Consider the following 48969-nt stretch of genomic DNA (forward strand, 5'->3'; position numbering starts at 1 on the left):
CTGCCGTCGCATGAAAGAAGCTGCCATGCGGCAAATGATCGAGCACCGTCGTTCCGGCATGAATCATGGCGGCTCCAGCTAATGCAGAAATACCTAGACTCATAATTGTCGGACCGAAGACACTGCTTGCGACGGCGGTTCCAGCAGTCGTCGAAGCGGTCGCCCCGGACATGAAAATTCCGGAAACCGGCGCCAGCACGTAGGCAGGCAGGCCGAAATGATCCAATCCATCGACAATCACATCTTTTAGCGAAGAATTGGCAACAATCCCCGCCAATGTCCCCGTTCCGACCAACATAATGGCAACTCCGGACATTTTCGCTAATCCCGATATCATGAATGTATTTAAATGGGCCCCTTTTTTCATCACCAGCGCACCAACAATGCCGCCGATGGGAAGGGCGATCATCGGGTCAATCGCAATATGAAACAGCGGCCGCAACGCAAGCAATAAAATGGCAGTGAGCGGAGCGATAATGGCCGTGAAAAACGGCGGCACCGATCCATCGTTTTTCCCTTCCCACTCTTCATCGACAGGCGTTCCTTTCCCAACAAGCTTTTTTGCTATTATGTACGTAACAGTAAGGCCAAACGCCGCGGGAATCATTCCTGCCGCCATCAACGACGTTAAGGGAACATGAAACGCATCGGCTGCGGCGATGGCATTCGGGTTTGGCGACATAATGTTTCCCGCCTTTCCACCGCCAATCATTGCGAATAAAATCGCTGTTTTCGAGATATTCGCCCGTCTGGCAATCGCCAAGGCAATCGGCGCGACAGTAATGACTGCAACATCGACAAACACGCCAACCGCCGTCAGCAGCATTGTCGCCGTCGCAAGCGCAAGCAAAGCTTGCGTTTCGCCAAGTTTGCTGACAATCGTTTTGGCGATCGATGCCGCCGCCCCTGATTCCATTAACACTCCCGCCAGCACCCCCGCAGCCAAAATGCGCAAGACGGCGGGAACCATTCCTTTTGCTCCTTCCATCATCACCGTGACCGTATCCGTCACATTAACTCCGCCAACAATCCCACCAATGAAAGCTCCGGCAATCATTCCGTAGGCGGGGGAAACTTTTCGTAAAATCAATACAATGGCAATGATTAATGCTACGATTGCCCCTAATACGCTTACTTGAATATCCATAACAGCTCCTCCTTTCACACGAGCCATGCCCCCCCATGAACATGACTGATTCTCACTTTATCGCCAGAGCCAATAATGTCACCTTCTCGTCCATCACATTCGTATTTCTCCCTAAAATCTTCATCGTCCGTTCACCGATAACTCCTTCGTAAATGGATGCAACGCTCCTCCCCCCTTCTCGAGCATTTTCACAATAATTACATTTTATTAATAATCTATTCAATTTTCTTTTTTATCATAATGATTGTAAGAATAAGAAAAGGGAGTGTCAAATATGGTCCAAACCAAACGATGGCTGACAGGATTCGCCTTAGGTGCAGCATTAACAATAACAACGTACGGAGCTATCACCGCATCCGCTTTTTTCAATAACGAACATTCTCCACAATCATCTTCTACTCAAGGAAAAGCAAAAAATGTTATCGTATTTGTCGGGGATGGAATGGGGGCTGTCCATCGTGATGCAATCCGCTTGGCAACAAAAGGAGTAAACGGGGAGCTGGAAATGGATGATATGCCTTATTCCGGAATCGTCCATACGAATTCCGCCGACAAAAAATCATTTATAACTGACTCCGCAGCTGCCGCGACCGCGATTGCGACAGGGGTAAAATCGTATAATGGCGCCATTGGGGTCGACGTGAATGGAAAACCGGTCCAAACTATTCTCGAACAAGCGAAAGAAGCAGGGAAATCGACAGGGCTTGTTACAACAAGCCAAGTGACGGACGCTACTCCGGCAGCATTCGCCGCCCATGTAGCCAATCGTTCATCCCAAAGCGATATTGCCAAACAATATCTCGAAAACAGCAAAGTAGATGTCATTTTAGGTGGCGGTGAAGATTACTGGTATCCGTCCGAAAATCCAGGGGAACACCCTGATCACCCTAGTGAGGATCCAAGCGAGGCAAGCAAAGGGACGCAAGGAAACCTTGTCGAGAAGGCAAAACAACTAGGTTATACATACGTAAGCAACGCTGACGAATTAAGACAAGCTCACTCGAACAAGCTCCTTGGTCTTTTTGCCAACGAAGAAATGTTCCAGCAACGTCCTGAAGGAGAGGGAGATGTGTACAATCCTGTCGCATCGCTACCTGAGATGACGAAAAAAGCGATTGACATTCTCTCCAAAAATAAAAAAGGATTTTTTCTCCTCGTTGAAGAAGAAGCCATCGATGAAATGAGCCATGAAAATAATGCTTTTCTCATGCTCAAAGCTGGTCAACAATTTGATAAAGCTGTCGCCATCGGAAAAGAATATGCAAAGAAACATCCTGATACACTCGTAATCGTTCTTGCGGACCATGAATGCGGTGGATTAGCAATTGAAACCGCCAATGATACAGATGAGTCAAGAGATGGAAAAACACTTTCCTCCGAAGATGGGCCGCTCCCTGTTGCTCATTCTGAACAAACGTTTACCATCGATTGGACGACAACCGGTCATACAGGTGTCGACGTTCCGCTAACCGCGATGGGACCAGGAGCTGACAAACTAACAGGTGTGCATGAAAATACGCATATTCATGATGTCATCATTCAAGCGATGCGTCGAAAATAACAGCAAACAAAAAGGATTCTTCATCACTCTCATGATGAAGAATCCTTTTTATTATTTTCGCCTTTCTCTGCCGCTTTTTTCATGGTCATCGGTTTCTCTTCCAAGCTGGAAAACGGCACTACCTCAACGTTTCGATACGTAATATGATCAGGATCCAATCCATTTCCTAGCACGCCGTAAACATGACCTTGCCGCGGCTCAATCAGCTCATTTTGCTGATAATAGACTCTCGGCGTTTTCCAAAGCGTGGCCAATGCTTTACCCATCGACATTTCATGATACCTCTCCGGCCACATTCGTTTAATATGCTCCTTCACTAATGGATAATATTTCGAGCTCATTGCTGGAAAGAGATGATGTTCCGTATGATATGAAAAGTGAAAGTGAAGCACATCAACCCACTTTGGCACGGTCACCGAAAGACTGTTCGCTAACGGATCATTCACCGGAACTAACGGATTTAAACGATGATTGGTAGAAATATAGCTCATCACGATAAAATTAGCGATGAACAATGGCAATAAAAAGGCGAAAAACCAACGTTCCCAACCAATGATCAACAATAACCCAATCCACGTAGCCCATGGCAGGCAAAACTGAAGCAATATGACGCTTCGATTTTTCGGCCGAAAATCTTTGAAAAAATACACTAACATCCTGATAGAATGAAGCGTAAACATAACAAACAATGAACTAAAAGCGAAAAACGCGCGAATCGGAAACGGAATTTTATATACCCAGCGTAATAAGCGGCTTTTGGTCAATCTCTCTAAACTTGGCCATGCGTCAGGATCCAATTCTTCATCTTGTGTGTGTACATGATGAGTCACATTGTGCCATTTTCGCCATAGCTTTGGTCCGGTGCATAGCGGCCAAAATGCCATCGCGCCTAGAGCATCGCGCAACCATGGCTTTCGCACGACCGTGCCATGCAAAATTTCATGTCCTAAAAATCCTAATGACGCGAAATTGAAGCCCAGCATAACAGAAATGAGGAGATTCCATATCGGATGAAGATTCAAAAGAGAAACAGCGAGGATGCCGCCGATGGTCAACAATAAATAAACCATCCCCCCAAAAAGACGGGACTTAACAGGTTGAAACGCCTCTTTCGGCAAATACAGGGAAATTTTTGCCGCATACCAACCGAACGTATGAAGTTCTTTCATTCCATAGCTCCTTTCAAAATAATTCCCCGTTTGATAAGCAGCGATGAAGAAACCCTCCCTCATTGATCATCGCGTTCATCAAAGCGCTTAGCTCAACGAAGAACCATATCCTTCTTAACCAAGCGTGCAATTTTTATATATCTAAAAATTAAAATCGCTATTGGTTATTTGGATTTCATGCTAACACTTTTTAGTTTTTCCTGTCAATCATTTTATGACTTGGTCCTACTCTGTTTGCCAGATCTGCTTCTTTAATACATAGAAAAATTATCTTTATTTCGTTTCCTAATAAGGTATTTAGTGGAAAACTGATTAAATACAATAAAATTTCCACTTAACTATTTTTTACTTTAACATTTTTCTTTCTCCAAGGTTTTAAAACTGAAATAATTAAAATAAAAATGGTGACTGCAACTTGAAACATTACGGCATATTGTCTTATTTCATGGTTATGAATAAAAACCGGATTACTTAAAGCCAATTTTTTTTGCGTTTCGAGTAATTCCATATTTGCCACCATCAGTTTGTCCACAACAAAAATCCCAACGATCGTTTGGATTATATAAAGAACAAACTTCACTCCTACCCATCGATGCTTAAAAAAGCCCCAATTTGTAAAAAAACCATAAGTGAAACCAATTAATAAAGTGCCAACAGCACCATATCTTACAACATTATCACTAATGATGATAATGTTTTTATACATTAGATTTGTCTCATCATAATTGGTTAAATCAATTTGAAGGTTTAAGGCTGTTGAACTCAAAATTCCTCCAAAAAACAGAATGACAAAAAAGAGATGTAAAATTTTTAACCATTTTAAACCTTTAGGACCTATTTTCCTCATTTTTATCTCCCCTTTTACTTTAATTAATCCTTTCCTAACATCCAAAAAATTTATATTTGAACTGTTGTTGAACGAGAGAGGCAACCATTTGCTCGTTTCACTACAGAAACGAAAAACCCATATAAAATCCATTACAGGGTGGAGTTCTTTTATAGACCGAAGATTTGCTGTGAAGTATTGAAAGTAAATCAACAAGAATAAACCAAAGGCTTTGCCGGCGCAATGACTCTGATACTTTACCGGCAAATGCAAAAACCAACATTCAAATCGGAACAAATTTAAATATACTAACAAATGTTGTATGGATTTCCAAAATGATACATTGGAAAAGAAAGCGGCTCCCGCAAAAAAGTCTGTAAAATGATGCAAGCCACAAGCACCCATGCCAAGCCAATATTTGTTAATATGATTTGTCATTTGTTATTCCTTTCATCAATATTTCATGGAAACAATGACTAATTACATATTACTAACAAAATGTTGTGAACTTATGACAAAGTATTACGGTTTTGATGAATTTTCTTAAATACATAAAAATCTGTATAATAAATGGAAAATACTTAAAGGGAGGGTTGATAGAATGTTACATAAATTGCTCCTTGTGAATGACGGGGAAAATGTCATCGAATTTATGAAGCCTTTCTTAAGAATTAGAAGGGTTTGAAATTGTTACCGCAAATCTAGTTACCAATGCAATTACCTTTTGGAAATCAAAACTAAAGGAAAGCTGGATTATACGAGTATGTTTAAAACACATATAATCCAGCGCTTTTAACACCTCCATTAAAGAAAATTTTTAAAAACCTCCATCACTTTATAATACGGTTCACCGCAGCCTCTCTAACTGCGAATTTAAAAAAAAGAACCTTTAATCCAAAGGTAGATCAAAGGTTCTATGTTTTATTTTCAATCATATTCTATTATTCTGTAATTTTTATATATATTATCTCTGCTTTATAATCATTGACTTATCAATCTCTTTATCATAGAAACAATTGTCCATTGATAAAAAGTGTTGCTTAAACTTTTTCATTCAATACCTTTGTTTCCGCAGCCAAAGAATTAACTATAAACCGGTTCTTTTTCGTTTACACCAGAGACCGGTTCTTTTCCGCTTAGACCGAGCGTCTCTGCTGTTGAAGTATGAAGTTCTTGGAAAAGATCTGGGTTTTCCACTAGTGACACGCCATAAGAAGGAATCATTTCTTTAATTTTCGGTTCCCATTCATGCATATGTTGAGGGAAGCATTTTTTAATCACCTCAAGCATTACGTGTACGGCAGTAGACGCACCAGGAGAAGCGCCGAGCAATGCAGCGATCGAGCCATCTGCGGCACTAACAACTTCCGTGCCAAATTGAATCGTTCCTTTACCGCCAGCTTCAGTATCTTTAATAATTTGCACACGTTGGCCCGCAACGACTATATCCCAATCCTCTGATTTAGCTGTCGGGATAAACTCGCGCAACTCTTTCATGCGCTTTTCTTTCGTTAACATAAGCTGCTGAACCAAGTATTTTACCAAAGAAAAGTTTTTAAAAGCTGACGCCAACAAAGTTACGAGATTGTGCAGTTTTACGGAAGCAAACAAATCCATATTTGAACCAGTTTTTAAGAATTTAGGCGAGAAGCCTGCAAACGGTCCAAAGAGCAACATTTTTTTGTTGTCGATATACCGTGTATCTAGGTGCGGAACAGACATTGGAGGCGCACCAATTTTAGCTTTACCGTAAACTTTTGCATGATGTTGCTCTACAACTTTTGGATTATTACATACCATAAATAATCCGCTTACAGGGAATCCGCCAATATGTTTGCCCTCTGGAATACCAGATTTTTGAAGCAAGTGCAGACTTGCCCCGCCGGCTCCAATAAATACGAATTTAGCCTTATGGATTTCAACAGAACCGCTATCGAGATCCTTCACTTTCAATTCCCACAGGCCGTCGCTGGTACGTTTAATATCCTTAACACTATGCTTGTAGTTTATTTCGACCTCTTTCTTCTTTAAGTGGTCAAACAACATGCGTGTTAAAGCGCCAAAGTTAACATCCGTACCTGAGTCGATTTTGGTTGCCGCGATCGGTTCATTCGATGTACGGCCTTCCATGATAAGCGGAATCCATTCTTTCAGTTTTTCTGGGTCATCAGAAAATTCCATTCCTTGGAATAATGGATTATTTGATAGCGCTTCAAAACGTTTCTTTAAAAATCTCACATTATTTTCCCCTTGGACTAAACTTATGTGGGGCAACGGTCTGATGAATTCCTGCGGATTTTGTAACAGATTGTTTTTTACAAGGTAAGACCAAAACTGTCTGGAAACTTGGAACTGTTCATTAATTCTTATAGCTTTGTTAATATCAATAGATCCATCCGGTTTCTCGGGCGTGTAGTTAAGCTCGCATAGTGCAGAATGCCCCGTTCCCGCATTATTCCATTCGTTAGAGCTTTCTTCTCCTGGTTTGTCGAGCTTCTCAAACACTTTAATTTCCCATTCCGGTGCCAATTCTTTCAACAGTGTCCCTAAAGTCGCGCTCATGATTCCGGCACCAATTAAGATAACGTCTGTTCTAGTTTGTCTGTTACTCATTTTTCCCATCCTTATCCCCCAATATTTGCAGAAAGGATGCAGGCGCACCTGTCTAAGCTAAAGCTATCCAGGGTCCTCGCCACACACCTTTTCTACAGCAATTATATCTTAAATTAGTATATCATTATTTAATTATAGTATATCATTATTATATACTATATCAACTTTATACAACCAACATAATAATTGGCCATGTTACATTTATATTCCTCCTAAAAACGTAATATCAAATTAATTCTTAATATCTAACGAAGAACAACATCATCATTCTAATTTTAACCATATATTGGTTATCGTTGTCGACAAGTTAAAAACCTCATTTACTTATGATACGGTTCACCTCTATTAATCCGGAACGCTCGGTAGATTTGTTCAAGGAGAATGAGACGCATTAGTTGGTGCGGGAACGTCATTTTGGAAAACGACAACGCTTCGTCGGCGCGCTTCATGACTTGTTTGCTTAAACCGAGCGAGCCGCCGATCACAAACGCCACTTTGCTTTTTCCGTAAGTGGCCAGCTTGTCTAAATCGGCAGCAAACTGTTCCGAGGATTTCATTTTCCCCTCTATCGCCAGGGCAATGACATAGACGTCGCCAGGAATTTTCGCTAAAATCCTTTCTCCTTCTTTCTGCTTGATTTGCTCTTCTTCCAGCTTGCTTAAATTCTCTGGCGCTTTTTCGTCCGGCACTTCAATGATTTCGATTTTGGCGTAGCCTGACAGCCGTTTTACATATTCCTCGATTCCTTGTTTCAAATATTTTTCTTTTAGCTTACCAACAGAAATCACGGTAATATTCACAGTTCATCCCCACTTTACAAACAAAATATCCACAATATTTATCCACATATACACAACACATATCCACATGTTGTGTAAAAACATTAGTTCCCTACTATATATACAGCCTTATTTTCGCAAAAATCACACGATTTACCGGAGTTATCCACAGAAATCAATGAAATATTAGGGGCTTGTTCCGTTTCATCCACATACATATCAATAGCCATATCCACATGTTCTTCACAGCAAATAAACATCGCTTCCACTCCTTTTATTCAGTTGTGGAAAAAGAAGAAGGAGCGTGAATCCGCTCCTTTCCCCATTTCATTCTTGACTAAAAAGATTCTCTTGCCAGCTTCATCGTCACCGTACGTTTTTCCCCGTCACGATAGAACGTCACTTTCATTTCATCGCCAATCGATTTTTTCGTATACAAATATTTACGCAGGTCTAATACATTACGAATTTTATGATCATCTAGGGCAACGATGACATCAAACTGCTTTAATCCCGCTTGTGCCGCCGGCGACATCGGCACAACTTCAATGATCGCCGCTCCTTCCGTTACATTTTTCGGCAAGTGCAGCGTTGCCTGTAAATGATACGAAGGAATGTCACTTAAGGAACGAAGCTCTACCCCCATGTATGGACGGCGCACCTGCCCGTACTTTTCCAAATCGGAAATGATCGGAATCGCTGTATTGATTGGAATGGCAAAGCCGATTCCTTCAACTTCCTCTTGGGCAATCTTCATTGAGTTGATGCCAATCACCTGTCCTTCAATATTGACTAAAGCGCCGCCGCTGTTGCCCGGGTTAATCGCCGCATCCGTCTGCAATACTTCGGCGTTCCAATCAGGCGCACCGTCTTGATCGAAATCGACTTCCACCGTTCGATTTGTTCCGGAAATAATTCCTTGGGTCACCGAACCGGCAAATTGCAAGCCGAGCGGGTTGCCAATCGCAATAACCGGTTCTCCTGGTTTCACGGTATCAGAATTGCCGAACTCCGCCACTTTTTTCACATGCTTCGCATCGATTTCCAGCACCGCTAAATCCATTAGCATGTCACTGCCGAGCAATTTCGCCGGCACCCTCTTTCCGTCCTTTAAGCTTACTTCCAATTGACTAGCATTCTCTACGACGTGATGGTTAGTGACGATAAACGCTTTGCCATTTTCTTTTTTATAAATAACGCCCGAGCCGACACCAGCTTCGCCCTCTTGCGACCAAAAGCTCGCTTCTTGAATATTGACAATGCCAACGACAGCATCTGACACTTTATCAATTGCCGACGTTACTTGGCTTGTCACATCAACGGAAACGTTTTGCTGCACAGAAGGCGTCTTGGCTGTCTCCCTATTTGGCGCCTGTCCATTTTCTTTTGGAACAATATCATAAGGAAGCACGTCCCACCGCGAAAGAGCCGGAATCGAGATCACTACTAAAAACGCTCCTAACACAGCGCCTACTAACGCAGAAACAAACCAGCCGCTGCGTTTCCTTTTTTGAATTTGCCGGTACTGCTCATAATGGTCATCATAGTATCCCATGCGCACCAATCCTTTCCGCAACGAACGTTCTTTCCGATAGGCTATCCATTCCTCATTATAATCATGGATAAGCAAAAAAATCCATTATAAATACGTTTATCTATTTTCGACAAAGTGATAGTCAGACATACACTAACGCTGTTGCTTTTTTCGGATCGGTATCGCATAAATCAAACTGGCCGCCGGCCTCTAGCCCTTTATTTGCCAACACTTGTGCTACTGTCATCCGCGCCAATTCTTTTATATTATTATCCTGACTTAGATGAGCCAAGTAAATTCGCTTTGTACGGTCGCCGATGACATCGGCTAATGCCAGCCCTGCCTCTTCGTTCGAAATATGGCCGACATCGCTTAAAATACGGCGTTTAACATTCCACGGATATTTTCCCATCCGCAGCATTTCGACATCGTGGTTGCTTTCAAAAATAAAGACATCGGCATTTTCAATCGTTCCTTTCATCCGGTCACTGACATACCCCGTATCTGTTATTAGCGCCAGCTTTTTTCCTTCATGATGGAATACGTAAAACATCGGTTCAACCGCATCATGCGATACACCAAACGATTCTACGTCCAAGTCGTCAAACGACTGCACTTTTCCTAATGGAAAAATAAACTTTTGCTCGGTGGGGATTTCGCCAATCATTCCCTCCATTGCTTTCCACGTTTTTTCGTTCGCATAAATAGGCAGGCGGTACTTGCGAGCAATCACGCCCAATCCTTTAATATGATCGCTATGTTCATGGGTGACTAACACGGCGGTGATATCCTGCAGCTGGCGGTCGATTTGCGCAAATAATTGCTCTAATTGTTTGCCGCTTAAACCTGCATCAACCAGAAGCCGCTGTCGCTCTGTTTCTATATAAAATGCATTTCCGGTGCTGCCGCTTGCCAAGACACTAAACTGCATCGCCATTACTTCTCACTCCAACACATTCTCTTCATCGTTAATGATTTGTCCTTCAAAGGCGTTAACAAAATAATCTTCTTTCCCGTCTACGACAATGTGCCACGTTGGCGTTAATACTTGTGAGGCGGTAAACTGCACAAGGCCGTAGTATCCCAGCTCCACTGAGGTAACGCGATCTCCCGGCTGCAAATATCCTCGTTTATATAATGTTTCAATTGCCTTAATGGCGGGAACAATGTCTTGCTTTCTTTCATATTTTTGTAAATCGTCTAACATCGTTTGCTCATAGGAGACTGCTTCGTTATGTTTATTGACATGTATCAACAGTTTGCTATTTTCGTTGTTGTAAATGATCTTTCCGCCATACGTCTGATAGCAAGTAACCGTATTCGATTTTTCATCAAACGTCCAAAACGTATATTTTTGGCCGTCAATAATATGCCGCTGCAAAAACTCCTTCAACCGGTACGGATCCTTAAAATTAAACGATATCGGATGTTCAAATGTTCCTTTTAGTACCGTATCGCCCTGTATGATTATCTTTTGACCAGACAATTTTTTCACTTCTTCTTCTGAAAACTTTTTGCTTTTGCCGCTCACATAAGCCTCTTTTGTGATTTCTTTCGGCAGTTCGACATAAGTAATGCCGTTTGCCGCCAATTGATCTTCAATGGTGGTTTCCAAAATAACATCCAACTGGCTGCTATTTCGCTTTTCCATAAACTGATAACCTAAAAAACAATCGAGGATAAGGAACGTAATAATGAAAATCGTCTTTGTTTTACTCCAATCCATTTACGTTCCCTCCTCTTTTTTCACGATCCTGATTATCTAAAGGTACCTTTTTCCATGTCTGGCCATACAAATAAAACCATGCTGGCTCTAAAATAATCACTTTTTCACGTTCCGGATCTTTCACAAGCTCATAGCCGACTGTAATATCTTTGGCTAGCCCCTTTCTGAATCCTTTTGTCTTTTCCAGCTTTTCGATCACTTCATGGCCGGATAACAACGTTCTTGACACATTGACACGATCGGCAATTTCTAAACGAAACAGAGGCCGTTGATATTTCACAAGGTCACTATCTCCCCATGTTTGTACAATTTCGGACATGCCGTATTCATTAAACACGGGGCGACCGTTAACCGTAAGGCGGAATATAACTTTCCGTTCCTCCTCATTCCATTTTGCAAAATGGTACATATCGGTCCAGCCGCCATGCTCGTTGACAAAATCAATGCTTTTTTGGATTAAATTCTCATTTTGCTCATTCCCGTCCTTGTTTTCTACCCGAGCCGCCGGATTGACGTACAGCAGCATTCGCTGCAGAAAATCGACGTCCATTAGCCGCGACCCATCTGTATATTCTTCGCCAAATGTAATTAAATCTTTTTTTACAAAACTCGGATCACTAAACAACGCCTCTTTAAATTTATCAGGGTCAAGCTCGTCCGTATAATACTGCAGACGATCCATTACCACTTCTTTTTCCGGCAAATAAATTTGCTTCGTTTCACTAACGACGTAAGGAAAATAGCGCGGATGGCGATCGGTTTCCGCGGTTAGTTTGTTTACTTCCGATAATACAACGTCGCTTGCCAGCGCCTTGTACACTTTCCTTTTTTCCGTAGAAATAAAATAAACATGGATCTTATCTTTATTCGCTAATGGAATCACAATGCGGTCAAAATAGACATCTTTTATCCCTTTATCTTTAATTTGAAAAATGGACCGGTACACATCGATGGGAATGCTATCGGGATAAACGAGCTCCAGTCTCTGTTTGTCGTATAAAAACGATAAAAATTTTCCGGTTGGAATCGTCGAAGAAATGTCTTCAAAATCATCGATCGTCCATTTTTTTATTTCTTTTAAAATCTCATTTCTTTCCTCATCCTTGTCGATTCCATAATAGGCGTTATCTTTATGAATCAATATTTGCGAAGGCTGAACAATCATCGCTGTATCTACTTGAGTGTTGCTGACGGAAACATGCTGAATGTATTCGTCATTTTGCAACACATCGTATTTTGGATGGTATGTCCATAATCCGAACGTTAAAATAATGCTTACGAGCACTAAAGAGGTTAACACAATCGTCTTCACCGTTTCATACATCGTACCAGTCATCCTTTTGATCACGTTCTAGCGGTAAAGTAAAGAAAATGGTTGTTCCTTTATGCTCTTTACTTTCCGCCCAAATCGTTCCCCCATGGGCAACGACGACTTCTTTCGCAATCGCCAGACCGAGTCCAGTACCGCCAAGTTTGCGGGATCTTGCTTTATCGACACGGTAAAACCGTTCAAACACTTTCGCCAAGTCCGCCTTCGGAATGCCGACCCCTTCATCGCTGACGCTGACAATAATTTCATCGGCAAGCTCTCTGACACGAAACGTAATTGTTCCGCCCTGTGGAGAATATTTGATCGCATTGGAAATAATATTGTCTAACACTTGTGTAATTTTATCTTCATCTACTTCAATAAAAATGGCTTCCTGTGGAATTTTGCGCACAAATTTAATATTTTCGCTTTTCGTTAATTCAAAGCGATCAATCACTTTATGAAAGTACGCAGAAAAATTGATCCATGATTTATTCAGCTTATAATCTTTACTGTCGAGTTTAGAAAGCTGCAATAAATCGTTGACTAAACGGATCATCCGTTCCGTTTCGTTTTGTACCACTTGAATAAATCGCGGAGCGATCTCCTTATCCTGCCAAGCTCCTTCCGCCAATGCCTCCAAATAGCTTTTCATCGTGGTTAGCGGCGTGCGGAGCTCATGGGAAACATTCGCAACAAATTGCCTCCGTTCCCGGTCGATTTTTTCCTGTTCAGTAATATCATGCAAAACGACAATCAACCCGTTCACAAACCCAGTCCCTTTTTGAATAACCGATAATGAAGCTCGCAAAATATATAATTCCTCATCAGTGCTGAAGTCTAAAATGAGCGAGTCGTGCTCCTCAAGCAACGTTTCAAACGTGTATTGATCACCGATTCCAAGCACGTCAATAATGGAACTCGACAGCACTGTTTCACGTGAAACATTCAAAATGTTCAAGGCAGCGTCATTAATGAGGATCACCTTTCCGCGGCGATCCGTCGCAATCACCCCGTCGGTCATATGCGTCAATACCGACTCCAGCTTGCGACGCTCCCCTTCCGTTGTTGCCTGCGCTTCCTGCAGCTTTTTCGTTAAGTTATTGAATGTCATCGCCAATTGCCCGATTTCATCGTATCCGTAAATTTTTACTTTGCGCGAGAAATCGCCTTTTGTCATTGCCAGCGCCTGCCTGCGCATGTCGGAAATCGGGCGGGTAATCGTGCGCGACAAAAAAATACCGAGCACAGCGGTGATGACAAGAGCAATGCCGGTTCCCGTTGCTAAAATTGTATTAATTTGCTTCATTTGCGAAAATACGTTTTCCATCGAAGCGATGATGTAAATAACTCCCTTTACTTCACCGCCCGACTTAATCGGTGTAGAAGAAATATACATGCGGTGCCCCGTCTTCGGGTCAAGAAGCATGCGGTCAACTATTTCTCCCGTCACAAGCGAACGCTTTACATAAATTTCTGTCGTTCGCTTTCCTACAATATTTTGCATATAAGGGTTGGATGTTGCCAATACTTTGCCTTTGTCATCAATGACACGCACTTCTGAAATATCCTGGGAAACAAAATCGTGAAGAAGGGAGCGAATATCTTCTTCCAACATCGGACTTTTCGCGTCTCTTTCTCTATTGATCGCCTGCTCCACATTATATGCCAGCAGCGTAACCCGTTCGTTCAAAGAGTTTTTAAAGTTTTGCACTAGCTCTGTTTCTAGCTTTCTGACAAAATACACACCGATGATTTGCATCGCGATCAGAATCAATAAAACATATATAACAACAAATTTAAAGTGGATCGAACGAAATGGACCTACTTTTTTCATCTGCTTTCGCTACTCCTGTTCTGGGTTGCGTAAATAATAGCCGACTCCCCGACGCGTCACAATCCATGACGGATGTGATGGATTATCTTCAATCTTTTCACGAAGACGGCGCACCGTGACATCGACCGTACGAACGTCGCCGTAATAATCATATCCCCATACCGTTTGCAACAGGTGCTCCCTTGTCATCACTTGTCCAATATGTTTAGCCAAATAATGAAGCAATTCAAACTCCCGATGCGTTAATTCAATCGTTTCTCCTCGTTTTAACACGATATAGGCATCGGGACGAATGACGAGCGAGCCAATAATGATCTCGTTCGTATCACTCTCTTCCTCCTGCGCCGCTGTTTGTGAATGACGGCGTAAATTCGCCTTGACCCGCGCTAGCAATTCTCTTGTGCTGAACGGCTTCGTGACATAGTCATCTGCTCCTAATTCCAAACCAAGCACTTTATCAATCTCGGAATCTTTCGCGGTTAGCATAATAATCGGCATATCGTATTTTTTTCGCACTTCCCGGCATACTTCCATTCCATCTCTTTGCGGAAGCATAATATCTAGCAAAATAAGGTCAGGCATGACTTCCTCGACTTTTTGCAACGCTTCTTCGCCATCGTATGCGCAAATCACTTCATATCCTTCTTTTTGTAAGTTAAATTGCAAAATATCCGCAATCGGCTTCTCATCGTCAACAACCAAAATCCGCTTTTCCATCTTCTTCACATCCTTTCTTTAGCGATGGAATCAGAAATTAGATTTATCAATATTAATTTATCATGTTATCAAAATGAAATCACTCATAACCGTTTACCATTTAAAGGAGAAACAAAAAGAAAAGCATAGATACATCGCTGCATCTACGCTTTTTCTATAATTATTATACATATTTTACGCATATACGCTACGAACTACGTTTGTTTGCGAACGGTCCGGACCGACGGAGAAAATCGACAGCGGAATCCCTGTCAACTGCGAAATGCGTTCGACATAATGGCGGGCGTTCGCCGGAAGCTCGTTCAAACTTTTTACCCCGGTAATATCTTCAGACCAGCCTGGCAGCTCTTCATAAATCGGCTCGCATTCCGCCAATACCTTTAAGCTGGCTGGGAACTCTTCCAATACTTTTCCCTTATAACGGTAGGCAACGCATATTTTCAGTGTTTCAATACCTGTCAATACGTCAATCGAATTGAGCGATAAATCAGTAATACCGCTGACGCGACGCGCATGGCGGACAACCACGCTGTCAAACCAGCCGACGCGGCGCGGGCGGCCCGTCGTTGTTCCATATTCGCGCCCGACCTCGCGGATGCGGTCGCCGATTTCGCCATGCAATTCGGTCGGGAATGGACCGTCGCCGACACGAGTCGTATATGCTTTCGCCACACCGACGACATGTTTGATTTTCGTTGGACCAACTCCGGCGCCGATCGTTACACCGCCAGCAACCGGATTCGAGGAAGTGACAAACGGGTACGTTCCCTGGTCAATATCAAGCATGACACCTTGCGCCCCTTCAAAAAGAACGCGGCGTCCTTCATCGAGCGCATTATTTAACACTACAGACGTATCACAAACATATTTGGCGATTTGCTGCCCATACTCATAATACTCTTCGAAAATATCTTCTAATTTGAATCCTTCCACGCCGTACACTTTTTCAAAAAGGACATTTTTCTCTTGCAAATTGCGCGTCAATTTTTCTTCAAATACTTCGCGATCCAACAAATCAACAACGCGGATGCCGATGCGCGCCGCCTTATCCATATAGGCTGGCCCGATTCCTTTTTTCGTTGTGCCGATTTTGTTAGCCCCTTTACGCTCTTCTTCTAATTCATCTAATTTTAAATGATAAGGCAAAATAACGTGCGCACGATTGCTAATGCGTAAATTATCGGTTGAAATGCCATGATCGTGCAAATATTTCAACTCCGCCACTAACGCTTTTGGGTCAACGACCATTCCGTTGCCGATCACACAAATTTTATCTTTATAGAAAATCCCAGACGGAATCAAATGCAATTTATACTTCTCTCCGTTAAAGACAATCGTATGTCCGGCATTGTTTCCACCTTGATATCTTGCAATGACTTCCGCATTTTCTGATAAAAAGTCGGTAATTTTTCCTTTCCCTTCATCGCCCCATTGTGTCCCGACAACGACGACTGACGACATGGCGAGCACCTCCACTTAACTCGATATAAACATTGTAAGTGTAGCAGTTTTTGCTAGAAAAGTCAATAAAAACACGAACATTTTTGTTTTCCAACATTTAATTTATTCGTATTTTAAAAGCATTGTCCAATAAAATAATGAAGAAGGTGTCAGTGAAAAATGACACCTTCTTTTCGTTACGCCCCTGGCGGAATTTGCGCATCATCAAAACGGCGTTCTAGGTTTACGAACTTATTGTATTCCTTAATAAAGGCAAGCTGCACTGTCCCGACCGGACCATTGCGCTGTTTAGCAATGATAATTTCAATAATATTCTTGTTCTCCGAATCTTTATTGTAATAGTCATCGCGGTATAAAAAGGCGACAATGTCTGCATCTTGCTCAATGCTTCCCGATTCGCGGATATCGGACATCATCGGCCGCTTATCTTGGCGCTGCTCGACACTTCGCGACAGCTGTGATAACGCGATAACCGGCACTTCTAATTCACGGGCTAACGCCTTTAAAGAGCGGGAGATTTCGGAAACTTCCTGCTGACGGTTTTCCCTGTTTCTGCCGCTTCCTTGAATAAGCTGCAAGTAGTCGATTACTATCATGCCGAGTCCGCTTTCTTGCTTTAGGCGGCGGCATTTGGCGCGAATATCGCTGACGCGGATGCTTGGCGTATCATCAATATAAATGCCGGCGTTCGATAAACTGCCCATTGCCATCGTAAGCTTTCCCCAGTCTTCCGGGGTCAGTTTTCCTGTCCGCAAATTTTGCGCGTTAATATTTCCTTCTGCACATAACATCCGCATCACTAATTGCTGGGCGCTCATTTCCAAACTAAAAATCGCGACGTTTTCATTCGTTTTTGTCGCTACGTTTTGCGCAATATTTAAGGCAAATGCCGTTTTTCCTACGGAAGGGCGAGCCGCGACAATAATAAAATCGCTGCGCTGAAATCCGGACGTCATGCGGTCGAGCTCGGTAAATCCGGTCGGGATCCCCGTTACTTCGCCTTTTCGGTTATGAAGCATTTCAATATTATCATACGTCTGCACAAGAACATCCTTAATATTTTTAAATGTTCCCGAATGTTTCCGCTGCGAAATCTCCATGATTTTCCGCTCTGCTTCATCAAGCAAAACGTCCACTTCATCTTCTCTTGTGTAGCCGTCTTGTGCAATCGATGAAGCGGTGCGAATCAAGCGGCGCAGCACCGATTTTTCTTCCACGATGCGCGCATAATATTCGACGTTGGCCGCCGTCGGCACCGAATCAGCAAGCTCACTTAAATACGAGACGCCGCCGACTTCTTCCAATTGCTGTGTATCAGCGAGCTCGGCCGTCACTGTAACTAGATCGACTGGTTCTCCTTTATCGGCGACACGAAGCATCGCATGGAAAATTTTTTGATGGGCAGCGCGATAAAAATCTTCCGGAATTAAAATTTCCGAGGCCAGCGTTAAAGCGGAAGGATCAAGAAATACGGCGCCGAGCACAGCTTGTTCCGCTTCAATGCTTTGCGGAGGAATCCGTTCCGAAAATAGTTCGCTCATGCCTTTCACCACCTTTTCCCCCGTTTTTCCTGTCATAAGAAAAATGTGATTATATGAGGAAAAACTCCCCATAAAATCACATTTATTCTCATGTATCCTAATATACTGCTTCCTTTTCCGCTGAAAACGAAACAGAATTGGTCAACGACTACACCGTTATTTCTGTTCTGTCACATGCACCTTTAATGTCGCTGTAACTTCCGGGTGCAGTTTGACAGGCACATTCGTATACCCCAGGGAACGAATGGCATCCTCGAGTTCGATTTTGCGCTTATCGATTTTGATATTGTGCTGAGATTGCAGTGCTTCGGCAATCTGCTTGCTTGTAATCGATCCGAATAAACGGCCGCCTTCTCCGGCTTTCGCCGCTAATTGCACCGTAATTTGTTCTATCTGTTCTTTCAACTGCTTTGCCTTTGCCAACTCCTCTTCCGCCTGGCGCTGTTCTTTCCGTTTTTGCGCTTCTAGAGCCTTGATGTTTGCCGGCGTTGCCTCAATGGCAAGCCCTTGTTTAAAAAGGAAATTGTTTGCATATCCGTCCGCAACGTTTTTAATTTCTCCTTTTTTCCCTTTTCCTTTGACATCTTTTAGAAAAATCACTTTCATGACGGTTTACCTCCTTCTAAATAGTCATCAATCGCGGCGCGCAATTGCTGTTCCGCCTCTTCGATGGTGATATCGGAAAGCTGGGCAGCAGCATTCGTTAAATGCCCACCGCCTCCTAAGCGTTCCATAATCAATTGCACATTGATGTCTCCTAACGAACGGGCGCTAATGCCAATCGTCTGATCCGCCCGCTTCGAGATCACAAACGAAGCGATAACTCCGCTTAAAGTAAGCAGCGTATCGGCCGTCTGCGCAATCAACACCTGATCATATGTTTCGTTTGGATCTCCTTTGGCGATAGCGATGCCCCTTGAATCGATGGATGCATTTTCAATCATTTTCGCCCGTTTAACGTAATTGTTGATGCTTTCTTTTAACAATTTTTGCACTAACACGGTATCCGCGCCCTGCGCGCGTAAATAAGAAGCGGCGTCAAACGTCCGCGAACCGGTGCGAAACGTAAAGCTTTTTGTATCGACGACAATTCCCGCTAGAAGCGCTGTCGCCTCGAGCATTGTCAATTTCAACCGTTTTGGCTGATATTCCAATAACTCTGTCACCAGCTCAGAAGTAGAAGACGCATACGGTTCCATATAGACGAGAATCGGCGCATCAATAAATTCTTCACCCCGGCGATGATGGTCAATGACGACGATATGGTCGGTGCGATACAATAATCTCTCTTCGACCACTAACGAAGGACGGTGCGTATCGACAACAATTAGCAGCGTATCTTCCGTTACTAACTCCAGCCCTTGCTCCGGCTTAATACATCTTGACCATAGCTCCGAATGTGTTTTTAATTCTTCTATTAAGCGTTGGGCTCCAGCATCCGTTTTCGCTGTATCAATCACGATATATCCTTCTTTTTGATTAGACTGGACGACTTTTAAAATTCCGATCGCGGCGCCAAGCGCATCCATATCCGGATATTTATGCCCCATAATCAGCACTTTGTCGCTTCCCGCAATTAACTCTCTAAGCGCATGGGAAATGACGCGGGCGCGGACCCTTGTACGTTTTTCCATTGGATTCGTCTTGCCGCCGTAAAATTTTACTTTTCCGTTCCCTTGTTTAATGGCCACTTGGTCGCCGCCGCGGCCCAATGCTAAATCTAAACTGGATTGGGCTAACGCTCCTAATTCTGGGAGCGACGATACACCGGTACCAACTCCAATACTTAACGTCAACTGGACATTATATTTCATCGTCTGTTCGCGAACTTCATCCAAAATCGAAAACTTGCTTTTTTCCAATTGCTCGAGAATATGCTCATTAAGGACGGCGATAAACCGGTCCGAAGAGGTACGTTTCAAAAATATGCCATAATCATTGGCCCATTGGTTCAATATCGATGTCACATGGCTGTTCATCTGGCTTTTTGCTTGATCGTCCATTCCTTGTGTAATTTCGTCATAATTGTCAAGGAAAATAATTGCCAATACTAATCGTTCCGCTTCATATCGTTTTTGCAACTCCACTTGCTCTGTGACATCGAAGAAGTAAAGAAGCTTCTCTTCCCGACGAATGACGACTTTAAATTGTTTTCCATGGATATTGATAATTTCTTCATTGGCCTGCCCCTGTTTCACAAAAGCGACCAATGAATCCGCAAGATCATATAATGAATAACCGACTAATGTCTGCTCTTTAAAACAGGAGGCTAAAAATTGATTCGCCCATTCTACCTTATAGTCATCATTAATCAGCATAATGCCAATCGGCATTTCCATTAACGCTTCTTCGCCGACTTTTTTAATTCGATACGACAAATTAGAAATATATTGTTCCAGCTCCACATATAATGATCGCTGTGAATGAATCACATAATAAAGTACAAATCCAAGGAGCAACAAGCTGACTATCCCTAAAATCCATTGAAAATAAAGCAAGCAGATGGCAAATGCAGTCGATAACAAAATAAAGATATATAAGGGATAGCGATAAGCCTTCCTTTCATAAAAATGAGACATTCAAGTCAGCTCCTACACCAAAAAAATAATCTACCTTATCTAATAATTATATGCGTTTTCGCAAATCAAATCCTAAATCAATTATACCTAATATTGCGATAAGATAAAGTAGAAAAGGCAGGAATAAACAAAAGACCGTTCCACCAATGACCATCCCTTTTGGAATATTCTTTTTATTCGCCACATGATACAAAAAGGAAAATCCTTGTACCATCAAAAGCAGCTGCAATACATAATATACGTTTAAAATAGCGATATAGGCAAACGTTCCTTTTTCGAATGGAATAAAAGATAGGGCTAGCACCAATACATAAATCCATAACAAGCCTTTTGGCAACGTTACCTCCCGAAACGGCGGCCATGTGCCGACCGGCAGTTTCAATCGTTTTAAAACTGGAATAGAAGCGATGATCGTTATGTAAGCAAACAAAAAAGAAGCAAGGACAAACAATGTAGGAACGATATATTTTACCAGTTCCAATCCTTGTTTAAATTGTTCCTGTAACTGCGGCGACGGCTCCTGCCCCATCCCTTTCATCATTTTCATCGCAGTGTCAAATGATTGGCGAAATGTGGAGATCGTTTCCTGAATGATATCCATCTGCAAAAATTTTACGGAGATGGCATAATCAACGACTATGTTAATAAGAAATATAAGCGCGCTGATCAGTAAAATCATATGACGGCTTTTATTTTTGGCAAGCATTCCCCCAATCGCAATCCCTGCTGTTCCAAACATTAACGCCACCGGCAAGGAAAACAGCGAGCCAATCAACATAGAAATAATCAGCGAAGCAGCAAGCAACAACAGCGCATAAGCATAACCATGCCTTATCGTAAAAATAATAAACGGCAGCGCCAAAAACAATGTCGCAATTACCCCGATAAGCGGCACGTATAAAGCAATCAAAAATAACACTGCAAACAAGGCTAACTGAATGGCCGCCTCCGTGATCATATATGTCTTGCGCACCAATCATTCCCCCCTTTCTGTAATGCAACTATAAATATAGAAAAAGCAGTAAGGACAATCCCCCTTACTGCTTTTTTTCTTATTCGTCTGCTACATATGGTAATAACGCCATTTGCCGAGCGCGTTTAATCGCAACCGTCAATTTACGTTGATATTTTGCGCTTGTTCCTGTCACACGGCGAGGTAAAATTTTGCCGCGTTCGGAAATGAATTTTTTCAGCAAATCAACATCTTTATAGTCAATATGCGTAATTCCGTTCGCCGTGAAATAGCATACTTTCCGACGTTTTGCACGTCCGCCTTTACGTCCTGCCATTTCATATCCTCCTTTCCTTTTCTCCTTTATCCGATTAAAACACCTTTTGCTTGCAACTAAAACGGCAAATCATCATCCGAAATATCGATCGGTTGACCGTCGTTAGCAAAAGGATCTTCATCTATGCGACTGAAATCTCTTTCATTCGGATTGCGATGGTTCTGATCTGGTCCAAATGGGAATGGCTCCCCAAAGTAGCCGCCTGTTGCCGTCCCACGCTGTTCAGTGCTACTTTTCGGTTCAAGAAATTGGACGCTATCAGCAACCACTTCCGTTACATATACACGTCTTCCGTCTTGACCTTCATAGCTGCGGGTCTGTAAACGGCCATCGACTCCGGCTAAACTTCCTTTTTTTAAGAAATTCGCAACATTCTCCGCTTGACGTCGCCAAACGACACAGTTGATAAAATCTGCTTCCCGTTCGCCTTGCTGATTGGTAAACGGGCGATTGACAGCAAGCGTAAACGTAGCAACAGCCACCCCACTTGGAGTATAGCGTAATTCCGGATCTCTCGTTAATCTCCCAACGAGAATTACGCGGTTAATCATCAGAACCACCTCTTTAACATGGAAAAAAATTATTCTTCTTCTTTCACGACGATATGACGGATAATATCTTCGTTGATGCGCGCTAAACGGTCAAACTCTTGCACCGCTTTTGGCTCAGACACGACATTAATAATCATGTAATGGCCGTCACGGTATTTTTTAATTTCATATGCTAAGCGGCGTTTGCCCCAATCCGTCACATTTGTAATTTCCGCACCATTTTCTTTTAAAATAGTATTGAAACGTTCTACTAGAGCTTGTCTTGCTTCTTCGTCCATATTTGGGCGGATGATGTACATGATTTCGTATTTTCTCACGTTCGTCACCTCCTTTTGGTCTAAACGGCCCTTTCGATAAAGGGCAAGGAGCAATAAAACATTACTCACGTTTTTTGATTATATCATGGCGTGGAAGGATAAGCAATATTAAACATTAAAGCGGAAATAAATAATATCGCCATCCTGCACTTCGTAATCTTTTCCTTCGAGGCGGATTTTTCCAGCTTCGCGTGCCGCTGCCATCGATCCCGCCGCCACTAAATCTTCATAGGAAACCGTTTCGGCGCGAATAAACCCGCGTTCAAAATCGGAGTGAATAATTCCTGCGCACTCCGGTGCTTTCATGCCTTTCCGGAACGTCCAGGCCCGCACTTCTTGTTCCCCTGCGGTGAAAAATGTCGCCAGGCCAAGTAAGCTGTACGATGCGCGAATTAATTGGTCGAGCCCTGATTGTTCAATGCCAAGCTCTTGTAAAAACAGCTCTTTTTCCTCATCGTCCAATTGCGCGATTTCCTCTTCAATTTTTGCACATACGACAATGACTTCCGCATTGTCGCTTTTCGCAAATTCGCGGACTTGCTGCACGAACGGGTTGCTGTTTGGATCCGCCACGTCTTCTTCACCGACGTTAGCTACATATAACATTGGTTTAATCGTTAATAAATGAAGCTGCTTTACCACTTTCATTTCTTCTTCTGTAAAGGAAAGCGTACGCGCCGGTTTTCCAGCTTCAAACGTTTCTTTTAAGCGCAATAAAATATCATATTCAAAAGCGGCATCCTTATCTTTTTGTTTGGCGATTTTGCCGACGCGGTCGATCCGTTTATCCACCGTTTCCAAATCGGCGAAAATTAGCTCTAAATTGATCGTTTCAATATCCGCAAGCGGATCGACTTTTCCCGCTACATGGGTGATATTTTCATCTGTAAAACAGCGGACAACTTGACAGATCGCATCAACTTGGCGAATGTGCGATAAAAATTTATTGCCAAGCCCTTCTCCTTTGCTTGCCCCTTTCACGATGCCAGCAATATCGGTAAATTCGAACACTGTCGGTACCGTACGCTTCGGCTTAAACATTTCCGTCAACACTTTTAGACGTTCATCCGGCACTTCGACAATGCCGACGTTTGGCTCGATTGTACAGAAAGGATAATTGGCAGACTCTGCTCCTGCCTTCGTAATCGCATTAAACAGCGTCGATTTCCCGACGTTTGGCAACCCAACAATTCCTGCTGTTAACCCCATAATTTCCACTCCTCTTTTCCGTTCACATCTTTCCTCATTATAGTGAGTCCAAAAGAAAATGACAAGCGCCTTCGTGCGCTAGTCATTTTCCACCTTTTCAATATCGACTAAACAGTCGTATAACGTGCTGCCGCATCCGTTGTCCGATTCGCGGTCCGATGTTAACACATTGACCGCACCGCCAAACTTCGCCCATTGTCCTTCATCAATATTGATCGTTTTTGGATGCGCTTTGGCAAGGATTTTTACCGTTCCTATTAATTCGCCGCGGTCGTTGAACACCCTTGCCTTGTCCCCTTCTGACAGTCCTTTTTCTTCCGCAACATCTTTTGCCACTTCAATTTTCACCGTTTGAATCGCCCCGACAAGATGGTAATGCTGCGAGTGATTGGAACGAAGCGGGTGAATGGTCAACAAACGGTACGGATATTTTTTCGCTAATAACGGATTCGCTATTTCTGATTCGGCTGGATACGTGATTTGCAGCTTGCCATTCATTCCCTTTTGCTTCGCTAATGCGGAAGTAAACTCATATTTGCCGCTTGGCGTTTGGAAACGGTAATCGCTCCATGGGACAGGCTGAACTGGGAGAAGCAGATGCTTTTCCGCTTTCAGCCGTTCGAGTGTGATTCCGTATTGTTCCAACGACTTTAACCCCATTTTTAAAAACTCTTCCCTTGTGTAAGCAAAATCAGCGCCAAAACCAAGCCGTTTCGCCAGCTCCGTCCAAATCCAAAGATCGGATTTTGCCTCGCCCGGCGGTTCGACGAGCTTTGGCCCATAGTTGACATAAGCGTGGTACATGGACGAATAATAAATATCTTCTTCTTCAAATACCGTTGTTACCGGAAATACATAATCGGCCAACTCTGCCGTATCGGTCATGAATTGTTCGAATACAACGACCGTGTCCACGGACTGGAACGCCTTTTTCACTAAGTTCGTGTTCGGCACTTGTGTAAGCGGATTGCCGCATGTCACAATAATCATCTTAATATCCGGGTTTGTCGCCCGTAAAATGCCTTCCGCCTGCTTCATCATCGTAAACGTGCGGGAAACTGTTTTTCGTTCTGGAAGCGCGAGCGCGGCAATGTCAAAACATTGACCGACTTGCAGATTGCCAAAGTTCGCCCCACCCCCCGGAATGCCGATATTGCCGCTTATCGCTACCAGCGCGTCAATCCAGCGAATCGTGTTGCCGCCATTGGCATATCGCTGCATGCCAAGCCCTAAATAGGTCGCAGTTGGACGATTTCCGTAAATAACGGCTAATTGCGTCATCACGCCGCGATCTACTTCAGTAAGCCGCTCAATTTTTTCCATCGTTATGCTTTCCAGCACCGCTTCGACATCGGCAAACCCAACGGTATGCTGTTCAATAAATGTGCGGTCTTCCAAACCTAGGCGCAGCATTTCCTTAATAATTCCCATCGCTAAAAATGCGTCCATCCCCGGTTTGACCGATATATACATATCGGCGATTTGCGCCGTTTGCTGGAACAGCGGATCAATGACGATGATTTTTGTCCCTCGTTTTTTTGCGGCGAGAAGATGCTGAAATAAATGCATATTTGTCCGCGCCACATTCCGCCCCCAAATAACAACGTGGCGGCTGTTTTGAATATCTTCCGGAGCGTGGCTATACGAATTGCCGAAATCCCACGTTTGCGCTTCAATGCCGGAGCCCCAGCATAAGCTGCCCGTCAGTTCGGTTACGCCGCCGTAGCAGTTAAAAAAGCGCTGATCCAAATTTTTCAACAATCCATTATTAGCGTAATCATGGCTATGGAGGACCGCGGTCGTCCCGTAACATTCCTTGATTTTCCGCATTTTTTCCGCCACTTCATCGAGCGCTTGCTCCCATGAAATACGGATAAACTGGCCATTAACCTTTTTTAACGGATACAAAAGGCGCTCGCTTGAATTTGTCCGCTCTTTGAGCATACGGCCGCGGGAGCAAATTTTTCCTTGCGTAATCGGATGTGTTTCATCCCCGTCCACTTTTTCCACTTTTCCATTCTGAATGGTCACTTTTAATCCGCACACATCCCAGCAATTTAACGGGCACGATGTGACGCGCGTTTCTTCCATGACTCTCCTCCCCTTTTCGTTATAAGAAAGAGCATGAGGAAACTACTCCTCATGCTTCACCAGCACTTTTTTCAGCTTTCTTACAAACTCTTTGCGCGGAAGAAGCACGCTATGGGCACAGCCTTCGCATTTGATGCGGATATCCGCGCCTAAACGGATGACTTTCCAGCGGTTCGTGCCGCACGGATGCGGCTTTTTCATTTCTACGATATCATATAATCCAAATTCTTTATTTTCCATTGGCTCACCCCTGTCTTTTGTTTAGACGTTTTCTTTGACTTGCTGAACAGATTGTTTTTCTTGCTCATTGCGATTATGAAGAACGAGGCGTGGATATGGAATTTCGATTCCCTTTTCATCTAAATGCATTTTTACCTCTTTTCGAATCGCTCTTGCCACAGAAACATGACGCATCGGTTTCGTTTCGCAGACGATGCGCAGCACTACTTCAGAACTAGCTAAATTTTGCACGCCCAACAATTCAGGCGGAGCAACCATGTCTTCGTATTTTGCCGGCAATTGCGGCAGCAGTTCGCGAATCGCTTCTTCTACTTTTTCAATATCCTCTTCATACGCAATGCTGACATCGACTACAGCAACGCTATTGTTGAGGGAGTAGTTTGTCACTTGCGTAATGCTTCCGTTTGGCAAAATATGAATTTCTCCCGTCCAGCTTTTAATTTTCGTTACCCGCAAACCGATTGCCTCTACATATCCTTCAAAATTGCCGATGCGCACATAGTCTCCTACCGCAAACTGATCTTCAAAAATAATAAAAAATCCGGTAATGATATCCTTTACTAAACTTTGCGCGCCAAAACCGACAGCAAGTCCGACAATTCCGGCGCCCGCCAAAATCGCTTGTACTTTCGCTCCCAACGTATCTAAAATCATAATCAACGCAATAAAATATAATACATACTTAATCACATTATCGAGGAGCCTTAACAATGTTGCTTCCCGCCGCTCGGAAATGCGGATCGGCGCCTTTTGCCGCACTTTGAAAATATTATGGACAGCTACTCTCAACACTTTTTTGGCAACGACGCATAACAATAAAATCAAAATGATTTTTAATGTTCCTGCTCCTAAATTGACCCAAAACTCCTCATTTGTGGCAAATCCAAACAACCGATCCTTTTTTACCATATCCAATGTTGTCTACACCTCTGCATTATTTTTCGCTTTATATCATTATTTATTTTAACAAGATTATCAATCAATTTGTACTAATAAACGTATAAAACAAGACACCTATATGTATATCATGTTCGTTTTTTCCGTATACTGTTAATACTTTGAATGGGAAACCGGGAGTGAATCAAATGAGCATACCATCTATTTTTTTCTCTTCGAAAGATGAGAGGGAACGTATTTTTCATGATGAGCAAGGAGCTTCCACACTAATCGCGCTGCGGCTTATTTCATTGCTTCCTGATCGGTTATCGCAGCCTGCCGCCATTGTTTGCATCGGAACAGACCGTTCGACAGGAGATTCGCTTGGGCCGCTTGTTGGCACCATGCTGCAAGAAAAAACTCTTTCCCACTTTCACGTATATGGAACGTTGGAAGAGCCAATCCATGCCGTTAATCTGGAAGAAAAAATCAACGCTATTCGCTCCATTCATCATGATGCATTTATGATTGCCATCGATGCCTGCTTAGGACGACTGAAAAGCATCGGCGCAATCACAATCGCGAAAGGCCCAGTACGGCCTGGAGCCGGGGTCAATAAGCAGCTTCCTCCTGTCGGCGATATCCATATTACAGGAGTAGTCAATGTCAGCGGCTTTATGGAATTTTTCGTTTTGCAAAACACCCGCCTCCATCTCGTGATGAACATGGCGAAAACGATTGCCAACGGCATTTACGAAGCCGACCAACAGTTAAGCCGGAAAAAGTTTTTGACAAATACAACATTCTCTAAAGATCATCGTCATCCATTGTAACCAATCCCCTCTTTGTTGCGATACACAAGAAGGGGTGTTTTTTTAAAAAAAGTAAATAATGGAAACCGCAAAAGCAGTAACAATAATGCTAGGGAGCAGGTTGGCGACTCGTATGTTGGTAATGCCGAGCATATTCAAGCCAATTGCAATAATTAAAATTCCTCCTGTTGCCGTCGATTCAGCAATGAATGAATCGACAATTTCTTTTGGCACCCATCGTTCAATTTGGGTAGCGAGCAGCGCGATGCCCCCTTCATAGATCATGACAGGAATCGCGGAAAAAATAACGCCAATTCCAAGCGTTGTCGTTAAAATAATGCTTGCAAAGCCATCCAAAATTGATTTCGTATACAGGACGCGATGGTCTCCGCGCAATCCGCTGTCAAGCGCCCCGACAATCGCCATGGCGCCGATGACAAATAACAAAGTGGCGCTGACAAATCCCTTTGCGATATTTCCTTGTTGATTTCCTCCTACCTTTTTCTCCACCCATTTACCAAGCTGATTCAGCTTTTTATCCCAATCCCATATTTCGCCTAGCACGCCGCCAAGGACAAGGCTGAAAATAACAATAAGAAACTGTTCACTTTTCATCCCCATTTGAATTCCCAGCAGCGCCACCGCTAGGCCGATTCCTCCCATCACTGTTGCCTTTACTTGCTCAGGAATACGGTGGAATAGTTTCCCTAACAATGACCCTATTGCGATGCATATTCCGTTAACAATGGTCCCTAACAGTACCATGGCGAGTTTCCTCCTAAATAATAAAAAAATAAACCATCGTCATATGATGGCCGCTCTATTCATCCAATCGCACATCCAATAACTCTAGTATTCTTTCTAAATCTTCCGAGGAAAAAAACTCGATTTCGATCTTCCCCTTTTTTCTCGTTTGCTTAATCGTTACATTCGTTCCTAACTTTTCCCGTAATAATGACTCGCTTTCCTTCAAAAAAACGCTTTTTTCTACTGGTTTCCGTTTTAATGTTTCACGTGGAACATTTTGATTGATTTGCTGAATGAGTTTCTCCAATTGGCGGACATTCAGCTGTTCACGAATCACGCGCTCAACAACCAATTTCATTTTATTTTTCTGCTTTAATCCTAACAGAGCCCGTCCGTGTCCCATCGACAGTGTTCCATTCATAATCAGCTTTTGTATATCCTTCGGCAATGACAATAAGCGCAGATGGTTAGCGATATGAGGTCTGCTTTTTCCCAAGCGGCTGGCAATCTCTTCTTGGGTAAGCTGCAGCTTTTCCATCAGCATTTTATAGGCTGTTGCCTCTTCAATCGGATTTAAATCTTCCCGCTGCAAATTTTCCAACAAAGCAAATTCCATCATTTGCTGGTCGGTCAGTTCGCGCACGACCACCGGAACAGTTTGTAAATTTGCTTCTTTGGCAGCGCGATACCGCCGTTCCCCCACAACGATTTCAAACCCTTTTATCGTCTTGCGGACGATCAGCGGCTGCAGTATTCCGTGCTGCAAAATCGACTGTTTTAATTCTTCAATCGCTTCCGGATGGAATGTTTTTCTTGGCTGGTAAGGATTCGGATATAGATCGTGAATGCTCACTTCTTGAATGATTTCCTCTTTTCCTGCTAAAGCCAAATGAGAAAATAGCGCATCAATGCCTTTGCCAAGACCTTTAGCCACGCTCTAGCACCTCCTTCGCCAATTCTAAATACACTTGCGCTCCCCGCGACTTTACGTCGTACAAAATAATTGGTTTTCCATGGCTTGGCGCTTCGCTTAGCCGGACATTTCTCGGAATAATCGTGTTATATACTTTTTCGCGGAAGTATTTTTTTACCTCCTGAATGACTTGAATACCTAAATTCGTACGGGCGTCCAGCATCGTTAACAAAACGCCTTCAAGACGCAAATCATGATTTAAATGTTTTTGGACAAGCCGGATGGTATTCAATAGCTGGCTCAGCCCCTCAAGCGCATAATATTCGCATTGTACAGGAATAAGAACGGAATTCGCCGCCGTTAACGCATTTAGCGTTAATAATCCCAACGAAGGAGGGCAATCGATAATAATAAACTCGTATATTTCCCGTAGAGGTTTAAGTGCATTTTTTAAGCGGATTTCTCGGGAAATGACCGATACAAGCTCAATTTCTGCTCCTGCTAGTTGAATGGTCGCTGGAATGATATGTAAATTTTCAATATTGGTTGGTCTTATGACATCTTTCGCTTTTAAATCACCGATAATGACATTATAAATGCATTCATCGACATCCCCTTTTTCAATTCCGATCCCACTTGTTGCATTGCCCTGCGGGTCTATATCTACTAATAATACCTTTTTTCCAATATGCGCTAAACAAGCGGCCAAATTAACCGCTGTTGTCGTTTTTCCGACTCCGCCTTTCTGGTTTGCAATTGCAATTACTTTGCCCACGATGCCACCTACCTCTAATTCGTACTCATATTGTCTATTTTATCATGAAACAAGTAAAATGAACTTGTTTTCTGTTTGCCCTCGAAAGAAAAAACCCCATCAAAAGCAGCTTGATGAGGCAAGACATCCTTGTGTCTATTACTTTTTCGGGATGCGAATCGTAATTTGATAATAATCGTCAAACTCTTCTTCCTCTGAATCAACCGCCACACCGCTGTTGGCTACCATCGTGAGCGATTGTCGGATGGTGTTGACAGCAATTCGCATGTCCCTGCTGAATGCTTTTCGCTTCGGCTTCGGCTTGCGGTTGGCCGATTCTAACATTTTCAGCACCCGATCTTCTGTTTGTTTGACATTTAATTGTTTATCAATAATTTCTTGCAGCAATTTTAATTGCTTTTCTTTATCTTTTAGGACGATTAAAGCACGGGCATGGCGTTCGGTAATGGTGCGATGCAACAGGGCTTCCTGCACTTCTTGCGGCAGTTTTAATAGACGCAGTTTGTTGGCAATCGTCGATTGACCCTTTCCAAGCCGCTGCGCCAGCGCTTCCTGCGTTAAATGGTGCAGCTCGAGCAGCTTCGCATACGCCATTGCTTCTTCAATCGGTGTCAGCTCTTCCCGCTGCAAATTTTCAATTAATGCAACTGAAGCGGTTTCTTTGTCGTTTAAATTTTTCACGATCGCCGGAATTTCCGCCCATCCGAGTTTTTGGACGGCCCGCCATCTTCGTTCACCAGCGATAATTTCAAACTTTCCATCCTTGCACTCGCGGACGACAATTGGCTGAATAATGCCGTGCGTACGAATCGTTAACGCTAGTTCTTCAATTTTTTCCTCGTCAAAAATGGTCCGCGGTTGGAAACGGTTTGGAATAATTTTTGCAACTGGAATTTTTCTTACCTCTTCTTTTTCCTGTCTTTCGCTTAATTCTTCCTGTTCCTTTTCTCCAAAGCTGAAAAAGCGAGAAAAAGGATGCTTCATTCCCCTACACCACCTTTAAAAACTCTCCCCTAGATTATTGAATCGGTTGTTTGTTTGGCAATCCCGGTTTGCGAGGATATTTGCTTGGCGTACTTTTTACTTTTTTAATAAAAATAATGGCTCGTTCACTTTGTTCCATCGGCAGCGTAAACTGTTCGACCGCGGAAATTTCACCGCCAAGCAGAGCGATTGCTTTTTTCCCTTCTTTTAATTCCTCCTGTGCCGAAGCGGCTTTCATCGCGATAAACGTGCCGTTGACTTTCACGAGTGGAAGGCATAGCTCGCTAAGCACCGGCATTCGCGCCACCGCCCTGGCCATCACAACATCAAACGATTCGCGAAATTCTTTTTTTCTGCCAAACGTTTCAGCACGGTCGTGATAAAAGGCGATATCCGTCAGAGCTAATTCATCTGCTAAATGCTGTAGAAAAGTAATGCGCTTTTGCAATGAATCGACAATCGCCAATTTCAAATGGGGAAAACAAATTTTTAACGGAACGCTCGGGAATCCCGCCCCCGCCCCTACATCGCAAAGCGATAAAGATCGGGAAAAATCATAATAAAAAGCTGGAGAAAGAGAATCAAAAAAATGTTTGAGATACACGCTGGGCTTGTCCGTAATGGCAGTTAGATTCATCCTTTCATTCCATTCAATTAACAGTTCATAATACCGTTCAAATTTTTCTAGCGCCTGAGGAGGAAGGAAAATTCCTTTCTCCTCAAGCATAGCCTGAAACTGTGCTGTATCCATACGCCAATCCTTTCCCTAATTTTTATTCATTCGACACGCGTGCGATTCTTCCTTGTTCTAAATACACTAATAATATCGAAATATCGGCAGGATTTACACCGGAAATGCGCGAAGCCTGCGCAATCGACAGCGGCCGCACCTGTTTCAATTTTTGCCGCGCTTCTGTTGCTAAACCATGGATCGCGTCGTAATCGATATCTTCCGGAATCTTTTTGTTTTCCATTTTTTTAAGGCGTTCCACTTCTTGCAGCGATTTTTGGATATATCCTTCATATTTGATTTGAATTTCAACTTGTTCCGCTACTTCCGGTGAAATTTCTTCTTCCGCCGGAGCGAGTTTTTGAATATGTTCATAGGTCATTTCCGGACGCCGCAGCAAGTCCGCCGCACGGATGCCGTCTTTCAGCTCGCTGCTGCCGGCTTCGCGGATAACTTTCTGCACTTCCGGGGTTGGTTTGATAATAAATGTTTGCAGCCGTTTTTTTTCTCTTTCGATCGCCTCTTTTTTCGCCAAAAACTTTTGATATCGTTCTTCAGAAATGAGGCCGATTTTATAGCCAAGTTCTGTTAGACGCAAATCCGCATTGTCATGACGAAGCAGCAATCGGTATTCAGCGCGGGACGTTAACAATCGGTACGGCTCATTCGTTCCTTTGGTGACAAGGTCGTCGATTAACACGCCGATATACGCATCCGAACGACTTAAAATAATTTCTTCTTTTCCAAGCGCCCGGTGCGCCGCGTTAATCCCCGCCATAATTCCTTGCCCTGCTGCCTCTTCATATCCGGATGTTCCGTTAATTTGTCCGGCCGTATATAAGTTTTTCACCAGTTTTGTTTCCAACGTTGGCCATAGTTGCGTTGGAACAATTGCATCATACTCAATCGCATAGCCTGCCCGCATTAACTGCGCTTTCTCAAGGCCAGGAATGGTCGCTAACAGCTGGCGTTGAATATGTTCCGGCAAGCTTGTCGACAACCCTTGCACATATACTTCTTCCGTCTCTCGTCCTTCTGGCTCTAAAAAGATTTGATGGCGCGGCTTATCGTGGAAACGGACGATTTTATCTTCAATGGACGGACAATAACGCGGACCTGTCCCTTTGATCATTCCGGAATACATTGGCGATAAATGCAAGTTTTCGTCAATAATGCGATGTGTCTCTGCCGTTGTATACGTAAGCCAGCATGGCAATTGATCGGTAATATATTCCGTCGTTTCATAGGAAAACGCCCGCGGCACATCGTCCCCTGGCTGAATTTCCGTTTTGCTATAGTCAATCGTACGGCTGTTGACGCGCGGCGGTGTTCCTGTTTTAAAGCGGACAAGCTCAAAGCCAAGTTCTTCTAAATGCTCGGACAATTTAATGGACGGTTGTTGGTTGTTTGGACCGCTTGAATATTTAATGTCGCCGATAATAATTTCACCGCGTAAAAATGTCCCTGTCGTAATAACAACCGTTTTTGCATAATAATGTGCTCCCGTTTGGGTAATAACCCCTTTGCATACGCCGTCTTCCACGATTAGGCGTTCCACTTTTCCTTGCAATAATGTAAGATTTTCTTGATTTTCAAGCGTTTTTTTCATTTCCCGCTGATACAGCACTTTATCGGCCTGTGCCCGCAATGCACGTACCGCCGGGCCCTTGCCTGTATTTAACATCCGCATTTGGATGTACGTTTTATCAATATTTTTCGCCATTTCCCCGCCCAACGCGTCAATTTCGCGGACGACAATCCCTTTCGCCGGACCGCCGATCGACGGGTTGCATGGCATAAACGCGATCATATCTAGGTTTAGCGTAATGACTAACGTTTTTGCACCGATGCGCGCTGCCGCCAACGCGGCTTCACATCCTGCATGGCCGGCGCCGACGACAATGACGTCATACGAACCTCCATGATAGTCCATATATAATACCCCCTTCATTATTTCCCTAAACAAAACTGAGAAAACAACTGATCAATCAAGCTTTCATGCACCGTATCGCCAATAATTTCTCCAAGCAGTTCCCACGCTCTTCTTAAATCGATTTGTACCAAATCGACTGGCATTCCTGCTTCAATGCCAGAGATCGCATCCTCAACCGCCTTTTTCGCTTGCTGAAGCAAAGCGATATGGCGCGAATTGGAAACGTACGTAAGGTCTCCCGCTTCGACTGAGCCGCTAAAAAACATTTCCGAAATCGCTTTTTCCAAATCGTCAATTCCTTTTTCCTTTAACAATGAAGTAGTAATAATCGGGCGGCCATCTGCTAGTTGTTTGACTCGATCCATATCGATATTTTTTGGCAAATCCGTTTTATTAACAATTACAATAAAGTCCATTCCTTTGATCATTTCAAACAGCCGTTCATCTTCTTCTGTCAACGGCTCATGATAATTAAGCACAAGCAAAATCAAATCCGCCTGTTTTAACATTTGCCGCGAGCGTTCAACCCCAATTCGCTCGACAATATCTTCCGTTTCACGGATTCCCGCTGTATCGATTAACCGCAGCGGAACACCGCGGACATTGACGTACTCTTCAATAACATCGCGCGTCGTTCCCGGAATATCCGTGACAATCGCCTTATTTTCGTGAACGAGCGCATTTAATAGAGACGATTTTCCGACATTCGGTCTGCCGATGATGACAGTAGCCAACCCTTCGCGCAAAATTTTGCCCTGCTGCGCGGTTTGCAGCAGCTTTTCAATTTGTTCCCGCACATATTGCGCTTTTTCAAGCAGCAGCCGCGGCGTCATTTCTTCGATGTCATCATATTCTGGATAGTCAATATTTACTTCTACATGGGCAAGCGTTTCTAAAATCGTCTGTCGTAATTTGCGAATTAACTTCGACAAACGCCCCTCTATTTGCTGGAGCGCCACGGTCATCGCTCGATCCGTTTTCGCCCGAATCAAGTCAATCACCGCTTCCGCCTGTGATAAGTCAATCCGTCCGTTTAAAAATGCCCGTTTTGTGAATTCCCCTGGTTCGGCTAGCCGCGCTCCGTTTGCTAACACAAGCTGCAACACGCGATTGACGGAAACCAGCCCGCCATGGCAGTTAATCTCGACGACATCTTCCCTCGTAAACGTCTTTGGCGCCCGCATCACCGACACCATAACTTCCTCGACCGTCTGCCCGTTGTCCGGATCCACAATATGACCGTAATGAATTGTATGAGATGGCACATCTTTCAGCCGTTTTCCGCTCAGACTTTTAAAAATGCGGTCGGCGATCGCAATCGCCTCATCCCCGCTCAATCGGACAATCGCAATGGCTCCTTCTCCCATCGGCGTAGAGATCGCAGCAATCGTATCCAAATCCGTCATTTTTTCACCTCTTTTTGCTGGCAAAAAGCGAATCTATCTATAGATTAGACAACTGTGGTTGCCGATAACGATCTATCCACAAATTTTATATAATCATTTCAATTTTAACTTATCCACATGTGAATAACAACATGAAGTGCTCATTCCCCAACCTAAAAAATGTAAGAACAGGCAATGCCAATCCTGTAAAAAAAAGAGAAAAAAGAGGCCGTCTCCGTTTCCTTTAGAGATAGCCCCTTTTCATCAATATTAATTTATTGTGCAGAAGGAGATACGACGATATAGCGATGCGGCTCTACACCAACTGAATAAGTAACGACTTTTTTATGGTTCGCTAATGCGCTATGAATAATTTTCCGCTCATGTGCCGGAAGCGGCTCCAGTTTGACTTCTTTTCCTGTTTCTACTGCTTTTTCCGCCAATTTTTGCGCCAGCTGTATCAGTGTTTTTTCTCTTCGTTCCCGGTAGTTTTCCGCATCAACGACAATAGAAACGTACTCCTCTGCATAACGGTTAGCGACAAGCTGCGTGAGCAGTTGCAAAGAACTTAACGTTTTTCCATGTTTTCCAATCAATAAACCTACTTGTTCGCCTGTGATCATAAATGTCACTTGCTTGCCATGCTGCTGCTTCTCTATCGTTGCCGCATTTACTCCCATTTGTTGTATCACTTTTTTTAAAAACAGCTCCGCTTCTTCGATTGGATCTTTCTTCAAAATTGCTTTCACCACTGCCGGCTTGTGTCCGAAAATGCCAAACAGCCCTTTTTTTCCTTCATCGAGCACAACAATTTCCACACGATTTTTCGAAACACCAAGCTGTTGCAGCGCCGACTGCACAGCTTCATCCACGGTCGCGGCGGTCACAGTTACTTCTTTCACTTTTTCGTTCCTCCTGAATGGGTGGCGTCCATCGTCGGCCCCTTAATCAAATACGTTTGTACAATCGAGAAAATATTCCCTACAACCCAGTAGAGAGACAAAGCAGCAGGAAAATTAATGGCAAAAATGACGATCATAATCGGCATCATCCAAAGCATCATGGCCATTTGCGGATTTTGCTGTCCGGCGTTGACCATCATTATTTTTTGTTGGATAAACGTTGTAACCCCTGCTATAATCGGCAAAATGTAATATGGATCTTTTCCACCAAGATCGAACCATAAAAAGTCGTGTTCGGCAATTTCTCTTGTACGCATAATGGCATGATAAAATCCGATCAAAATCGGCATTTGGATAAGGATTGGGAAACAGCCTGCCATCGGGTTGACGCCGTGTTTTTGAAACAGCAGCATCATTTCCTGCTGGAGCTTTTGCTGGGTTTGCATATCTTTGGAACTATATTTTTCTCGAAGTTTTTGTATTTCCGGTTGAAGCGCTTGCATCGCTTTCGCATTTCTTGTTTGCTGGATCATTAACGGCAGGATCAATAAACGAATAAAGATAGTTACGACAATAATCGACAGTCCAAAACTTCCGCCTAAAACGTGGGCAACATATTTAATTAGCCAAGAAAGCGGATAAACGATATACTCATTCCAAAACCCTTTGCTTTCCGGAGTGATTGGTTCATTGATTTGCGAGCATCCTGATAGGACTGCAATCAATGCAACGAACCCAACGATGAACCAAATTCGCCTTTTCACCTTCTTTTTCCTCCTATATTTACGAATTCGTATTATCCTAAATATGTATTTTAACATCATTCTAAACATAATGGGTGTACTTTTTTACGAAAATATTTGCATGACAGGAAAAAACAACCTAATTTAACCGTTTTATTTTTCCCTTTTTTTCAAGACTCCCGCCTTTCGCAATACATGAATCAAGCTTTTCTTTACCTCAAAAAAATCCATTTCCGCAACCGGTAGCCTAGCAATAACGACGTAATCTTTGCCGGGCATGATCTCCTCTTTCATTTCCAGGAAACATTGGCGGATGTAGCGCTTGATTCGATTTCTTACCACCGCTTTTCCAAGCTTTTTACTCACCGATAACCCGATCCGAAAGTACGGTTGTTCCGGCCTGTCCAGTATATAAATGACAAACTGCCGATTTGCCATCGACGTGCCGCGCTGAAATACCTCTTGAAACTCTTCGTTTTTCTTTATGCGGTACTTTTTCTTCATGTCCCGGAAACACTCCATCTTTTTCAGTATCTATTCACTCTATCCTTGCGAAAAAAGACCACTGAAATTTCAGTGGCCTATGCAGATAATACTTTTCTTCCTTTACGACGACGGCGCGCGAGCACTTTTCTACCATTTCTCGTGCTCATGCGTGCGCGGAATCCATGGACTTTGCTGCGCTTCCGGTTATTTGGTTGATATGTTCGTTTCATCTATGACACCTCCCTAGGGAATAACTGTTACGGGCAGTCTTTCTCATTATATTGAACAATCTCATAAAATGTCAACCGCTTGGAATGTTTCTCTCACTTTATAAAAATTGTGGATAATTTTTTTAGACATAATCTGAATATCCACATTATTTATCGACATTTTTTTCACACTTTTCACTATGTGGATAATTAAGTTTTTCACAACACTTTTGTTTTGTGGATAATTTAAAAATCCGTTGCAACATGCCATTTTATTTGCTATTATTATTGTGTTTTCACTATGGATAATGGTGTGGATAAAGAAAAATATCCACATTTTGTGGATATGTTGTGGATATATTTTTTCACAGCCTGTTTATAATGTTATCCACAAGTGGTGAATTTTGTCGAAAAGCCGCTTTTTTCCTTATTATATGTTATTTCCACAAATTTATTTTTTAAACAGATTATTATCCTCTGAGTAAGGGAGGGGCAACGGTTGGAGAATATCCATGATTTATGGAATCGCGTGCTCGGGGAAATCGAAAGAAAAATTAGCAAGCCAAGCTTTGAAACTTGGCTAAAATCAACAAAAGCCCACTCTTTACGAGGTGACACGCTTGTCGTCGTAGCCCCAAACGAATTTGCAAGAGACTGGCTGGATTCCCGCTACTCTCATTTAATTGCGGAAACGATCTACGATATTACTGGTGAAGAACTGTCAATTAAGTTTATTATTCCTCCTAATCAATCAGAAGATGATTTTGAGTTTCAGCGGCCCTCGAAAAAACAGCGGAAACCATATGAAGATGCATCAGATTTTCCGCAAAGCATGCTGAATCCAAAATATACGTTTGACACGTTTGTCATCGGTTCTGGCAATCGTTTTGCCCATGCGGCTTCTCTCGCAGTGGCGGAAGCCCCGGCAAAAGCGTATAATCCGCTTTTTATTTACGGTGGAGTCGGCTTAGGGAAGACTCACTTAATGCACGCGATCGGTCACTATGTTATCGAACACAATCCGTCGGCTAAAGTTGTTTATTTATCTTCGGAGAAATTTACAAATGAGTTTATTAACGCGATTCGTGACAACCGTCCTGACGATTTTCGCAACAAGTATCGAAATGTCGATGTTCTATTAATTGATGATATTCAATTTTTGGCTGGAAAAGAACAAACGCAAGAGGAATTTTTCCATACATTTAATACATTGCACGAGGAAAGCAAACAAATCGTTATTTCCAGCGACCGGCCGCCGAAAGAAATTCCAACGCTAGAAGACCGTCTTCGCTCACGGTTTGAATGGGGGCTTATTACCGATATCACTCCTCCAGATTTGGAAACGAGGATTGCTATCCTCAGAAAGAAAGCAAAAGCGGAAGGATTTGATATTCCGAATGAAGTGATGCTGTACATTGCCAATCAAATTGATTCCAACATCCGTGAGCTAGAGGGTGCCCTTATACGCGTTGTCGCCTATTCGTCGCTGATCAATAAGGAAATTACCGCTGATTTGGCTGCAGAAGCCTTGAAAGACATTATCCCAAGCACAAAGCCGAAGGTCATCACGATCCAAGATATTCAGCGCGTCGTCGGCCAGCACTTTAATATCAAACTAGAAGACTTTAAAGCGAAAAAAAGAACGAAATCTGTCGCTTTTCCACGCCAGATTGCCATGTATCTTTCCCGCGAGCTCACAGACTGTTCATTGCCAAAAATCGGAGATGAATTTGGAGGACGTGACCATACGACCGTCATCCATGCGCATGAAAAGATTTCAAAACTTTTGCAATCGGATGTACAGCTGCAAAAGCATATAAAAGAAATTCAAGAGAAATTGAAACAATTGTGAATAATAGGCGCAGATTTATGCACAGCCTATCCACATGTGGACAGGCTGTGCTTCCTTTACTTCATTTACTTATCCACATTTCAACAAGCATTATTACTAGTATTACGATTTTGTTTTTTATGTTTTACTATAAAAAAATAATTTATTTCCCTAATCATTTTAGGAGGCATTGCAAGATGAAAATTGCCATTGATCGAGAATCGCTAGCCAAAAGCGTTCAAGATGTGATGAAAGCCGTATCGCCACGCACAACTATTCCAATTTTGACAGGAATTAAAATTACTGCGACTTCACAAGGAGTAACATTGACGGGAAGCGATTCCGATATTTCTATCGAATCGTTCATTCCTGTGGAAGAAGAAGGTAAACTGCTTGTTGAGGTAAAAGAGACTGGCAGCGTCGTACTGCAAGCGCGCTTTTTTGCCGAGATCGTTAAAAAATTGCCGCAACAGACAGTGGAGATAGAAGTAGGACCAAACTTTTTAACGGTCATTCGTTCCGGCAAAGCGGAATTCAACTTAAACGGTCTTGATCCCGATGAATATCCAAGATTGCCGCAAATTGAAGAAGAAAATATATTTAAAATCCCAACGGATCTATTAAAAACGATCATTCGCCAAACGGTATTTGCCGTTTCAACATCGGAAACGCGGCCGATCTTGACAGGTGTCAACTGGAAGTTTGAAAACGGAGAACTTACTTGCACGGCGACAGACAGCCATCGTCTGGCGTTAAGAAAGGCAAAAATAGAAACGGAGAATCCGCAGTCGCATAATGTTGTTATTCCGGGAAAAAGTCTAAACGAATTAAGTAAAATTTTAGATGACAGCAATGATCCGGTTGATATTGTCGTTACGGCTAATCAAATTTTATTTAAAACAAAACATTTGCTGTTCTTTTCCCGCCTGCTTGATGGAAATTATCCGGAAACTGCCCGCCTTATTCCAACGGATAGCAAAACCGATATTATCGTGAACGCAAAAGAATTTCTGCAGGCGATCGACCGCGCCTCTCTATTAGCGAGAGAGGGAAGAAACAACGTGGTAAAACTAACCACACTCAATGAAGGCATTATCGAAATTTCTTCCGTTTCTCCGGAAATCGGGAAAGTAACGGAAGAAATTCAAAGTGAATCCGTTGAGGGAGAGGAATTAAAAATTTCCTTTAGCGCAAAATATATGATGGATGCGCTTAAAGCGCTCGATGGCACCGACATTAAAATCAGCTTTACTGGCGCAATGCGGCCGTTTTTGCTTCGCCCTTTGCATAACGATTCGATGCTTCAGCTTATCTTGCCGGTAAGAACGTATTAATAAAGAAAGCTGCTACCGTAATAGCAGCTTTCTTTGCTAGTATGTCATTTTTTCGTTAAAATAAAAAAATGGGCAGTTTTAAGAAAGTGAGCGATGAACAGATGGAGAAGAAAGTAGCAATCACAACGGAAACGATTACGCTTGGACAATTGCTCAAACTTATTCAAGCCGTCAGTACAGGCGGTGCAGTGAAATGGTTCCTGCAAACAAATGAAGTGTTGGTCAACGGAGAAAGGGAAGACCGGCGCGGCCGAAAGCTAAAAAATGGCGATAAAGTCGAAGTGGAAGGATTGGGCACGTTTATTGTAACGAAAGCAGAGTAGGTGAAGGGCCGTTGTTTTTAACGCACTTATCATTAAAAAATTATCGTAATTATGAAAGCCAAACGTTGGAATTTATGAACAATGTAAATATTATTTTGGGGGAAAATGCTCAAGGAAAAACAAATATGATGGAAGCTATCTATGTATTGGCGATGGCGAAGTCGCATCGCACGACAAACGACAAAGAGCTTATTCGCTGGAATGAAGACTATGCTAAAATAGAAGGAAAAGCAGTAAAAAAACACGGAGCGTTATCGCTTGAGTTAATCATTTCCAAGAAAGGGAAAAAGGCGAAATGCAATCATATTGAACAGCAGCGGCTAAGCCAGTATGTCGGTCATTTAAATGTTGTGATGTTCGCCCCGGAAGACTTAAATTTAGTGAAAGGAAGCCCGCAAGTAAGACGCCGTTTTATTGACATGGAAATCGGGCAAGTTTCCCCCGTTTATATACATGATTTAAGTCAATATCAAAAGCTTCTGCAGCAGCGCAATCACTATTTAAAAATGCTGCAGACGCGCGAGCGGCAAGATGAAACGATATTAGATATTTTAACAGAGCAGCTGATTCCGCTGGCGGCGAAAATTACGATGAAGCGCCATGAATTTTTGTTTTTGCTCGAAAAATGGGCAGCGCCCATTCACCATGAAATCAGCCGCGGATTAGAACAGCTGCAAATTCAATATGAATCGTCTATAGATGTATCAGAAAAGGTAGAATTGTCGAGAATAATAGAAGCATATAGCGAAAAGTTTGCTACAATAAAAGAAAGGGAAATCCAGCGGGGAATGACGCTTGCTGGCCCGCATCGTGACGATATTTCATTTATTGTAAATGGGAAAAATGTGCAAACCTTTGGCTCTCAAGGACAACAACGCACAACAGCATTATCCATCAAATTAGCGGAAATTGAATTAATCTTTTCTGAACTTGGCGATTACCCCATTCTTTTACTTGATGATGTGCTATCGGAACTGGATGACTATCGGCAAACCCACCTCCTTGATACGATCCGGCGAAAAGTACAAACATTTGTGACGACGACAAGCATTGACGGGATTAAACATGACATCATTAAGGAAGCAGCCATTTATAAAGTCCATTCCGGCTCCATAACCGCCCCTTCCTGTCATTAATGTTTTGAACGTTTGGAAAGAAAGCGTAGGTGATTGGACATGACAATGGAACAAAAAGTCGAACATACGTATGATGCGAGCCAAATTCAAGTATTAGAAGGGCTGGAAGCAGTCCGAAAACGACCGGGGATGTATATTGGTTCCACTGGCCCAAAAGGGCTGCATCATCTCGTATGGGAGATTGTCGACAACAGTATCGATGAGGCGTTAGCCGGTTATTGTACGGAAATAAACGTGACGGTCGAAAAAGATAATAGCATTACGGTTACAGATAACGGTCGCGGCATCCCTGTTGACATTCAAGAGAAAATGGGACGTCCGGCTGTTGAAGTGATTATGACCGTTCTGCACGCCGGAGGCAAATTCGGTGGCGGCGGTTATAAAGTATCGGGTGGACTGCATGGAGTTGGCGCTTCTGTTGTCAATGCTTTATCAGAGGAATTGGAAGTATATGTATACAGAGACGGAAAAATACATTATCAAAAATATCAGCGCGGCGTTCCTTGCACTGATTTGCAAGTGATTGGCGATACAGATCGGACAGGCACTACCGTTCATTTTAAACCTGATCCAGAAATTTTTACAGAAACGACCGAATTCGATTATGAAACGTTGGCAACTCGTCTCCGTGAGTTAGCTTTTTTAAATCGCGGTCTCAAAATTACGCTTGAAGATAAGCGGGTAGAAAACCGAAAAAATGAATATTGTTACGAAGGCGGTATTCAATCTTACGTTCAACATTTAAATCGGACGCGTGAAGTGCTTCATGAAGAGCCGATTTATATCGCCGGCGAGCGCGACGGCATTCATGTCGAAATTGCGCTTCAATACAATGATAGTTATAGCAGCAATATTTATTCATTTGTGAATAACATTCATACGCACGAAGGCGGAACGCATGAATCCGGTTTTAAAATGGCACTGACGCGCATTATTAACGATTACGCACGCAAACAGCAAATTTTTAAAGATAATGATCCAAATTTAACTGGCGAAGATGTCCGCGAGGGGTTAACAGCAATCGTTTCGATTAAACATCCGGCTCCGCAGTTTGAGGGACAAACGAAAACAAAGCTTGGAAACAGCGACGCCCGGACGGTTACTGATGCGGTTTTCTCGGAACAGTTTGAAACATTTTTATTGGAAAATCCAACGATAGCAAGGAAAATTGTGGAGAAAGGAATGATGGCGGCCCGAGCGCGCGTAGCGGCAAAAAAAGCACGCGAACTGACGCGGCGAAAAAGCGCGCTTGAAATTTCTAACTTGCCTGGAAAACTAGCGGATTGTTCCTCAAAAGACCCTTCCATCAGTGAATTGTATGTGGTCGAAGGAGACTCTGCCGGCGGTTCGGCCAAACAAGGACGGGATCGTCATTTCCAAGCGATTTTACCGTTGCGCGGGAAAATTATTAACGTTGAGAAAGCACGCCTAGATAAAATTTTGTCGAACAATGAAGTTCGTGCCATTATTACCGCATTGGGCACGGGAATTGGTGAAGACTTCGATATTACAAAAGCGCGCTACCATAAAATCATTATTATGACCGATGCGGACGTCGATGGCGCCCATATTCGCACATTGCTGCTTACGTTCTTTTACCGTTATATGCGCGAATTTATCGAGCGGGGATATGTATACATCGCCCAACCGCCGCTTTATAAAATTGAGCAAGGCAAACAAGTAAGGTACGCCTATAACGACCGGCAGCTCGAGAAAATTCTTGCGGAATTGCCAGAAAACCCAAAGCCGATGATTCAGCGTTATAAAGGTCTTGGCGAGATGAACCCAGAGCAGTTATGGGAAACAACGATGAATCCGGAAACAAGAACGCTGCTTCAAGTTAGTTTGCAAGATGCAATTGAAGCTGATGAAACGTTTGAAATTTTGATGGGAGACAAAGTAGAACCACGAAGACAATTTATCGAAGAAAACGCAAGGTATGTAAGAAATTTAGATATTTAGTTTGGAGAGTGTTGAGCAATCACCCTCCCCACTCCAAATTTTTTATAAGGGAGGTTTTCTTGAATGGCAGAAAATCAACATCCGCGCATCCGTGAAGTCAACATTAGCCAGGAAATGCGTTCCTCGTTTCTCGATTATGCGATGAGCGTCATTGTATCGCGGGCATTGCCTGATGTGCGCGACGGGCTAAAGCCTGTGCATCGCCGTATTTTATATGCCATGCATGATCTTGGCATGACCGCGGACAAACCATACAAAAAGTCGGCCCGCATCGTCGGCGAAGTCATCGGGAAATATCACCCGCACGGCGATGCAGCCGTATACGACACGATGGTCCGCATGGCGCAAGATTTTAACTATCGCTACATGCTTGTCGATGGACACGGAAACTTCGGATCGATTGACGGCGACGCAGCTGCCGCGATGCGTTATACAGAAGCGCGCATGTCCAAAATCGCGATGGAACTGTTACGCGACATTAACAAAGACACGATCGATTATCAGGATAACTACGACGGTTCGGAGAAAGAACCAGTTGTTTTGCCGTCGCGCTTTCCTAATTTATTGGTAAACGGCTCATCCGGAATCGCCGTAGGGATGGCGACAAATATTCCGCCGCATCAGCTCGGCGAAGTGATCGACGCCATTTTGGCATTAAGCAAAAATCCTGATATGACGGTGGCCGATTTAATGGAATACATTCCAGGGCCAGATTTTCCGACGGCGGGGCAAATTATCGGCCGCAGCGGAATCCGTAAAGCATACGAAACAGGGCGCGGCTCGATCACATTGCGTGCGAAAGTTGAGATCGAACAGCAGTCCAACGGAAAAGAAACGATCATCGTCCGTGAGCTTCCTTATCAAGTCAACAAGGCAAAATTAATTGAACGCATCGCGGAGCTTGTCCGCGAAAAGAAAATTGACGGCATTACCGATTTACGCGACGAGTCAGACCGGAACGGAATGCGGATCGTCATCGAAGTGCGCCGCGATGCCAACGCTAAAGTCATTTTAAACAATCTATATAAACATACAGCATTGCAAACAAGCTTTGGCATTAACATGCTTGCGCTTGTTGATGGTCAGCCGAAAGTGTTAAATTTAAAAGAATGTCTGGAGCATTATTTGGAACATCAGAAAGTAGTGATCCGCCGCCGGACAGCTTACGAGCTGAAAAAGGCAGAAGCCCGCGCCCATATTTTAGAAGGGCTTCGCGTTGCTCTTGATCACCTTGACGAGGTGATTAGCCTAATCCGTAGCTCACAGACGACGGAAATCGCTAGGGAAGGGCTGATGAAGCAGTTTTCGCTCAGCGAGAAACAGGCGCAAGCAATTTTAGATATGCGTTTGCAACGGTTAACTGGATTAGAACGAGAAAAAATTGAACAAGAATATCAAGATCTTGTCCGTTTCATCGCTGAATTAAAAGCGATTTTAGCGGATGAGGAAAAAGTGTTGCAAATTATTCGCGATGAGCTAACGGAAATTAAAGAGCGGTTTAACGATGAACGGAGAACGGAAATCGTCATTGGAGGAGCCGAAGAATTTGACGATGAAGATTTAATTCCGCGCGAACATGTCGTCATCACCCTCACACATAAAGGGTATATTAAGCGTTTGCCTGTTTCTACGTACAGAAGCCAAAAACGTGGTGGACGAGGCGTCCAAGGCATGCATACGACCGAAGACGATTTTGTCGAACATCTTTTGATTACGTCGACTCATAACACCATTTTATTCTTTACGAATAAAGGCAAAGTATACCGGGCGAAAGGATATGAAATTCCGGAATACAGTCGGACCGCGAAAGGACTTCCGCTTATTAATCTTTTAGAACTGGATAAAGATGAGTGGATTAATACGATTATCCCTATTCACGACGAATTTGACGACAATTTATATTTGTTCTTTACCACAAAACAAGGCATTGCCAAGCGTTGTCCACTTTCTTCCTTCGCCCATATTCGAAACAACGGTTTAATCGCAATCCATCTGCGCGAAGGGGACGAGCTTATTTCGGTTAAGCTAACGGATGGATCGAAACATATTATTGTCGGGACGAAAAACGGAATGCTTATCCGTTTTCCGGAAACCGATGTCCGCACAATGGGACGGAGTGCAACGGGAGTGAAGGCGATCACGCTTGATGAGGATGATGAAGTAGTAGGCATGGAAATTTTAGAGGATGATTGTGATGTATTAGTCGTGACGAAAAACGGATATGGCAAGCGCACCCCTGCCTCTGAATATCGTCTGCAAAACCGCGGCGGAAAAGGAATTAAAACATGTAATGTGACGGAGAAAAACGGTCCGGTTGTTGCGGTGAAAACGGTCAACGGGGACGAAGACTTAATGCTTATCACGACAAGCGGTATCCTCATTCGCATTGCTGTCAGCGATATTTCACGAGTAGGAAGAAATACACAAGGGGTAAAGTTAATTCGTCTATCGGAAGAAAATGAACATGAATATGTTGCTACGGTAGCGAAAGTTCCAACAGAAGAAAAAGAGGAAGAGAGCCAAGAGAGGCAAGAGAGTTATTCATTATAAATAACAAAGGTGTCCGAAAGCTTTGTTTTCGTGGCACCTTTCTTTTTTATATACGCATAAAGTACTACAACTAATTTCCTAATAATGTTAGTATAAAATTACATGAATAAAACATGGGAGTGTATAGCGATGATTCGGGTAAAGCTTCGCCAGTTGCAAGAAGGATGTATTCTTGCTGAAGATGTGCTGGGGAAAACGAAAAAACCAATTATGCTAAAAAATACGGTAGTGACATCAACGTTATTAAACATATTAGAAAAATTTTTAATTGAGGAAGTATGTGTCGAGCCAGTTTTGGCGAACGGCGAGCCGTTCCGCCCGACAGAATTGCCTGAAGCGCACCATGACGGTTCTATAAGCAACGAACATTCGATATCTCTTTACCTGAAAGCGGTTCAAAAATATAAAAAAGCGTTTCAATCATGGCAATCTGGTTTCCCGATTGACATCGCCGAAGTAAGAAATATGATTATTCCATTGTTAGACAAATTTATACACAATAAGAGAGAGTTGTTAATATTATACCGTTATGCGACAGACGAAGATTATTTATATCACCATGCGGTTAGCGTCGGGTTGCTAGCAGGTTTTTTAGCAAAACAAATGGATTATAGCAGAGGGGGGTGTTATCAAATCGCGCTTGCGGGTGTATTGTCCGACTGTGGAATGGCAAAGGTCGATAAAAGGCTTTTAATAAAGCGGTCCGCACTTACTGCTAGCGAATACAAAGAAGTACAGCAACATACCATATTTGGCTATCGAATGGTGCAAAAAATAACAGCTTTAAAACAAGGGACAAAGCTAGCAGTATTGCAGCACCATGAACGCATTGACGGAAGCGGCTATCCGTTTGGAATTCGCGGTCAGCAAATTCATCCATACAGCAAAATATTGGCGGTAGCGGACATGTATCATGCGATGACTTCCGAACGCCTTTATCGACGCAAACAGTCGCCCTTTAAAGCGCTGGAAAAAATGCAAATCGAGCAATTTGGCAAATTAAGCATGGAGGCAATAAAAGTACTGCTAGATCAATTAGCCAACTTTCAAACAGGGACGGTGGTTAAATTATCAAACGGCGAAATAGGCAAAATTATTTTTATACAGCCGGAAGAACCGACAAGACCAATTGTTAAACTAGCCAACAAAGAGAAATTTCTTTCTCTAAGTGAACATCGAGATATATATATCGAGGAAATTATTCATTAATAACGCTGGCGGATAAATATTTTTTCTTAAAAAAATACTGTTGAATATGAAAGACAAACATGATAGAATCAATTTTGCTTGATTCAAATGTGTTTTGATAAATAATTTGTAAAAAAGTGTTGACTTTTAATTGTCTATGAGTTATTATTTAATAGCTGTCATCTTTAAGAGATGAAAGTTCCTAAAGTTCCTTGAAAACTAAACAAAACGCAAGCGTCAATCAAGAAAAGCGGAGGCTCGCAGCTTAACCGCGACGGGCAAATGTTCTTCGCCTGCAGGGATGCTTGTCACCCCGAAGGCGAAGGTTATTTGACCCCGAGCGGTTGCGAGCCGAAGCTAGACAATAAGAAAGGTGGAGGCACCGCGTCACCTTGTGTGTCGGTGCTGAAGCTAAAAATCAGCCAATCAACTTTCTATGGAGAGTTTGATCCTGGCTCAGGACGAACGCTGGCGGCGTGCCTAATACATGCAAGTCGAGCGGACCGAACAGGAGCTTGCTCTTGTTTGGTTAGCGGCGGACGGGTGAGTAACACGTGGGTAACCTACCCGTAAGACCGGGATAACTCCGGGAAACCGGAGCTAATACCGGATAACACCAAAGACCGCATGGTCTTTGGTTGAAAGGCGGCTTCG

Annotated in this window: 44 protein-coding genes and 1 rRNA gene (1 of these 45 running past the window's edge); 10 read left to right on the forward strand and 35 right to left on the reverse strand. The window is 43.1% G+C overall.

From position 1 onward, the window contains the following. A protein-coding gene (locus HT574_RS08005; protein WP_175244153.1) for a GntP family permease crosses the window boundary here: on the reverse strand, positions 1-1147 show its 5' portion. 119 nt of this gene lie to the left of the window's left edge; 1147 of the gene's 1266 nt are visible here — the first part of the coding sequence; its start codon is at positions 1145-1147; its stop codon lies off the left edge, out of view. Between the two features lie 274 nt (positions 1148-1421). Between HT574_RS08005 and HT574_RS08010 the strand changes: the two genes are divergently transcribed. Beyond that, a complete protein-coding gene (locus HT574_RS08010) occupies positions 1422-2708 on the forward strand; it encodes an alkaline phosphatase (RefSeq protein WP_175244154.1) in 1287 nt (428 codons plus the stop codon). Positions 2709-2737: 29 nt separating this feature from the next. Here HT574_RS08010 and desB read toward each other — a convergent pair whose 3' ends face one another. From desB to HT574_RS08125, 23 genes are all read right to left on the reverse strand, one after another. Continuing rightward, positions 2738-3877 (reverse strand): Delta(10) desaturase DesB, encoded by a 1140-nt coding sequence (desB, locus tag HT574_RS08015; RefSeq protein ID WP_175244155.1) that lies wholly within the window; start codon positions 3875-3877, stop codon positions 2738-2740. A gap of 334 nt (positions 3878-4211) precedes the next feature. Beyond that, entirely contained in the window at positions 4212-5141 is a 930-nt protein-coding gene (locus HT574_RS19860; RefSeq protein WP_254698612.1) for a DUF2269 family protein, read from the reverse strand. A 645-nt stretch (positions 5142-5786) separates the two neighbouring features. Then, positions 5787-7316, reverse strand: coding sequence for a malate:quinone oxidoreductase (locus HT574_RS08025; protein WP_175244211.1), 1530 nt, complete (start codon positions 7314-7316; stop codon positions 5787-5789). Between the two features lie 320 nt (positions 7317-7636). Continuing rightward, positions 7637-8116 (reverse strand): 23S rRNA (pseudouridine(1915)-N(3))-methyltransferase RlmH, encoded by a 480-nt coding sequence (rlmH, locus tag HT574_RS08030; protein ID WP_175244156.1) that lies wholly within the window; start codon positions 8114-8116, stop codon positions 7637-7639. Between the two features lie 83 nt (positions 8117-8199). Then, positions 8200-8355, reverse strand: coding sequence for a CxxH/CxxC protein (locus HT574_RS08035; protein WP_175244157.1), 156 nt, complete (start codon positions 8353-8355; stop codon positions 8200-8202). 77 nt (positions 8356-8432) lie between these two features. Next, a complete protein-coding gene (locus HT574_RS08040; protein WP_175244158.1) occupies positions 8433-9650 on the reverse strand; it encodes a S1C family serine protease in 1218 nt (405 codons plus the stop codon). A gap of 121 nt (positions 9651-9771) precedes the next feature. Continuing rightward, positions 9772-10566 (reverse strand): MBL fold metallo-hydrolase, encoded by a 795-nt coding sequence (locus HT574_RS08045; RefSeq protein WP_175244159.1) that lies wholly within the window; start codon positions 10564-10566, stop codon positions 9772-9774. Between the two features lie 6 nt (positions 10567-10572). Next, positions 10573-11355 (reverse strand): two-component system regulatory protein YycI, encoded by a 783-nt coding sequence (locus HT574_RS08050; protein WP_175244160.1) that lies wholly within the window; start codon positions 11353-11355, stop codon positions 10573-10575. Continuing rightward, complete coding sequence (locus HT574_RS08055) at positions 11342-12679, reverse strand: YycH family regulatory protein (protein WP_175244161.1); 1338 nt, start codon at positions 12677-12679, stop codon at positions 11342-11344. The genes HT574_RS08050 and HT574_RS08055 overlap by 14 nt, the downstream gene beginning before the upstream one ends. Continuing rightward, positions 12672-14501, reverse strand: a complete 1830-nt coding sequence (gene walK, locus HT574_RS08060; protein ID WP_175244162.1) for a cell wall metabolism sensor histidine kinase WalK — start codon at positions 14499-14501, stop codon at positions 12672-12674. Before walK ends, HT574_RS08055 begins: the two co-directional genes overlap by 8 nt. A gap of 9 nt (positions 14502-14510) precedes the next feature. Further along, positions 14511-15218 (reverse strand): response regulator YycF, encoded by a 708-nt coding sequence (gene yycF / locus HT574_RS08065; RefSeq protein WP_017435787.1) that lies wholly within the window; start codon positions 15216-15218, stop codon positions 14511-14513. Between the two features lie 174 nt (positions 15219-15392). Next, positions 15393-16679 (reverse strand): adenylosuccinate synthase, encoded by a 1287-nt coding sequence (locus HT574_RS08070; protein WP_175244163.1) that lies wholly within the window; start codon positions 16677-16679, stop codon positions 15393-15395. A gap of 176 nt (positions 16680-16855) precedes the next feature. Then, positions 16856-18220 (reverse strand): replicative DNA helicase, encoded by a 1365-nt coding sequence (gene dnaB, locus HT574_RS08075; protein WP_026078505.1) that lies wholly within the window; start codon positions 18218-18220, stop codon positions 16856-16858. A gap of 156 nt (positions 18221-18376) precedes the next feature. After that, complete coding sequence (gene rplI / locus HT574_RS08080; RefSeq protein ID WP_175244164.1) at positions 18377-18826, reverse strand: 50S ribosomal protein L9; 450 nt, start codon at positions 18824-18826, stop codon at positions 18377-18379. Next, positions 18823-20799: a DHH family phosphoesterase gene (locus tag HT574_RS08085; RefSeq protein WP_175244165.1), complete on the reverse strand. Its 1977-nt coding sequence runs from the start codon at positions 20797-20799 to the stop codon at positions 18823-18825. Before HT574_RS08085 ends, rplI begins: the two co-directional genes overlap by 4 nt. Positions 20800-20845: 46 nt before the next feature. Further along, positions 20846-21772 carry a YybS family protein gene (locus HT574_RS08090; RefSeq protein WP_175244166.1) on the reverse strand — a complete coding sequence of 309 codons (927 nt, stop codon included), beginning with the start codon at positions 21770-21772 and terminating at the stop codon, positions 20846-20848. A gap of 79 nt (positions 21773-21851) precedes the next feature. Beyond that, entirely contained in the window at positions 21852-22088 is a 237-nt protein-coding gene (gene rpsR, locus HT574_RS08095; protein WP_013401907.1) for a 30S ribosomal protein S18, read from the reverse strand. A gap of 56 nt (positions 22089-22144) precedes the next feature. Continuing rightward, positions 22145-22639 (reverse strand): single-stranded DNA-binding protein, encoded by a 495-nt coding sequence (ssb, locus tag HT574_RS08100; RefSeq protein WP_017435781.1) that lies wholly within the window; start codon positions 22637-22639, stop codon positions 22145-22147. 29 nt (positions 22640-22668) lie between these two features. Continuing rightward, positions 22669-22956: a 30S ribosomal protein S6 gene (gene rpsF, locus HT574_RS08105; protein ID WP_017435780.1), complete on the reverse strand. Its 288-nt coding sequence runs from the start codon at positions 22954-22956 to the stop codon at positions 22669-22671. Positions 22957-23064: 108 nt separating this feature from the next. After that, complete coding sequence (gene ychF, locus HT574_RS08110) at positions 23065-24165, reverse strand: redox-regulated ATPase YchF (protein ID WP_017435779.1); 1101 nt, start codon at positions 24163-24165, stop codon at positions 23065-23067. Positions 24166-24243: 78 nt separating this feature from the next. Next, the gene (locus HT574_RS08115) at positions 24244-26256 is read right to left on the reverse strand and encodes a molybdopterin-dependent oxidoreductase (protein WP_175244167.1); all 2013 of its coding nucleotides are present in this window, start codon (positions 26254-26256) and stop codon (positions 24244-24246) included. 42 nt (positions 26257-26298) lie between these two features. Beyond that, positions 26299-26496: a DUF951 domain-containing protein gene (locus tag HT574_RS08120; RefSeq protein WP_017435777.1), complete on the reverse strand. Its 198-nt coding sequence runs from the start codon at positions 26494-26496 to the stop codon at positions 26299-26301. Between the two features lie 21 nt (positions 26497-26517). Then, on the reverse strand, positions 26518-27405 hold the full coding sequence (locus HT574_RS08125; RefSeq protein ID WP_375154093.1) for a mechanosensitive ion channel family protein: 888 nt from the start codon (positions 27403-27405) through the stop codon (positions 26518-26520). Between the two features lie 176 nt (positions 27406-27581). Between HT574_RS08125 and yyaC the strand changes: the two genes are divergently transcribed. After that, the gene (yyaC, locus tag HT574_RS08130; RefSeq protein WP_175244169.1) at positions 27582-28205 is read left to right on the forward strand and encodes a spore protease YyaC; all 624 of its coding nucleotides are present in this window, start codon (positions 27582-27584) and stop codon (positions 28203-28205) included. A gap of 42 nt (positions 28206-28247) precedes the next feature. Here yyaC and HT574_RS08135 read toward each other — a convergent pair whose 3' ends face one another. From HT574_RS08135 to rpmH, 11 genes are all read right to left on the reverse strand, one after another. Further along, on the reverse strand, positions 28248-28949 hold the full coding sequence (locus HT574_RS08135) for a DUF554 domain-containing protein (RefSeq protein ID WP_017435774.1): 702 nt from the start codon (positions 28947-28949) through the stop codon (positions 28248-28250). 55 nt (positions 28950-29004) lie between these two features. Beyond that, positions 29005-29865: a ParB/RepB/Spo0J family partition protein gene (locus tag HT574_RS08140; RefSeq protein ID WP_175244170.1), complete on the reverse strand. Its 861-nt coding sequence runs from the start codon at positions 29863-29865 to the stop codon at positions 29005-29007. Beyond that, positions 29858-30619, reverse strand: a complete 762-nt coding sequence (locus HT574_RS08145) for a ParA family protein (protein WP_175244171.1) — start codon at positions 30617-30619, stop codon at positions 29858-29860. Before HT574_RS08145 ends, HT574_RS08140 begins: the two co-directional genes overlap by 8 nt. Before the next feature lie 138 nt (positions 30620-30757). Then, positions 30758-31603, reverse strand: coding sequence for a nucleoid occlusion protein (noc, locus tag HT574_RS08150; RefSeq protein ID WP_175244172.1), 846 nt, complete (start codon positions 31601-31603; stop codon positions 30758-30760). Positions 31604-31637: 34 nt separating this feature from the next. Continuing rightward, positions 31638-32354: a 16S rRNA (guanine(527)-N(7))-methyltransferase RsmG gene (gene rsmG, locus HT574_RS08155; RefSeq protein WP_175244173.1), complete on the reverse strand. Its 717-nt coding sequence runs from the start codon at positions 32352-32354 to the stop codon at positions 31638-31640. Positions 32355-32376: 22 nt separating this feature from the next. Then, complete coding sequence (mnmG, locus tag HT574_RS08160; protein WP_017435769.1) at positions 32377-34266, reverse strand: tRNA uridine-5-carboxymethylaminomethyl(34) synthesis enzyme MnmG; 1890 nt, start codon at positions 34264-34266, stop codon at positions 32377-32379. A 17-nt stretch (positions 34267-34283) separates the two neighbouring features. Further along, positions 34284-35672 carry a tRNA uridine-5-carboxymethylaminomethyl(34) synthesis GTPase MnmE gene (gene mnmE, locus HT574_RS08165; protein ID WP_175244174.1) on the reverse strand — a complete coding sequence of 463 codons (1389 nt, stop codon included), beginning with the start codon at positions 35670-35672 and terminating at the stop codon, positions 34284-34286. Between the two features lie 254 nt (positions 35673-35926). Then, positions 35927-36553 (reverse strand): RNA-binding cell elongation regulator Jag/EloR, encoded by a 627-nt coding sequence (gene jag, locus HT574_RS08170; RefSeq protein ID WP_175244175.1) that lies wholly within the window; start codon positions 36551-36553, stop codon positions 35927-35929. Beyond that, positions 36550-37317, reverse strand: a complete 768-nt coding sequence (gene spoIIIJ, locus HT574_RS08175) for a YidC family membrane integrase SpoIIIJ (RefSeq protein ID WP_175244176.1) — start codon at positions 37315-37317, stop codon at positions 36550-36552. Before spoIIIJ ends, jag begins: the two co-directional genes overlap by 4 nt. Positions 37318-37449: 132 nt before the next feature. Continuing rightward, positions 37450-37800 (reverse strand): ribonuclease P protein component, encoded by a 351-nt coding sequence (gene rnpA, locus HT574_RS08180; RefSeq protein ID WP_017435765.1) that lies wholly within the window; start codon positions 37798-37800, stop codon positions 37450-37452. Between the two features lie 77 nt (positions 37801-37877). Continuing rightward, on the reverse strand, positions 37878-38012 hold the full coding sequence (gene rpmH, locus HT574_RS08185) for a 50S ribosomal protein L34 (RefSeq protein WP_017435764.1): 135 nt from the start codon (positions 38010-38012) through the stop codon (positions 37878-37880). Positions 38013-38490: 478 nt separating this feature from the next. Between rpmH and dnaA the strand changes: the two genes are divergently transcribed. The 8 genes from dnaA to HT574_RS08225 form a co-directional block, all read left to right on the forward strand. Continuing rightward, positions 38491-39843 (forward strand): chromosomal replication initiator protein DnaA, encoded by a 1353-nt coding sequence (gene dnaA, locus HT574_RS08190; protein WP_175244177.1) that lies wholly within the window; start codon positions 38491-38493, stop codon positions 39841-39843. 176 nt (positions 39844-40019) lie between these two features. After that, a complete protein-coding gene (gene dnaN / locus HT574_RS08195; RefSeq protein WP_175244178.1) occupies positions 40020-41156 on the forward strand; it encodes a DNA polymerase III subunit beta in 1137 nt (378 codons plus the stop codon). A gap of 101 nt (positions 41157-41257) precedes the next feature. Continuing rightward, positions 41258-41479, forward strand: coding sequence for a S4 domain-containing protein YaaA (yaaA, locus tag HT574_RS08200; protein ID WP_017435761.1), 222 nt, complete (start codon positions 41258-41260; stop codon positions 41477-41479). Positions 41480-41490: 11 nt separating this feature from the next. Then, positions 41491-42615, forward strand: coding sequence for a DNA replication/repair protein RecF (recF, locus tag HT574_RS08205; protein WP_175244179.1), 1125 nt, complete (start codon positions 41491-41493; stop codon positions 42613-42615). 39 nt (positions 42616-42654) lie between these two features. Then, a complete protein-coding gene (gyrB, locus tag HT574_RS08210; protein ID WP_175244180.1) occupies positions 42655-44577 on the forward strand; it encodes a DNA topoisomerase (ATP-hydrolyzing) subunit B in 1923 nt (640 codons plus the stop codon). A 63-nt stretch (positions 44578-44640) separates the two neighbouring features. Next, the gene (gyrA, locus tag HT574_RS08215) at positions 44641-47127 is read left to right on the forward strand and encodes a DNA gyrase subunit A (RefSeq protein WP_175244181.1); all 2487 of its coding nucleotides are present in this window, start codon (positions 44641-44643) and stop codon (positions 47125-47127) included. Between the two features lie 129 nt (positions 47128-47256). After that, the gene (locus tag HT574_RS08220; protein WP_175244182.1) at positions 47257-48336 is read left to right on the forward strand and encodes an HD-GYP domain-containing protein; all 1080 of its coding nucleotides are present in this window, start codon (positions 47257-47259) and stop codon (positions 48334-48336) included. Positions 48337-48748: 412 nt separating this feature from the next. Then, a 16S ribosomal RNA gene (locus HT574_RS08225) occupies positions 48749-48969 on the forward strand; the annotation flags it as partial.

Source organism: Parageobacillus sp. VR-IP, assembly GCF_013357975.1.
In the GTDB taxonomy this organism is placed as follows: domain Bacteria; phylum Bacillota; class Bacilli; order Bacillales; family Anoxybacillaceae; genus Saccharococcus; species Saccharococcus caldoxylosilyticus.

Excerpts from the sequence above, each read along its gene's own strand:
- HT574_RS08010 (WP_175244154.1), top strand. The coding sequence starts at position 1,422 with ATGGTCCAAACCAAACGATGGCTGACAGGATTCGCCTTAGGTGCAGCA.
- desB (WP_175244155.1), bottom strand. The coding sequence starts at position 3,877 with ATGAAAGAACTTCATACGTTCGGTTGGTATGCGGCAAAAATTTCCCTG.
- HT574_RS19860 (WP_254698612.1), bottom strand. The coding sequence starts at position 5,141 with ATGACAAATCATATTAACAAATATTGGCTTGGCATGGGTGCTTGTGGC.
- HT574_RS08025 (WP_175244211.1), bottom strand. The coding sequence starts at position 7,316 with ATGAGTAACAGACAAACTAGAACAGACGTTATCTTAATTGGTGCCGGA.
- HT574_RS08035 (WP_175244157.1), bottom strand. The coding sequence starts at position 8,355 with ATGTTTATTTGCTGTGAAGAACATGTGGATATGGCTATTGATATGTAT.
- HT574_RS08040 (WP_175244158.1), bottom strand. The coding sequence starts at position 9,650 with ATGGGATACTATGATGACCATTATGAGCAGTACCGGCAAATTCAAAAA.
- HT574_RS08045 (WP_175244159.1), bottom strand. The coding sequence starts at position 10,566 with ATGGCGATGCAGTTTAGTGTCTTGGCAAGCGGCAGCACCGGAAATGCA.
- HT574_RS08050 (WP_175244160.1), bottom strand. The coding sequence starts at position 11,355 with ATGGATTGGAGTAAAACAAAGACGATTTTCATTATTACGTTCCTTATC.
- HT574_RS08055 (WP_175244161.1), bottom strand. The coding sequence starts at position 12,679 with ATGTATGAAACGGTGAAGACGATTGTGTTAACCTCTTTAGTGCTCGTA.
- walK (WP_175244162.1), bottom strand. The coding sequence starts at position 14,501 with ATGAAAAAAGTAGGTCCATTTCGTTCGATCCACTTTAAATTTGTTGTT.
- yycF (WP_017435787.1), bottom strand. The coding sequence starts at position 15,218 with ATGGAAAAGCGGATTTTGGTTGTTGACGATGAGAAGCCGATTGCGGAT.
- HT574_RS08070 (WP_175244163.1), bottom strand. The coding sequence starts at position 16,679 with ATGTCGTCAGTCGTCGTTGTCGGGACACAATGGGGCGATGAAGGGAAA.
- dnaB (WP_026078505.1), bottom strand. The coding sequence starts at position 18,220 with ATGAGCGAACTATTTTCGGAACGGATTCCTCCGCAAAGCATTGAAGCG.
- rplI (WP_175244164.1), bottom strand. The coding sequence starts at position 18,826 with ATGAAAGTGATTTTTCTAAAAGATGTCAAAGGAAAAGGGAAAAAAGGA.
- HT574_RS08085 (WP_175244165.1), bottom strand. The coding sequence starts at position 20,799 with ATGTCTCATTTTTATGAAAGGAAGGCTTATCGCTATCCCTTATATATC.
- rpsR (WP_013401907.1), bottom strand. The coding sequence starts at position 22,088 with ATGGCAGGACGTAAAGGCGGACGTGCAAAACGTCGGAAAGTATGCTAT.
- ssb (WP_017435781.1), bottom strand. The coding sequence starts at position 22,639 with ATGATTAACCGCGTAATTCTCGTTGGGAGATTAACGAGAGATCCGGAA.
- ychF (WP_017435779.1), bottom strand. The coding sequence starts at position 24,165 with ATGGGGTTAACAGCAGGAATTGTTGGGTTGCCAAACGTCGGGAAATCG.
- HT574_RS08115 (WP_175244167.1), bottom strand. The coding sequence starts at position 26,256 with ATGGAAGAAACGCGCGTCACATCGTGCCCGTTAAATTGCTGGGATGTG.
- HT574_RS08120 (WP_017435777.1), bottom strand. The coding sequence starts at position 26,496 with ATGGAAAATAAAGAATTTGGATTATATGATATCGTAGAAATGAAAAAG.
- HT574_RS08125 (WP_375154093.1), bottom strand. The coding sequence starts at position 27,405 with ATGGTAAAAAAGGATCGGTTGTTTGGATTTGCCACAAATGAGGAGTTT.
- yyaC (WP_175244169.1), top strand. The coding sequence starts at position 27,582 with ATGAGCATACCATCTATTTTTTTCTCTTCGAAAGATGAGAGGGAACGT.
- HT574_RS08135 (WP_017435774.1), bottom strand. The coding sequence starts at position 28,949 with ATGGTACTGTTAGGGACCATTGTTAACGGAATATGCATCGCAATAGGG.
- noc (WP_175244172.1), bottom strand. The coding sequence starts at position 31,603 with ATGAAGCATCCTTTTTCTCGCTTTTTCAGCTTTGGAGAAAAGGAACAG.
- rsmG (WP_175244173.1), bottom strand. The coding sequence starts at position 32,354 with ATGGATACAGCACAGTTTCAGGCTATGCTTGAGGAGAAAGGAATTTTC.
- mnmG (WP_017435769.1), bottom strand. The coding sequence starts at position 34,266 with ATGGACTATCATGGAGGTTCGTATGACGTCATTGTCGTCGGCGCCGGC.
- mnmE (WP_175244174.1), bottom strand. The coding sequence starts at position 35,672 with ATGACGGATTTGGATACGATTGCTGCGATCTCTACGCCGATGGGAGAA.
- rnpA (WP_017435765.1), bottom strand. The coding sequence starts at position 37,800 with ATGAAGAAAAAGTACCGCATAAAGAAAAACGAAGAGTTTCAAGAGGTA.
- rpmH (WP_017435764.1), bottom strand. The coding sequence starts at position 38,012 with ATGAAACGAACATATCAACCAAATAACCGGAAGCGCAGCAAAGTCCAT.
- dnaN (WP_175244178.1), top strand. The coding sequence starts at position 40,020 with ATGAAAATTGCCATTGATCGAGAATCGCTAGCCAAAAGCGTTCAAGAT.
- yaaA (WP_017435761.1), top strand. The coding sequence starts at position 41,258 with ATGGAGAAGAAAGTAGCAATCACAACGGAAACGATTACGCTTGGACAA.
- gyrB (WP_175244180.1), top strand. The coding sequence starts at position 42,655 with ATGACAATGGAACAAAAAGTCGAACATACGTATGATGCGAGCCAAATT.
- gyrA (WP_175244181.1), top strand. The coding sequence starts at position 44,641 with ATGGCAGAAAATCAACATCCGCGCATCCGTGAAGTCAACATTAGCCAG.
- HT574_RS08220 (WP_175244182.1), top strand. The coding sequence starts at position 47,257 with ATGATTCGGGTAAAGCTTCGCCAGTTGCAAGAAGGATGTATTCTTGCT.